The organism is Candidatus Krumholzibacteriota bacterium (assembly GCA_016931295.1).
Lineage (GTDB): Bacteria > Krumholzibacteriota > Krumholzibacteriia > Krumholzibacteriales > Krumholzibacteriaceae > JAFGEZ01.
Genome location: JAFGEZ010000010.1, coordinates 1 through 57,671, shown reverse-complemented (window position 1 = coordinate 57,671; position 57,671 = coordinate 1). Strand labels below are relative to the sequence as shown.

The 57,671-nt window shown below is 66.1% G+C and carries 43 protein-coding genes; 42 read left to right on the top strand and 1 reads right to left on the bottom strand.

Annotated features, from left to right (window positions below; genetic code table 11):
* The first annotated feature begins 46 nt into the window (after nucleotides 1-46).
* From JW876_03170 to JW876_03140, 7 genes are all read left to right on the top strand, one after another.
* Entirely contained in the window at nucleotides 47-1,000 is a 954-nt protein-coding gene (locus JW876_03170) for a hypothetical protein (protein MBN1884512.1), read from the top strand.
* A gap of 49 nt (nucleotides 1,001-1,049) precedes the next feature.
* Nucleotides 1,050-2,426, top strand: coding sequence for a sigma-54-dependent Fis family transcriptional regulator (locus JW876_03165; protein MBN1884511.1), 1,377 nt, complete (start codon nucleotides 1,050-1,052; stop codon nucleotides 2,424-2,426).
* Nucleotides 2,427-2,630: 204 nt separating this feature from the next.
* Nucleotides 2,631-2,981: a hypothetical protein gene (locus JW876_03160; GenBank protein ID MBN1884510.1), complete on the top strand. Its 351-nt coding sequence runs from the start codon at nucleotides 2,631-2,633 to the stop codon at nucleotides 2,979-2,981.
* Between the two features lie 45 nt (nucleotides 2,982-3,026).
* On the top strand, nucleotides 3,027-6,068 hold the full coding sequence (locus tag JW876_03155; GenBank protein ID MBN1884509.1) for a sigma 54-interacting transcriptional regulator: 3,042 nt from the start codon (nucleotides 3,027-3,029) through the stop codon (nucleotides 6,066-6,068).
* Between the two features lie 998 nt (nucleotides 6,069-7,066).
* Complete coding sequence (locus tag JW876_03150; protein MBN1884508.1) at nucleotides 7,067-8,068, top strand: hypothetical protein; 1,002 nt, start codon at nucleotides 7,067-7,069, stop codon at nucleotides 8,066-8,068.
* A gap of 156 nt (nucleotides 8,069-8,224) precedes the next feature.
* A complete protein-coding gene (locus JW876_03145; GenBank protein ID MBN1884507.1) occupies nucleotides 8,225-11,404 on the top strand; it encodes a VCBS repeat-containing protein in 3,180 nt (1,059 codons plus the stop codon).
* A 78-nt stretch (nucleotides 11,405-11,482) separates the two neighbouring features.
* Nucleotides 11,483-12,406 carry a PorV/PorQ family protein gene (locus JW876_03140; GenBank protein MBN1884506.1) on the top strand — a complete coding sequence of 308 codons (924 nt, stop codon included), beginning with the start codon at nucleotides 11,483-11,485 and terminating at the stop codon, nucleotides 12,404-12,406.
* On the opposite strand, the gene JW876_03135 is transcribed toward JW876_03140, so the two are convergent.
* Entirely contained in the window at nucleotides 12,367-13,125 is a 759-nt protein-coding gene (locus JW876_03135) for a UDP-2,3-diacylglucosamine diphosphatase (GenBank protein MBN1884505.1), read from the bottom strand. The two genes, JW876_03140 and JW876_03135, sit on opposite strands and share 40 nt — an antisense overlap.
* 114 nt (nucleotides 13,126-13,239) lie before the next feature.
* Here JW876_03135 and JW876_03130 point away from each other — a divergent pair, with 114 nt between their 5' ends.
* The 35 genes from JW876_03130 to JW876_02960 all read left to right on the top strand — a co-directional run.
* Nucleotides 13,240-13,602 carry a hypothetical protein gene (locus tag JW876_03130; GenBank protein ID MBN1884504.1) on the top strand — a complete coding sequence of 121 codons (363 nt, stop codon included), beginning with the start codon at nucleotides 13,240-13,242 and terminating at the stop codon, nucleotides 13,600-13,602.
* Nucleotides 13,603-14,124: 522 nt separating this feature from the next.
* A complete protein-coding gene (locus JW876_03125) occupies nucleotides 14,125-14,988 on the top strand; it encodes an RNA polymerase sigma factor RpoD/SigA (GenBank protein ID MBN1884503.1) in 864 nt (287 codons plus the stop codon).
* A 183-nt stretch (nucleotides 14,989-15,171) separates the two neighbouring features.
* On the top strand, nucleotides 15,172-16,086 hold the full coding sequence (locus tag JW876_03120; protein MBN1884502.1) for a peptidoglycan DD-metalloendopeptidase family protein: 915 nt from the start codon (nucleotides 15,172-15,174) through the stop codon (nucleotides 16,084-16,086).
* 99 nt (nucleotides 16,087-16,185) lie between these two features.
* Entirely contained in the window at nucleotides 16,186-17,517 is a 1,332-nt protein-coding gene (locus JW876_03115) for an N-acetylmuramoyl-L-alanine amidase (GenBank protein MBN1884501.1), read from the top strand.
* 21 nt (nucleotides 17,518-17,538) lie between these two features.
* Nucleotides 17,539-18,507, top strand: a complete 969-nt coding sequence (locus tag JW876_03110; protein ID MBN1884500.1) for a hypothetical protein — start codon at nucleotides 17,539-17,541, stop codon at nucleotides 18,505-18,507.
* Entirely contained in the window at nucleotides 18,494-19,381 is an 888-nt protein-coding gene (locus JW876_03105; protein ID MBN1884499.1) for a PhnD/SsuA/transferrin family substrate-binding protein, read from the top strand. Before JW876_03110 ends, JW876_03105 begins: the two co-directional genes overlap by 14 nt.
* Before the next feature lie 90 nt (nucleotides 19,382-19,471).
* Nucleotides 19,472-19,909: a VanZ family protein gene (locus tag JW876_03100; GenBank protein ID MBN1884498.1), complete on the top strand. Its 438-nt coding sequence runs from the start codon at nucleotides 19,472-19,474 to the stop codon at nucleotides 19,907-19,909.
* Nucleotides 19,906-21,717, top strand: a complete 1,812-nt coding sequence (gene aspS / locus JW876_03095) for an aspartate--tRNA ligase (protein MBN1884497.1) — start codon at nucleotides 19,906-19,908, stop codon at nucleotides 21,715-21,717. Before JW876_03100 ends, aspS begins: the two co-directional genes overlap by 4 nt.
* Before the next feature lie 127 nt (nucleotides 21,718-21,844).
* A complete protein-coding gene (locus JW876_03090) occupies nucleotides 21,845-22,135 on the top strand; it encodes a hypothetical protein (GenBank protein ID MBN1884496.1) in 291 nt (96 codons plus the stop codon).
* Between the two features lie 28 nt (nucleotides 22,136-22,163).
* Complete coding sequence (locus JW876_03085; protein MBN1884495.1) at nucleotides 22,164-22,856, top strand: LysM peptidoglycan-binding domain-containing protein; 693 nt, start codon at nucleotides 22,164-22,166, stop codon at nucleotides 22,854-22,856.
* Between the two features lie 95 nt (nucleotides 22,857-22,951).
* Nucleotides 22,952-24,013: a PhoH family protein gene (locus JW876_03080; protein ID MBN1884494.1), complete on the top strand. Its 1,062-nt coding sequence runs from the start codon at nucleotides 22,952-22,954 to the stop codon at nucleotides 24,011-24,013.
* Nucleotides 24,006-26,303, top strand: a complete 2,298-nt coding sequence (locus tag JW876_03075; GenBank protein MBN1884493.1) for an HDIG domain-containing protein — start codon at nucleotides 24,006-24,008, stop codon at nucleotides 26,301-26,303. Before JW876_03080 ends, JW876_03075 begins: the two co-directional genes overlap by 8 nt.
* Nucleotides 26,296-26,718: an rRNA maturation RNase YbeY gene (gene ybeY / locus JW876_03070; protein ID MBN1884492.1), complete on the top strand. Its 423-nt coding sequence runs from the start codon at nucleotides 26,296-26,298 to the stop codon at nucleotides 26,716-26,718. Before JW876_03075 ends, ybeY begins: the two co-directional genes overlap by 8 nt.
* Nucleotides 26,715-27,938 (top strand): HlyC/CorC family transporter, encoded by a 1,224-nt coding sequence (locus JW876_03065; GenBank protein ID MBN1884491.1) that lies wholly within the window; start codon nucleotides 26,715-26,717, stop codon nucleotides 27,936-27,938. The genes ybeY and JW876_03065 overlap by 4 nt, the downstream gene beginning before the upstream one ends.
* A 28-nt stretch (nucleotides 27,939-27,966) precedes the next feature.
* Nucleotides 27,967-28,578, top strand: a complete 612-nt coding sequence (locus JW876_03060; protein ID MBN1884490.1) for a DUF502 domain-containing protein — start codon at nucleotides 27,967-27,969, stop codon at nucleotides 28,576-28,578.
* A gap of 63 nt (nucleotides 28,579-28,641) precedes the next feature.
* Nucleotides 28,642-30,000, top strand: a complete 1,359-nt coding sequence (mgtE, locus tag JW876_03055) for a magnesium transporter (GenBank protein ID MBN1884489.1) — start codon at nucleotides 28,642-28,644, stop codon at nucleotides 29,998-30,000.
* A gap of 20 nt (nucleotides 30,001-30,020) precedes the next feature.
* The gene (recO, locus tag JW876_03050) at nucleotides 30,021-30,758 is read left to right on the top strand and encodes a DNA repair protein RecO (protein ID MBN1884488.1); all 738 of its coding nucleotides are present in this window, start codon (nucleotides 30,021-30,023) and stop codon (nucleotides 30,756-30,758) included.
* Between the two features lie 2 nt (nucleotides 30,759-30,760).
* Nucleotides 30,761-31,648 (top strand): glycine--tRNA ligase subunit alpha, encoded by an 888-nt coding sequence (locus JW876_03045; protein ID MBN1884487.1) that lies wholly within the window; start codon nucleotides 30,761-30,763, stop codon nucleotides 31,646-31,648.
* Nucleotides 31,645-33,792 (top strand): glycine--tRNA ligase subunit beta, encoded by a 2,148-nt coding sequence (locus JW876_03040; GenBank protein MBN1884486.1) that lies wholly within the window; start codon nucleotides 31,645-31,647, stop codon nucleotides 33,790-33,792. The genes JW876_03045 and JW876_03040 overlap by 4 nt, the downstream gene beginning before the upstream one ends.
* Nucleotides 33,793-34,157: 365 nt before the next feature.
* Entirely contained in the window at nucleotides 34,158-37,265 is a 3,108-nt protein-coding gene (locus JW876_03035) for a T9SS type A sorting domain-containing protein (protein ID MBN1884485.1), read from the top strand.
* Between the two features lie 274 nt (nucleotides 37,266-37,539).
* Complete coding sequence (locus JW876_03030) at nucleotides 37,540-39,474, top strand: hypothetical protein (protein MBN1884484.1); 1,935 nt, start codon at nucleotides 37,540-37,542, stop codon at nucleotides 39,472-39,474.
* 54 nt (nucleotides 39,475-39,528) lie between these two features.
* Nucleotides 39,529-41,805, top strand: a complete 2,277-nt coding sequence (locus tag JW876_03025; GenBank protein ID MBN1884483.1) for a hypothetical protein — start codon at nucleotides 39,529-39,531, stop codon at nucleotides 41,803-41,805.
* Nucleotides 41,806-41,847: 42 nt separating this feature from the next.
* Nucleotides 41,848-43,137 carry a hypothetical protein gene (locus JW876_03020; protein MBN1884482.1) on the top strand — a complete coding sequence of 430 codons (1,290 nt, stop codon included), beginning with the start codon at nucleotides 41,848-41,850 and terminating at the stop codon, nucleotides 43,135-43,137.
* Nucleotides 43,138-43,338: 201 nt separating this feature from the next.
* On the top strand, nucleotides 43,339-44,265 hold the full coding sequence (locus JW876_03015; protein MBN1884481.1) for a DUF4438 domain-containing protein: 927 nt from the start codon (nucleotides 43,339-43,341) through the stop codon (nucleotides 44,263-44,265).
* 5 nt (nucleotides 44,266-44,270) lie between these two features.
* Nucleotides 44,271-44,819: an HD domain-containing protein gene (locus tag JW876_03010; GenBank protein ID MBN1884480.1), complete on the top strand. Its 549-nt coding sequence runs from the start codon at nucleotides 44,271-44,273 to the stop codon at nucleotides 44,817-44,819.
* On the top strand, nucleotides 44,819-46,558 hold the full coding sequence (locus JW876_03005) for a S8 family serine peptidase (GenBank protein MBN1884479.1): 1,740 nt from the start codon (nucleotides 44,819-44,821) through the stop codon (nucleotides 46,556-46,558). The genes JW876_03010 and JW876_03005 overlap by 1 nt, the downstream gene beginning before the upstream one ends.
* Before the next feature lie 115 nt (nucleotides 46,559-46,673).
* A complete protein-coding gene (locus JW876_03000; protein ID MBN1884478.1) occupies nucleotides 46,674-49,427 on the top strand; it encodes a pyruvate, phosphate dikinase in 2,754 nt (917 codons plus the stop codon).
* Nucleotides 49,424-50,224 carry a CDP-alcohol phosphatidyltransferase family protein gene (locus tag JW876_02995; protein MBN1884477.1) on the top strand — a complete coding sequence of 267 codons (801 nt, stop codon included), beginning with the start codon at nucleotides 49,424-49,426 and terminating at the stop codon, nucleotides 50,222-50,224. Before JW876_03000 ends, JW876_02995 begins: the two co-directional genes overlap by 4 nt.
* Nucleotides 50,225-50,722 carry a DUF4388 domain-containing protein gene (locus JW876_02990; GenBank protein MBN1884476.1) on the top strand — a complete coding sequence of 166 codons (498 nt, stop codon included), beginning with the start codon at nucleotides 50,225-50,227 and terminating at the stop codon, nucleotides 50,720-50,722.
* On the top strand, nucleotides 50,719-51,597 hold the full coding sequence (locus JW876_02985; GenBank protein ID MBN1884475.1) for a hypothetical protein: 879 nt from the start codon (nucleotides 50,719-50,721) through the stop codon (nucleotides 51,595-51,597). Before JW876_02990 ends, JW876_02985 begins: the two co-directional genes overlap by 4 nt.
* Nucleotides 51,594-53,168: a hypothetical protein gene (locus tag JW876_02980; protein MBN1884474.1), complete on the top strand. Its 1,575-nt coding sequence runs from the start codon at nucleotides 51,594-51,596 to the stop codon at nucleotides 53,166-53,168. The genes JW876_02985 and JW876_02980 overlap by 4 nt, the downstream gene beginning before the upstream one ends.
* Nucleotides 53,150-55,084, top strand: coding sequence for a glycogen-binding domain-containing protein (locus JW876_02975; protein ID MBN1884473.1), 1,935 nt, complete (start codon nucleotides 53,150-53,152; stop codon nucleotides 55,082-55,084). The genes JW876_02980 and JW876_02975 overlap by 19 nt, the downstream gene beginning before the upstream one ends.
* A gap of 17 nt (nucleotides 55,085-55,101) precedes the next feature.
* Nucleotides 55,102-55,497 (top strand): isoamylase early set domain-containing protein, encoded by a 396-nt coding sequence (locus JW876_02970; GenBank protein MBN1884472.1) that lies wholly within the window; start codon nucleotides 55,102-55,104, stop codon nucleotides 55,495-55,497.
* Nucleotides 55,494-55,892: an isoamylase early set domain-containing protein gene (locus tag JW876_02965; protein ID MBN1884471.1), complete on the top strand. Its 399-nt coding sequence runs from the start codon at nucleotides 55,494-55,496 to the stop codon at nucleotides 55,890-55,892. Before JW876_02970 ends, JW876_02965 begins: the two co-directional genes overlap by 4 nt.
* A 354-nt stretch (nucleotides 55,893-56,246) precedes the next feature.
* On the top strand, nucleotides 56,247-57,671 hold a 1,425-nt coding region (locus JW876_02960), incomplete at its 3' end, for an Ig-like domain-containing protein (protein ID MBN1884470.1).

Sequence of the window (57,671 nt, the reverse complement as noted above, 5' to 3'; positions counted from 1 at the left end):
CAACGACACCCTTCCCGCAAAAGAAAAAAGGACGGTCCGCGGCTGCGTGGACCTCGGGAGCAGCTACGCCAGGCTGCTCGTCCTCGACACGGTGGACGATCCGCCGGCCGTGATCGCCGACGAGCGGCGTTTCATCGGCTGGGGCGCCGATCTCGTCTGTTCGGGTTGCCTGTCGGACGAGATGGTCGATCGCGCCGGCGAGGCCCTTGCCGGGCTTGTCGAAGCCGCGGCGGCGGCCGGGTGCGGACGACCGGTCATCGTGGCCACGAACGCGCTGCGCGCCGCGGCGAACGGCCCCGAGGCGGCCGCGCGTCTCGCCCTGCTCGTCGAGCCGCTGCCGCTGTTCGTCGTCGATCAGGAACGGGAGGCCGCCCTCGGATTCCGCGGCGCCGCCTCCGTCCTGAACGACGGCTTCTCCGCCGCGCTCGTCGACCCGGGCGGCACGAGCACCGAGTTTTCCTGGGGAACGGGGGGGGAGGCGTCTGGCTGGTTCGGGCTGCCGTGGGGAACCCACCGCGTGCGGGAGCTGCTCGGAAGGGGTGGCCCCTCCCGGGCGAGGCGGCTCCGCGCCGATCTCGCCGGCCGGTTCGGGCAACGGCTCGCCGCCGCGCCGGGCGGCGTCCTTTCCGCCTTGTCGAAACACGGCCGCGGCGGTACCATGCTGGCGACGGGCGGCACGGCGGTCAGCGTCGCCGCCGTCGCGCGCCTCCTTCGCGGTGAGGGCCGCGGCGATCCGACGTGGGTCGGCCGCGAGACGCTCGATCTCGCCGCGCGGCGACTCGCGGCGCGGTACGCCGCGGGGCTCGCCGGGCGGCTGCCACTCGATCCGGGGCGGATCGCGCTGCTGCCGGCGGGGATCGTCCTGTTCAGGGCGCTTCTCGACGCCGCAGGCGCGGCGGGCGCGCTCGTCACCGCCCGCGATCTGCGCTGGGGAGCGATTCTCGGCGGCGTCGACGGTCCGGGGAGGGCGCGAGTCGCCGGACGGGGAGGGCAGGCATGAGACGACCAGCCGCGGGCGGCCGATCGTCGCCGGAACACAAGGGAGTTGCATGAGCAAACGCGTGCTGATCGTCGACGACGAGGCGAGCATCCGAAGCTCGCTCGAGAGGCTTCTCTCCTTCGAGAAGTTCAAAACGTTCACCGCTCCCGACGGGGAGAAGGCCCTCGAGGTCGTCGCGGGGGAGCGGATCGACCTCGTGCTGCTCGATATCAAGATGCCCGGCATGGACGGGCTCGAGGTGCTCCAGAAGATCGGGAGGATGCGGAGCGATCTTCCCGTCGTGATCATATCGGGCCACGGCACGATACAGACGGCGGTCGAGGCGACGAAACTCGGCGCCTTCGATTTCATCGAGAAGCCGATCGATCTCGAGCGGCTTCTCCTGACCGTGCGCAACGGCATCACGCAGGGCGAGCTCGCCCGCCAGAACGTCCAACTGAAAGAGAGGGTGGGCGGCACGGTGATCGTCGGCGAGCACCCTTCCATCGGCGCCATCCTCGAGACGGTCGCTCGCGTGGCGCCGCAGACCGCGCGCGTCCTCATCATGGGGGAGAGCGGTTCGGGCAAGGAACTCGTCGCCCGCCGCATCCACGAACTCAGCCCCCGGGCGGAGGAGCCCTTCATCGAGGTGAACTGCGCCGCCATCCCGGAGGAGCTGATCGAGAGCGAACTCTTCGGCCACGAGAAGGGCTCATTCACCGGCGCCGTCTCGCAGCGCATCGGCAAGTTCGAGTTGGCCGACGGCGGCACGCTCTTCCTCGACGAGGTCGGGGACATGAGCCTCTCCGCCCAGGCGAAGGTCCTGCGCGTACTGCAGGAGTCGGTCTTCGAACGCGTCGGGGGCGCCGAGACGAAGAAGGTCGACGTGCGCGTGATCGCCGCCTCGAACAAGGACCTGCTCGACGAGGCTGGGAGGGGGAACTTCCGCGAGGATCTCTTCTACCGCCTGAACGTCGTGCCGCTCACGATCCCGCCGCTGCGCGAGCGACGCAGCGATATCCCGCTGCTGGTCGATTATTTCCTCGCCGAGGTCGCCGCCGAGCTCGGCGCGCCGGTCAAGCGTCTCTCCCCGGCGGCCCTCGACGCGCTGATGGACTACTCGTGGCCGGGGAACGTCCGGGAACTGCGCAACCTCATCGAGCGGCTCTGCATCCTGACGAGCGGCGACTCGATCGAACTCGCCGACCTGCCGGCCCTCGAGCTGCTCCGCGAAGAGGACAAAATGAAGAACGTCTTCGGCATGCGGACCTACCAGGAATTCAGGGACGTCACCGAGAAGGAGTTCCTCACCAGGAAGCTCGTCGAGAACGGCGGTAACGTGTCGCGCACGGCGCGCGTGCTCGGCATGCAACGGAGCAACCTCTACAAGAAGCTCGAAAAGCACGGGATCGAGTTTCGTGGCGGCCGGGAGCCTTCAGACGATTAATCCAAATTTTTCCGTGATGTCTCATAGGGAGATTTACTTATATGTTATTTTTTCAACTAAACTGCTTAAGCGCTGATTTTTCAACGGTTTTTTTTTCTAACCGTTTGACTCGGGGGGGCGGGCTTATTATTTTTCCATCGATGGGTGTTCGGGGTTTGTCGGGTTGATGGGAGCGATGGAGCTCCTTTCCAAGGAGTAGGAATCATGAAGAGGGTTGTACACCTCATCACGGTCCTCGCGATCCTGACGGTTTTCCTGCCTTCGGTTTCCTCGGCCTCCACGATCATCGACAACCGGATCGAGAGGCTCACCGCCTTCTTCTCTCACCACGTCGTGCGCGTGATCCTGCATTTCAACGGTCACGTGGAGATCGTTCCGATCGACGACGGAGGGAATGACGCCATGGTGGGCGGGGACGCCGACGATTACGCGAACGGCAGGGTCGTTCCGGATCCGGACGGACCGTCGGCCGACACGAAGAAGGACACGAAACTCGGCGCCGGACTCATTCGCCCCGGCGGCCCTGGTTCGCACGCCGGCTCCATGATGCGCTGATCCGCCACGCGCTCGCGGTTGCCGGTTCCATTCGGGGAGTGACCGATGCCACACCGCCCGGACGGTAGCGGGGAATTCGAGTACGAGAAGAACCGGCCACGGCCGAAGTACAAATCGACCGGTTCCGAGGAGGAACTCGGCGACATGCACCTGTCGACCGAGAACTACTCGGTCGCCCTCGAGTACTACGAACAGACCCTCCAGAAGATACATCAGACCACGCCGAACGAGGCGGACCTCGTCCGCCTCTACCGCAAGATCAGCGATTGCTACCGGAAGAAGGGGCTCCTCCGCGAGGCGATGGCCTTCCTCAGGACCGCTTCCTCGCATTGCGAGGAGGAGGACGAGATCGGGCGCGGCACGATCCTCTGCCGTCACGGCATCATCCTCTACGACAGCGGCAGGAACGAGCGGGCCCTGCGCGAGGCCCTCGCCGCCTACCGGATCCTGCGCACGAGCGACGAGCACAAGGAGGTCGCCAACGCCCAGCTGCTGATCGCAAACTGTTACGCGCGGAGCGGCAAGCAGAGCGAGGCCGAGCAGTTCTTCCTCGACGCCCTCTCCTCGTACCGGCGGATCGGCGACACGGTGGGCGAATCCTTCGTGCTCAACAACCTGGGGCTGTTCCACAAGAACGCATGCCGCTGGGGACGGGCGCTGCACTTCCTCAACCGGGCGCTCGAGATCTGCAACGAGGTCGGCCTGACCCACCACCGGGTGCGCGTGACGCTGAATCTCGGCATCGTTCACATGAAGAAGCGCGATTTCGCCGCGGCCGAAAGCGCTTTCAAGCAGGCGCGGCAGATGGCCGAGCGGACAGGGGACGATCTCAAGTACGCCAAGTCGACGCTGATGCTCGGCGTCACCGAGACGAAGAAGAATAATTTCACCGCGGCGGAGAAGCACCTCATGGAGGCCCGCGTCATCGCCGAACGCCGCGGATACGGCCGGGAGCTGCTCCTCGCCGACGAGTTCCTCGGCGATCTCTCGCTCGGGCGGGGCGATCTCGAAAGCGCCCGGGAGAACTACATGGCCGCCTGCACGGGCGCGCGGAAGTCGAACCCCGACGGCGACATCGTCGCGGAGGTGCTGCGGCGTCTCATCCACGTGGATTTGCTCGAGAAGAAGTTCCGGCAGGCGATCGAATCGGGCGCCGAGGCGCTGAAGGTCGCCAGGGCCTGCGGGGAACTGCACGAGATCGGGTTCATCGAGCGGACGATCGGCCTCGCCCACGCCATGCTGAAGGAACGCGACGATGCCGAGGAACACATCAACTCGAGTTTCCGCATCTTCCTCGAGGTGAACAATCCGTACGAGGCGAACCGCTCCGCGGTGATGCTCGCCGAATACATGCTCCGGTACGGCGACCGGCAGTCCGCCGGTCGCGCACGGATGCTCGCGGGCGAATCCCTCTCCTTCTTCGAGCGCAACGAGGAATACGGCGATCTCGCCGAAACGCACCTGCTGCTCGCCCGCATCGAGAACGAGCTGCGGAACCGCGATGACGGCCTGCTGCATCTCTTCGAGGCGCAGCGCCTCGCCGACGATCTCAAGGATCGCAATCTCCTCCGCCGCGTGCGGCGGATGCGGAAGAAGATCGAGCGCGATACGACCGGGCGCGGCTCCGAGGCCTCCCCGGGCCTCCGCGTTTCCCGGGAGATGGCCGGGTTCTTCGCGGGCGATCCGCACCTTCGCTCGTACCTCGACTACTTCCTCGTCGACCTCATGCGGAAGCTGACGGTCGGGCACGGCTTCGTCGCCATCTCGGGCGGCGGAAACGGCAGCGACGCGATGGTGCTGGCGTGCCGCGGCGTCGACGAGCACACGACGCGCGAACTGACCAACTGGTTCCTCTCACGCGAGAGTGGCTCCGGAGACAGCATGCTCGTCACCGACGCGGCGCGCGACCGCCGGCTGAACGGCGCGCGGGCACTGCTTCCCGGCGGCGACGCGCCGGTCTATTTCCACCCGCTCGCGCGGGGCGGAAGAACCTTCGGGCTCCTCTTCTTCCAGGCAGACGGCAGCGGCCCGGAGCCGGTCGGCCTCGGTTCGAGCTTCGATATCGTTTCGACATACGCCGGGTTCATCGGTTTCCTCGTGGGGGGGATGCTCGACGGCGGCGCGCCCGCGTCGAGGCAGTTGCCGACCGACACGGAGGCGCCGTCGTGCATCATCACGCGGAACGCGAAGATGTTCCGCATGCTCAGCCTCGCCGAGCGGGTGGCCGTTTCCGACTCGACGGTCCTTTTGACGGGGGAGACCGGTACGGGGAAGGGGCTCGTCGCCAGGACGATCCACAACCTGAGCCGTCGGAGTGACGGGAAGTTCATCCACGTCAACTGCGCCGCCCTTCCCGAGGGCGTGCTCGAGAGCGAGCTCTTCGGCCACGTGAAGGGCGCTTTCACCGGCGCGATCGCCGACAAGAAGGGGTTGCTCGCCGAGGCGAACGGCGGCACGGTCTTCCTCGACGAGATCGGCAAGACCTCGCTGCCCATCCAGGGCAAGCTGCTCCAGTTCCTCGACACGCGGCAGGTCCGCCCCGTCGGGAGCAACGAGATGCACGAGGTCGACGTCCGGCTCGTCTTCGCATCGAAGACCGATCTCATGACGCTCTGCCGCGAGGGACGGATGCTCGAGGATTTCTTCTATCGCATCAACGATTTCCCGTTGAGGATCCCGCCGCTGCGCGAGCGCGTCGACGACGTCATGCTCCTCGCCGACCATTACCTCCGCCTGCACTGCGAGGAGATGGAAAAGACCGTCCTCGGCTTCTCCGACGAGGCGGTCGCCCTGCTGCGCGGCATGGCCTGGCCCGGGAACGTCCGGGAACTGGAGAAGATCGTCAATCGGGCCGTGATCCTCTGCGACGACAACGCGATCGTCACCCCGGCGGAACTCGTCGACGCCGACGATCGCAGCGTGGCTCCCGGCGCCTGCCTCGCCGACTGCATCCGCGATCTCGAACGGCGGATGATCGCCGAATCGCTCGACCGGCACTCGTGGAACCGGCGCGCGTCGGCGGCGTCCCTGGGCATCAGCTACCCGACGCTCCTCAAGAAGATCCGTCTCTACGGGCTCGAATCCTGAGCGATCCCCCCGACCCGCTTTGCCGCTGGCCGTCGCCGATCCGCAGGTCTGCCGGCTTCCCGAAGAAAACCCGCGGAAAAGAGCGAAGATGCGACGTCCCGATGACAGCCTCCCGGCGGTCCGGCGGGTGGATCCTGCACGCCGACCGCGATGGGAGGCAAGGGTTTTGTTCCTGTAACCGTATTTTCGCGAGAGGGTTGCGCCTGTCCCGTCCGGCGTGTAAACCGAATTGATACCCGCCCCGACGCGGGAGCAACCCGCCGTCGCCTTCAGATTTACGGCAATTTCAACGCGTTGAAATGGAATGAGTTGCGGCGTCGCTCGCCTGCCCGCCCGCACGGCGCGCTGGTACGCTCCTTGCGATGACGAAAGCACGGTATCGGTTGGCGAATGGGAAGCGGTGATCCGGAGTGGATGCCAAAGACGATGTTCCTGTAAGCTCTCCTGGAGCTTGAACAAGGGGAAAGGTGGGGTCTCTTGGGAACAGGATCGGCGGCATCCCTCCGGAAAGCTGCGTTGACGCCGGATCCCCGGAACAGAATCTCTCCATGACAGTGAAATATTTACTTGACGCACGTTTCGCGATTGGGGTACGCTCATAAGGTCAGGGGTATAGGAGACCTATGGAATGGCGAGATCCCTAGGATTGCGAGTATGGACATCCCCTCCGGTGCTCGCGTCCTTGCCCCTGACATATCTTTTTTACCCTCCCCGCATCATGCATCGAACCGCCGCGGGTTGATCCGCTGGCGTCCTCCGTTCCGTTTCGGCGCCCCCCGGCCAGGCGTCCTCTTTCGAGTACATACTGTTGTCTCCGGATGACACGACGGCGTCTCCACGCGCCGGCCGCACCCGTGTCGCCGCCGCGGGACAGCACGATTCCGGGCGGCGTAACGATATTCGATGAAGAGAGATAGCCTGTCGCCCGACTCGGCCGGAGCCGCGTTCGGGCGATTCGCCGTTCGTTGGCACGACGGTTGCGTTTCCCTGTCGGCGTGATGGCCGAGAAGAGACATACGCTGAGCTGGCTGATGACGGCACTGCTGATCGTCTTCCTCCTGACGCTTTCCTGCAGCGAGGACGAGAAGGTCGTCGAGGTTCCCGTAGCGACGGATTGCCCCCCATCGGCTCCGACAGGAGTATACGCCGTCAACTACGACGGACTGGTGACGATCTGCTGGACGGCCAACGAGGTCGCTTTTGTCGAGGACGACATCGATGGCTACGACATCTGGCAGGGAGAGGAGATGTACGGCGAGTACCTGTACATCGGCACGGTGTACGCGCATCCGGATTCATTCTACTACTGCTTCGACTGGGACACCGAGAACGGCGAGCAGTACTGGTATGCCGTCAGCGCGTTCGACGAGGCCGGCCTCGAGAGCCCGCTCAGTTACGACGACGTATCGGCCACACCGAGGCCGGAAGGTTATCTGACGCTCATGGACCATCTCGCCACGCCGCTCGCGAGCGGCTACGATTTCTCGACGCTGAGCAACATGGCCCAGGGCGGAGACTTCGCGACGAGCGATGCCGACATCAGGTTCTCCGTCGAGGGCGGTGTCCGCCTGTTCACGGTGGACATGCCGCATGCGATGATCCAGGACTACGGCTACGGGGACTTCGACGTGATCAACTTCGCGCCCGACGCGGGCTGGAACCTCTCCGGCAGTGTCGAGGTGACTCGCGATCATGTCTACATCCTCAGGATCGGGGAGCCCGACGGCTTCCACTACGTCAAGCTCTTCGTGGCCGAGATCGACGATTCACGGGCCGGATTCTGGTGGGCATACCAGACCGACGCCGACAACAGGGATCTTTCCCCGCGGCCCGGCGACGGGGTCCGCGACGGCGGAGACGCCGTCCCGACGCCGATCGTCCGGGTCAGGATCAAGACGAAGTTTCACGGGTCGACGGTTCCCCCATCGTTGAGAGAGGGTAACGAGACGCAACAGGAGACCTCCAGGAGCAGAGCACCTTTCAACAAGCTGGCACCTTGAGAAAGGGATTGTTACCCCCGAAGGTCGACCACAGGGGAGAATGAAGAGCGCGATTGTCGAACAGGGGCGGCATGAGAGCTTCATTCTCCCCACCTTTTTGTCTTCGGTCGAATATGGCTTGATGGCCGCGCCACGCTTCATTATCATCGCATGACCATGAACGGAACCTTTCGCACCATCGCCGCGGCGTTCATCATTCTCTGCGCCTCCGGACCGGCCGCCGGGGAGACGGCTTTGCCGCGGCATCCCCGGACACCGCCCGGCGGCTTCTACGGCGAGCGCGCCGTCCGGGAACTCGCCGCCGGCCGGTTCGCCGCGCCGGACACGCTGCGGATCATCGTTTTCCGCGCCGCCTTCAGCGACACGACGTTCCTTCCCGAACACGGCGACGTTTGGTACGGGAACGAACTCAGGCATCTCCGCGAGTACTTCGACGGCGCCTCGCGCGGCCGCTTCGCGCTGCGCTGCGATCTCGCGCCGGGGATCACGGTCCTCTCCCGCTCCGAGGCGTACTACGGCGAGGACGGCGCCTGGGACGCGCGGATGGCCGAACTGCTGATGGAGCTCGTCCCGGCGGTCGACGACGCGATCGATTTCGCCCGCTACGACGGCGTTGCGGTGATACACGCCGGCGCGGGGCAGGAGACCGACTTCGTCGGCGACTCGGCCCGGCAGCTCTGGTCGGGATTCATCGATCCGAACGAGATGGCGGCCATCCTCGCCGACACGCTCGGCACGCCGGGCATTCCCACCGACGACCGGCGGGGGGCCGATACCGTCTTCGTGGACAATCTCATGGTCTGGCCGGAGGACGCCTCGCAGGACGGCTATATCTACGGCGCGATAGGCATCTACGCCTACCAGGTAGGGCTGCGGCTCGGGATGGTCCCCCTCTTCGACACGACGCCGTCCTCCTATCCCGACTCCCAGGGGATCGGCTCCTTCGGTCTCATGAGCTACGGTCTCTACAACGCCGCCGGATTCGTCCCCGCCTTTCCCTGCGCCTTCCACCGGTACCTGATGGGCTGGCTCGACGCGGTCGACGTGACAACCGACGCCCGCGTCCGCCTCGGCGACTGCAACAGCCCCGGCGCGGCCGACACGTCGCTGATCCGCATACCGGTGAGCGCGCACGAGTACTTCCTCGTCGTCAACCGTCTGCACGACGCCGATCTCGACGGCATCTTCGATTTCGGCGATATCGGCGGGCTGCCCGGCGTCCCGGACAACGAGGACACGCTTCTCGGCGCCGAGTTCGATTTCTTTCTCACGGCGACCACCAACCCCTCGGAGACGATCGACGGCATCAAGCGGACGTCGACGGGGTCGGGGATCTACGTATGGCACGTCGACGAACGGGTCATCCTCGAGCGTCTCGCGGCCGGCGGCCGGCCCAACGACGAGCCCGGGCGAAAGGGAGTCGATCTCGAGGAGGCGGACGGCATACAGGATCTCGATCGTCCCGGCGGCGCCTACGCGTTCGGCAGTTATTTCGACTCCTTCCGAGCGGGATCGGCGGTCGCCTTCGGACCGGCGACCGCCCCGTCGAGTCTCGCGAACAGCGGCGTACCGACCGGCGTCCTGCTCGATGGCATCCCGGCCGCCGCGCCTGCCGTGACCTTCGACGTCCGGTTCGTCGGGGCCCTGCCGCGGACCGACGCGGCGGTCGAGGGGCTCGCCGGACTGCTTGGCCCGGTGCCGGCCGATCTCGACGGCGACGGCCTGGAGGAACTCGTCCTCCTCGCGGACACGGGGTACGTCCACATCGTGCGCGCCGCGTCGAGCGCCGACTGGGCAGCGTCGGTCGAGACCGTGCATGTGCCCGGGGCCCTGTGGGCGGGATCGCCCGTCGTCGCCGATACCGACGGCGATGGCTCTCCCGAGATCTACGCCGTCGCCCGGGGGTGCCGTCTTCTCGCGTTCGACGCGGACGGATCGTTCCACCCGATCGACGACGACGCGACGCCGGGGAGTTTCACGCTCGCCGACTCGCTGGTGACGGCGCCGGTCGTCTTCGAGGCGGACGGCGACGACAACCCGGAGATCGGCGTCGTCTCCTCGACGCGCGGCGATACGCTCCACGTGTACATCGCCGGGTACGACCTGCCGGCGGCCGGCGATCTCGAGCAGGTCGCACCGCGCGTCGTCCGGTTCTCGACCGGCCGGGAGTTCGCCGCCGTCCTCACCGACCCGGCGCGTATCCGCTTCACGGGTCAGGCCGCCCCGGATACGCTCGAGGGGATCTGCTTCATGGCCTCGTCCCGGTACAACGTGCTCTACGCCGTCGTCCTCGGCTTCGAAGACGAGGGCGTGTGCATTTGGCAGGGCGAGGGGATCGGTCCGGCGACGCCCGTGCCGCCCCTGCCCGCGCCGGCCGTCGCGGACATCGACGGGGACGGCGCCGACGACATGATCTGGCCCCGCGCGCAAAGCGGACTCCTCGTCTACTCGCCGGACGGCATGCAAACGCGGCGGTACCTCGTTTCGGTGGACGGAGACCTCTCGTCGGCCGCGCTCTCCGACGTCGACGGCGACGGATTGCCCGAGACGGCGTTCCGGGACCGGGGGTATTTCCGGCTCGTGTCGCCGTCGGGCTCGACCCTCTTCGGCTGGCCCGGGGCGATCCCCGGGGAGGCCCTCTCCTTCGAGGCGGACACGCTTCCGGCCCCGCCGGTGATCGCCGACGTGGACGGCGACGGCGCGGCGGAGATCGTCTTCTCGGCCGCGGGGGACCTCTACGCGCTCGAGACGGACGGGCGGTCTGTCGCCGGCTGGCCGCTGCCGGGCGGCGGCGCCGGCGGATCGTCCCCCGCCGTGCTTCTCGGAAACGGCGACGCGCGGTACCTCTTCGCCGCCGGCGACGAGCGAACGATCGCCTCGGCCGGACAGACGGGGATCGGACCGGGCGCGTCGCGCACCGTGCTGACGCGCTACGAACTGCCCCTCTCCGAACCCGGCGGGAAAGAGTGGCGGTGCTACCGGCGCGACGCGTCGGGCGGTTCGCGCCTGGAGCCGGCGGCCGCCACCGATCCCGCCGAAGGTCTCGTCGACGAACGGTCCTTCGTCGTCTATCCCAACCCGGCAACGGGGGGGACGGTGACGATCCGCGTCGACGTTCACCGGCCCGCCGACGTCCGTCTGCGGATCCTCACGGTCCAGGGGGAACCGGTGCTCGACGAGGCACGGCGGCACTCGTGGGCGGCGGGAAGCCGTGTCCCCTTCGAGATGACCGTTTCGACCGACGCGATGGCGGGGGGGATCTATATCTGCGTGCTCGAGGTCCTGAGCGAGGAGGGCTCGTGGCGGGGCGCGAGGAAATTCGCCGTCATCCGCTGAGTTCCGGGACCCGTAAGGATTGATTCTGCGCCCACGATGGGTTATTATCGTACGAAGGCGACTGTCACGGGAGGAATCATGATCCGTCGAACGCTGATCGTCATATCGGTACTCGCCGCCCTCTGCCCGGCCGCGCGGGCGGGGGAACCGGGCACGGCGGGTTTCGTCTTCCTGCGACTCGGCAACGGAGCGCGCGCGGCGGGGATGGGCGAGGCCTTCACCGCCGTCGCCGACGACGCCACCGGCCTGACGTGGAACCCGGCGGGACTGGCGGCCGTCGAGGGCATCGAGCTCAATCTCTCCCATTCGGAGTGGATCGCCGACATCCGTTTCGAGCAGGTATCGGTGGCGAGCGAGATGTTCGGCGGCACGGTCGGCTTCAACTTCACCGGCCTCTACTACGGCGACATGGACCGGTACGGGCAATTCCCCACGCTCACGCCGGACGGGACGTTCGCGCCGTACGATCTCGCCGCGTCGGTCGGATACGCCCGGGACGTCCTCCCGAACCTCGCCGTCGGCCTGGCGGCGAAACTGATCTACGAGAAGATCGATTTCGAGTCCGCCACCGGCTGGGCCGTCGATATCGGTGTGGCGCACCGGACGATGATCGAGGGGCTCTCACTCGCCGCCTCGTTGCTCAACTTCGGACCGCAGGCGAAATTCGTCGAGGAGAAGTTCTACCCGCCGATCGAGATGCGCGTCGGCGCTTCCTACCGGCGCGACGACGCCCGGCTGCGCGGGGCGCTCATCGTCGCCACCGACGCCGTCATCGAGAACGACAGCGAGGATCTGAAGCTCCACGTCGGGGCGGAGTACACCTACCGGCGGATCGTCTCGGTGCGTGTCGGCTACAAGGGGAACTACTACGTCCAGGGCGCGACGCTCGGACTCGGTGTCCGCTACGACCGGTTCCGGTTCGATTACGCCTATCTGCCGATCGAGTTCGACCTCGGCGACAGTCACCGGTTCTCCCTGAGCATCTTTCCCGGCCGCCCGTAGAAATGCAGTGAGAACCGTTCGTCCTCGAGGCGCAGCCAGGAGCGGTGCGTCTCCCAGTCTCCCAGCATGACGAAGAGCCCCTCCTCGTGGATGTCCATGCAGGGGAGATGCACGTGTCCCATGACGAAGACGTCGTTGCCGCGATCGAAGAACCGCGCCGGGGCGATCCCGCGGACGCGGCGCGCGTGCCGCTCGGTCTTCGCGTGGGTGAAGTTCTTGCTCGCGCGCGAGAAACGGCCGGCGAGCCAGAAGAGCAGGTCGGGGTGGAGCAGGCGGGCTATCGAGACGGCGGGCCGGCTCCGTATGACGGCGCGGAGGATCTTGTAGCCGATGTCGCCGGGCAAAACCGTGTCGCCGTGCGTGAGGACGATGCGCCGCCCCTGCAGCTCGAGCTCCACGACCGCGGGAAGGATCTCGAATCCGTACGCATCGGACAGGTACGGGCCGAACCAGCCGTCGTGATTTCCCTCCATCACCATGATCCGGGTGCCCGATTCGCGCAGGCGGGCGAGTCCGCCGAGGATATCGGTGTAATGAGCGGGGACGACGTGGCGGTATTCGAACCAGAAGTCGAAGATGTCGCCGGCGAGATAGAGACGATCGGCGCCGCGCACGCCCTCCAGGAAGTCGAGAAAGGCTGCCCGCTTTTCCCTTTCATCCCCGGCGTCGCTGTGGTATGTGAAATGGGTGTCCGAAACGAAATAGACTGTCGCTCCCACGCGATCGGCTCCGTTCGTCTGGGGGCGTGTCGCCCCGGTCGCACGATGCCGGATATATGACAGAGCGACCGGGAGATATCAAGGGAAAACCGGAACGGGACGGGGGAGAAGCCGATGGATACGCTCTGGGAGAAAGTGAAGAAGAACCTGGTCGAGCTGTACGGCGCTGCCTACGACAAGACCGACGAACTGGCCCGCATCGGCAAGAAGAAGGTGGAGATGGCGGGCATCAACCGCACCATCGAGAAGCACCTCGCCGAACTCGGGGGGCGCGTGTACGACCTCGTCACCGTCGAGAAGCGCGGTGGCGTCATCGCCCGCGACGAACGGGTGAAGGTGATCGTCGAGGAGATCACGAAGCTCGAGGAGGACCTGCTGGTCAAGGAGCGCGAGATCGAGTCGATACGGGAAGAGAAGCGCGGCGAGGAGGAGAGCGCGGCGGCGGAAGAAAACGGCGAGGAGAGCCCCGGGTCGTGACGGTGCGGGGGTAATCCGGGCTGTCGCGACGGTCCGCGGGGCTACCGATCCTGCCGGGCGAGGAGCACCTCGGCGCCCGGGCCCGACGATCCCCGGAAAGGTCTTCGGGGCAGGAATCGGCAGGAAAAGAGAGAAATAGGCAGATATTATGATTATGGTGGCGGCTATGCCGGCACTTCCGGGCAGCGGGCCGTGAATCGGTCTTCCTTTTCCCCATATTGATGCTTGACATAGTGGAATTTTTTATGTAAACTTTGGCACTGTAATTGGTGTCAGGACACAGGTACAGTCAATCGATACATTCGCCAGAGGTACCTTTCCAGGACCCCCACCGCTAAAAAAGAACGATTCCGCATTACGGGTGTACAAGTGTATAGAGGCGGGCAGGACAGACGCCTCGAGCCCGTGAAACGGAGAAGGGGTCGTTCGGGAAGGGAACACGACATCTGGCGAATTCGTATAATAAGCAGGCCTTGCCAGAACGGCCTCAGTGAGTTACGTTATCAGTAGGAAGGGGATGCGATGTATCCCGAAAGCCGAGACGGAGATTACCTGGGCGAGCGCTCTCTCGACCTCTACCTGAGAGAGATCAACAACACGGCGCTGCTTACACGCGAGCAGGAGCGGAAACTCGCCCGCAGGATCCGGAAGGGCGAGGAAGAGGCGTTGCACGCGCTCGTCAAGGCCAACCTGCGCTTCGTCGTCTCCATCGCGAAACAGTACGTCAACCAGGGATTGTCCCTCGCCGACCTGATCAACGAGGGCAACATGGGCCTGATCAAGGCGGCTCACCGGTTCGACGAGAAGCGCGGATTCAAGTTCATCTCCTATGCCGTATGGTGGATCCGCCAGGCGATGCTGCAGGCGCTCGCGGAGCAGTCCCGCATCGTGCGCCTGCCGCTGAACCGCGCGGGCACACTCTACAGGATCGGCAAGGTCGCGCGTCAGCTCGACCAGGAACTGGGCAGGGCACCCGAGGTCGAGGAAATCGCCGCGAAGCTGAATCTCAGCAATGAAGAAGTCCGGGACACGATGCAGATCGCGAACAGCCATCTGTCCCTCGACGCCTCCTTCAACAACGACCAGGAAGAGAACAGCCTCGTCGACTACCTCGCGGACGACAACCAGGAGCCGCCCGACGAGATGACCTACACGAACGCCCTGAGCGAGGACATGCAGAAGGCGCTGGGTACGCTCACCGATCGCGAGCAGGCGATCCTGTCCTTCTACTTCGGGCTCGAGGGGGAAGAGCCCCTGACGCTCGAGGAGATCGGCAAGAAGATGAACCTCACCAGGGAACGCATACGCCAGATAAAGGAAAAGGCCATCCTCCGGCTCCGCCACAGCACCCGGAGCAAGTACCTCAAGGGGTACGTGGAGAGCTGAGTCGGCGGACCGGCCGGAACGATGCGAGGCGGAGGACCCGATGTCCTCCGCCTTTTTCCTGCCGACTGGAACACCCCTTGCAGTGTTGTGCGCGGATGCCGCGTTTTCGCTTGACATGAGACATCTCCGACCGTAGTTTCACCCCCGAGAAAACGGGGCGCGGACCAGGAGCGGCCGACAGCGATGGACAGGTATTTCACATTCCTCTACGTCAGGCGGGGCAACGCGGGCGTGCGGAGCTTCCGCATCCACCGGCGCGTGGCCGCCGGTCTGGCCGTCGCGGTCGTCATCCTCCTCGGCACGGCGATCGTCACGATCGGCCGTCTCGCCGGCGAGGCGGGCGACGCGAGGCGGGTCGCCGCCCTCGAGGAGGAGAACGCCCGCCTCCGTTCGCGGCTCGCCGGCCTGCGCGCCGAGGTGTCCGACCTCGAGAACCGGATGGCGGCGAATTTCACCCTCCAGAACCGCGCGCGTCTTCTCGCCAACCTCGATCCGATCTCCGACGACGTCTGGCAGGTGGGCGTGGGAGGACCGGAACCGGCCGGACCGGTCGATCTCTCCGGCTCCGACCTGTTCGGCGCGGACATCGCCGAGGATCTCGACAAGATGATCAGGCAGAGCGAACTCGAGCTCGCCTCCTACGAGGAGATCGTCGATCTGCTCCAGAAGGAGGCGGAGATGCGGGACGCGACGCCGTCGATCCGCCCGCTCCGCGGCGGGTACCTCTCCAGCCGGTTCGGCCGCCGCATGGATCCCTTCAGCGGCAGGATCACCCGTCACCTCGGCGTCGATTACCACGCGCGCACCGGGGAACCGGTCATCTCGACGGCCGACGGCATCGTCACGATGGCGAAAAAGAACGGGAGCTTCGGCCTCGAGGTCGAGATAAACCACGGAAACGGTTTCAAGACGAGGTACGGCCACCTCTCGAAGATGCTCGTGAAACGGGGGCAGCGCGTGAAGCGGGGGGAGACGATCGGGCTCGTCGGGAACACGGGTCGTTCCACCGGCCCGCATCTGCACTACGAGGTGCTCTTCCGGAAAGTCCACCGCGATCCCCTCCAGTACGTCATCCCGGAAGGCGTCTACTTCGACTGACGCTCCGCGGACCCGTGAACGCCCTTGCCCCGAACGGATCGAACGCGTAGACTCGAACGGCACGTCGATGCGCGCGATCCGGGAGAAAGGCTGCGGAACGTGAACGGGAGGATTCCGGCGATCATCCTTGCTTTCGCCGCGCTGGCGGCGGGACCGGCCGTATCCGCGTGGGCGGAGACGCCGCCGTCCTCGCGCCAGGTCGGCCGGATCAGGCACTGGACCGCTCCCGATCACACGCGGATCGTCCTCGACATGAGCGGCGAGTCCTCCTACGACGTCCGCGTCCTCGACCATCCCCACCGCATCGTGATCGAGATCCCCGACGGCCGGTTCTCCGAATCGGTGAAGCCGCTCGAGATCGGCGACGGCGTGGTCGAGCGGGTCCGCGTCAACCAGCTCCGCTCGCGGGCCCAGATCGTCCTCGACCTGCCGAGCGACGCACCCTATACGCATTTCGCGCTCCAACCCAACCGGAACCTGCCGTACCGGATCGTCGTCGACGTGAAGAAGGTGCTGACGGTGGAGCAGCGGCGGCATCGCGCCGAACAGGCGGCGCGGATCGCCGGCAGCGGCGACCGCATCGTCATCATCGACCCGGGCCACGGCGGAAGCAAGCCGGGCAGTTGCACGCGCTACGCCCCGCCGGAAAAGCAGCTCGCTCTCCAGCTCGCGCGCATGGTCGCCGCCGGGATCGACGCGCACGAGGGGTGCCGCGCCGTCATGACGCGCACGGGGGATTACGACGTCGACCTGCTCCGGCGCGTCGAGATCGCGAGAAGCCACGGCGGGCACTGCTTCGTCAGCATCCACTTCAATGGAAGCGAGAGCAGCCGTCCCCGCGGCTCGGAGGTCTACTTCCTCTCGATGGAGGGGGCCACCGACCGCAACGCCGCCTCGGTCGCCGAGCGCGAGAACCGGTTCATCGAGGCGCGCGAGAGCGGCGAGTCGGCGGCCGGCATGGGCGAGGACGTCACCTCGATCATCTCGGATTTCCGAAGGAACGAGACGATGCATCGCTCGTCCGTGCTGGCCGAACGCGTCGGCGAACGCTTGCGGCAGAGCGCGCATATCCCCTTCCGCGGCGTCAAGCAGGCCAATTTCAGCGTGCTGTGGGGGATCACGATGCCGGCGATCCTCGTCGAGGGGGCCTATCTCACCAACCGGCGCGACGCGAAGCTCCTCGGCAGGCGGGACGTGCTCGAGGAGATGGCGAAGGCGATCGCCGATGGCGTGGTCGCGTTTCTCGGCGAGGCCCCCCCGGCGGGCGGGACGATCGCGGCGGCGGGCGTCACGCATACGGTCGCGGCGGGTGAAACGCTCTGGGGGATCTCGCGACGCTACGGGATCAGCGTGACGGAACTGCGACGGCTGAACGGCCTCGGCGACGGATCGCGCATCCGGCCCGGGCAGAAGCTGAACATCGGCCGCTGAGCGGCCGAAAGGAGAGGACGGATGGAACGGATCGCCAGGGCGATCTCGGCGAACCTCGGGGCGAAGATCGTCGCGGTCGTCTTCGCCGTCGTCCTCTGGTTTCACGTGACGGCCCAACAGCAGGAAAACCAGTCCTTCCGAGTGCCCCTCGTCCTCGCCGGCATCCCCGAGAGCCTCACGGTTATCCACGGCGTGCCGGAATCGGTCGATCTCACGATCCGCGGGGCGCGGAGCAATCTCATCAAGATCCGCCTGCTCGGACGCCTGAAGGCGCGGATCGACCTGTCGACGATCGCGGGGGAGGGGCGGGTCAACATTCCGATGCGGGCGGGGATCCTCAACCTCTCGGAGGAGATCGATCCGCGAAACGTCACGATCGACAGTCCGAAGAATCTCAGCCTGAACGTCGAGCCGGTCGTCTCCCGCCAGGTTCCCGTCCGCGTGGCCTTCCGGGGCGAGATCCCGGAGGATCTCATCGTGACCGAGCAGCCGACCATCATCCCCGAGCGAGTCACCGTGCGGGGAGCGGCAAGCCTCGTCGGGGGAGTCACGGTGCTGTCGACGACGGAGATCGATATCCGCAACCGGCGGGGAAAGGTCCGCTTCGAGGCGGATATCGCGGTCAACGATCGTCGGCTCGAGGTGACGCCCGCCCGGGTGATGATCGAGATGGCGACGAGCCGCCGCGGTGTCCGGACGCTCGCCAACATCCCGCCCACGCTCCTGCAGACCGACGGCGGGCCGGCCGTCGAGTATCGTCCCCGCGCCGTCTCCCTGACGATCGAGGGGCCGGAGGAGGCGATCGCACGGATCACGGCGGAGGACGTCTCCGTCATCATCGACATCACCTCTCTCTCGCCGGGCACGTACCGGATCGAGCCGGAGATCATCGTGCCGAAGGGGATCGAGAGATACTGGCTCGACGTCGACGCGTTCGAGATCACGATCCCGCCGCCGGGCGGGGACGGAGCGGTCGATGAAAAACGGTAGATTTCTCGGGATCGACATCCACCTCCTCTCCTCGTATCTCGGCCGCTGGACGACCGTCTTCGTCTTCGGCGCCATCCTCCTCATCACCGCCGGCGCCCTGTTCTTCGAGGGAATCGACATCGCCCACACGCAGATCACGATCGGCGTGGCCGCGGCGGACTCCGCCGTCGCCGCCGTGCCCCTCCGGGCCCTCGCCGGACTCGTCCGCGAGCGGGGATGCGGCGACATCCGATGGCGATGGCTCGGGCCGTCAGATGCGCCCGCCGGCTGCGATTTCTACCTGCTCACGTCGGTCCAGGCGGCCCGGCCGGTGGCCGCCGGCGAACTCGAGCTCGCGCTCCTCGCGCTCTCCAGGGGGGGACGGCGATGCGCGACGGGGACGATCGTCCGCCTCCCGGGCCGGGCCGGTTCCCCGATCGAACGCGTCATCTTCACCTCGCCCTGGTCCGCGGCCGGCTACCTGTCGCCCCTGGCCCTCCTCGACGAACCGCCGCGAACGATCGATTTCGCGGCCGACCTGGGGGGAGAGGAGCGGGTCCTGCTCGGGGTCCTGTTCGGCGCGTACGACGCGGGCGGAATCGGCCTCGAGCGGCTGCGCGCCTTCGAGCGGGCGGGTACGATCAGGCCGGGAGAGCTCGAGATCGCCGGGATCGGCGAGTGTGTTCCCGAGATCGTCGTCGCCGTCGATCCCGACGCGGATCCGCGGATCGCGGCCGAACTCGTCGAACGCCTGCCCGCGGTCGCGGCGCGGATGTCCGCCCCGCTCGAAAGCCTCCTCGGGCGGATCGGGATCGCCGGTTTCGCCGCCGCCCGGGACGAGGACCGGGCCGCGCTCGCCCGAATCGCCTCGCGGCCGCCGGCGCGGGGGGATTGACCCCTGAACACGGCCCTTGTGCCCGGCCGTCGTCCGCCGCTATATTGTCGGGAGCGCCAGGGCGGACGGATCGACGAAAGGACGCCGAACGTGGGACGAGCGCTGCGGCCGTGGTGGCCCCTCTTCATCTGGGTCGCCCTGATCTTCGGACTCTCGTCGATTCCCGACCTTCCGGGGGAGGGCATCGATCTGCCCCGGCACACCGACAAGGTGGTGCACGGTTTCGAATACCTCGTTCTCGCCGTCCTCTTCTGCCGGGGGCTCGGCGCCGACACGCACCACCGCCGGCTGGTGATCGGCCTGGTGACCGTGTTTACCTGCATCGCCATCGCGGCGCTCGACGAGATGTACCAGAGCTACGTGCCGGGACGTGACGCGAGCCCGTACGACCTGGCCGCCGATGCGGTCGGCGTCATCGCCGGCAGTGTCGTGGCGATTCTCCGGCGCGACCGCGCGGCGCGGCGAGCCGGCGACGCATCAGCCGCCGACGGGCGCGGCGGGATCCGACAGGAGGGACGGCGCACGTGACAGATCAAATCATCTACCATATCGCCCCGCGGTGGAAGCGGACTCGCTACTGCGGAGAGCTCCGGCCGAGCGACGGCGGCGAACGGGTCGTCCTCGCCGGCTGGGTGAAGAAGGTCCGGGAATTCGGGGATCTCACCTTTCTCGACCTGTGGGACCGCAGCGGCCTCGTCCAGGCCGTGGTCGACGCGAAACGGCCCGGTCTCATGGAACTCTTCCGTTCCCTCCGGGCCGAGGACGTCGTCGCCGTCGCCGGGACGGTCGTGCGGCGCCCCGCAGAGATGGTCAACCCGCAGATGGCGACCGGGGAGGTGGAGATCGCGGTCGAGGAGGCCGAGGTCTTCAACCGCAGCAAGACCCCGCCGTTCAACGTTTCCGACAAGGCGAAAGCGGGCGACGATCTTCGCCTGCGTTACCGCTATCTCGATCTCCGGCGCGACTCGATGCAGCGCAACATCCGGCTGCGGCACGACCTGGCCATGAACGTCCGGCGATTTCTCGCCGGCGACGGGTTCCTCGAGATCGAGACGCCGATGCTCGTCAGGCGGACCCCCGAGGGCGCCCGGGACTACCTCGTGCCGAGCCGCCTGCAGCCGGGCCGATTCTACGCCCTGCCGCAGAGCCCGCAGCTCTACAAGCAGATACTCATGGTCTCCGGCTTCGACCGGTATTTCCAGCTGGCGCGCTGCCTGCGCGACGAGGACCTGCGGGCCGACCGCCAGCCGGAGCACACCCAGATCGACATCGAGATGAGCTTCGTCGACGAGGAGGACGTCTTCGCCGTCGTCGAGCGGATGATGGCCGGCATCTTCGGGGAACTCGCCGGCGTCCGCCTCGACGCCCCCTTCCGGCGCATCGACTACGACGAGGCGATGGCCCGCTACGGCACGGACAAACCGGATCTCCGCTTCGGCCTCGAGATCGTCGACGTCTCGGATCTCTTCGCCTCGAGCGGGTTCAACGTTTTCCGGGAGGCGGTCAGGACGGGCGGCGTCGTGCGCGGGATCGTTCTCGAGGAGGGGCTCTCCTTCTCGAAGAGCCGCATCCGGAAGTTCGAGGAACTCGTCCGCCGGCAGGGCGCGGGAGGCCTGGCCACCGTCTCGGCGGGCCCCGACGGTATCGATTCCTCGATCGCGAAGTTCCTGTCCCCGGAGGAGACCGGGACGCTCGCGGAACGTTTCGGCGTCGGTCCCGCCCGGCCGGGACTCGTCATGCTCGTCGGGGGCCCGGCCGATACGACGGCGGCCGCCCTCGGCGCGCTCCGCTCGGCTCTCGGCGCCGAATACCGGCTCCAGGACGCCGCGGACGCGTTCAGCTTCGTCTGGATCAACCGGTTTCCCCTCCTCCTGCCCGCCGAGGGAGGGGGATGGGAGCCGGCGCATCATATCTTTTCCATACCCCTCGAGGAGGATCTGCCGCTGCTCGACGGGGATCCGGGCCGGGTCCGGGGGCATCTCTACGATCTCGTCTGCAACGGCGTCGAGCTCGGTTCGGGGAGCATCCGCGTGCATCACCGTGCGCTCCAGGAAAAGCTCTTCGCGCTCATCGGCCTCGACCGGGAGACGGCGGAGCACCGGTTCGGCTTTCTCCTCGAGGCGTTCGAGCACGGGGCGCCGCCGCACGGCGGGATCGCGCTCGGCGTCGACCGGATAGCGATGATCCTCGGCGGTGAGAGCTCGATACGCGATTTCATCGCCTTTCCGAAGACGCAGAAGGCCACCTCGCTCATGGAGGGAGCGCCGTCGACCGTCGAGCGATCGCTTCTCGACGATCTCCATATCCGGGTAATCGAAAGAAGCGACGGGGAATAGAGAGGAACGACCGGGCATGTCTCTTGCATGTGGATGTCGACGAGGCTTTTTGCTTGACATCATGCGAAAGCGATATTAACGTAACTGTAACTTGATAAATAGTATACCATAAGGAGGGATGGACCGTATGAAGCCGGTACTGCATATGATCATGGCCGCCGTCCTGCTCGGGATCCTGTCGATGTTTTCCGGCGGGTGCGGGCCTGTGCCGTATTGCGATACGAGCCTCGTGACGCTCGACGAGACGAGACTCGACGTGGAGAACTACGAACAGGAGGCCGCGGAGACGGCGCAGCGTGTCGCCGAGCTGGAGAAACAGCTTGCCGAGACCCGGAAGAACATCAGCGATGTCGAAAGCCGGCCCGCCGAGCTCGAAGAGAAGGTAAACGAACTCAAGAAGGGCAGCGGCAGGGAATAGCCGGGCTCACCGGGAGGGAGATACGGGCATGCTGAAGAGAACGAAGGTCATGACGGCGCTTATCGTCCCGATGGCCCTGGTCTTCGCGGTCGGCTGCACGAAGTACCAGCCGCGGCCGATCAACATCGCGGAGGGCGAATACTACGAGGACGAGGAGTACCAGAAGCTTTCGAAGGACGACCGGGAGGCGTACTGCCGCGAGCTGGCCGACGAGCTGATCCAGCTTCAGGGCCGGTCGGAGACCGCGCAGAACGAACTCACGTCGAACAAGGACCGCATCCGAACGCTCACCACGGACATCCGCGACTCGGAGCGTGAATACGCGAACCTCTCGGCGCAGATCGACGAGCTCACGCGCCAGCTCCAGGTGCTCGCGCAGCTGCCGAAGACGTGGACCCTCCAGTACGGCGAATGCCTGTGGAACCTCGCCGGCTACGAGGAGATCTACGGCGATCCCCTCAAGTGGACGAGGATCTGGCGCGCGAACTCCGGCATGATCGAGGATCCCGACTGGGTGCTCGCCGGATGGGAGCTCGCGATCCCGCGCGACTGGCCGAAGCAACACACCGTGGTCCGGGACGAGTGGCTCGCCAAGATCGCCGGTTACTGGGAAGTCTACGACAACTGGCGCGACTGGCCGAAACTCTTCGAGGCCAACAAGGGACAGATCAACGATCCGGATCTGATCTTCCCCGAACAGGTGCTGGTGATCCCCAGGTAGGGGGGTCGCGTGAACACCGGCGCTGCCAATACGAACGATTCTTCGGACTCTTGGCCCGATCCGGGCCAGGAGTCTCTCTTTTGACGGGGGGAACGGTGAGGAAACGGGACGGGAAGAAGCGTGTCATCTCCATCGCCGGCCTCGATCCGGTGAAACTGCTCGGCGTGGGAGACCGCAATCTCAGGATCCTCGAGGAGCGGTTCCACGACGCGATCGTCGTCCGCGGGGAGGAGATCATCCTGCAGGGGACGGCATCCGTTCTCGACGAGGCCACGTCGGTCGTCGAGACGCTCGTCAGGATCGCGGGATCGGGCCGGGCGGTCAGCGAATCCGACGTCCGGGCCGTCGTCCGCGGCGGCGAGGGGACGGGCACGGAGGGGCCCCCGGGAAAAGAGGTCGTCTTCTACTCGACGAAGCGGCGGCGCGGCATCTCTCCGCGATCCCCCCGGCAGGGGGAATACGTCGACGCGGTCCGTGACCACGATATCGTCTTCGCGATCGGGCCCGCCGGGACGGGGAAGACCTATCTCGCGATGGCCATGGCGCTCGCCTCTCTCAAGCGCGGGGAGATCGACCGGATCTTCATCTCGCGGCCGGTCGTCGAGGCCGGAGAGAGCCTCGGGTTCCTTCCCGGCGACCTCCAGGAGAAGATCGATCCCTACCTGCGGCCGATCTTCGACGCGATGAACGAGATGATCGGCAAGGAACGGGTCCAGCGGCTGATCGAATCGGGCGTGCTGGAGATCGCCCCGCTCGCCTACATGAGGGGGCGTACCCTCAACAACGCCTTCGCCATCCTCGACGAGGCGCAGAACACGACGGTCGGCCAGATGAAGATGTTCCTCACGCGCCTCGGGGCCAACGCGAAGGCGGTCATCACCGGCGACATCACCCAGATCGATCTCGTCGATCCGGCCCGCAGCGGGCTCGTCGCGGTCAAGGAAATCCTTGACGGCGTCGAGGGCATCGCGTTTATCTCCTTCGGTGAGGAGGACGTGGTTCGTCACCGCCTCGTCAAGGCTATCATAAAGGCTTTCAGCGAAATGAACGCCCGTGAGCGCGCCGCCGCGACGGCAACACCGCCGGGCGCCGGCGCGACGGACCCGACCGGATCGGAGCGCGAAGCCGACGCGGGAACCGAGGAGACCGATGGCTGAACCGACCGCCAACGGAACCGGTCGCGGGGAGAACGGCGGCGCCGGACGCGGATTCGATCCGCGGAAGGCCGCCGCGCGGCTGTTCGGCAGGCGGCGCCTGCCGTACGTCTATGCCCTGCTCTTCCTCGTCGTCTCGCTCCTGCTCTTTCCGCCGCTCAAGAAGATACGGGACGTGCGGTTCCGCGAGGGGGACATCGCCGACGTCGATGTCATCGCGCCCTTCGATTTCATCGTTCCCCACTCCGAGCAGGAGATCGAGAGCAACCGCGCCAAGGCCGTGCTCAGCGTTCCCCCGGTCTACCGGGAGAACCGCGAGATCGTCCGGCATCTCCCCGAGGACCTCGAGGCCTTCATGACCTCGATCAGGGACATCGCGATGGCGGAAAGCCTCGATGCGGCGAAACGGGTCGACACGATCCGCGAAATGGCTCCCGCCCTGAGCCGCGACCGCGTCGAGCTCCTTCTCGACCGGGAGATGCGCCGGCGGATACTCCAGATCGGACTCGACCTGCAACGCTCCCTCTTCGAGCGGGGGATCGTGAACGACGCGTCGCCGCTGCGCCGGCGGGACTTCGCCTCGATCACCGTCGTCGACGGGACCGACGAGCGGACGATGTCGACCGCGTCGCTGATCTCCCAGGGAGAGCTCGAATCGGTCATTCTCGACCGGGCCGGCCGCAACTTCGACGCCGACGGAAAGGCGATCGATCTCTTCTACGACATCGTCCGATCGCACCTGATGCCGAACCTCGTCTACGATCCCGACGAGACGCGCGCCCGGCGCGAGGCGAAGATGCGCACGGTGCCGAAGTACTTCACCGTCTCCCGCAACGAGCGCATCGTCGCCAAGCACGACCGGGTGACGCGGACCCAGGTGAGCGTCCTCGAGGCTCTCGAGGAACGCAAGGCCGAGCTCGAGCTCGAGACCTCCGGCATGAAGCGCGTTCTCCTCTATATCGGGAAGGCGCTCAGGATCGCCTCGCTGCTCGCCGTCTTCCTGCTCGCCCTCCGGCGGTTCAGTCCCGGGCTGATCGCCGATCCGGGGAAGACCACGCTCGTCTTCATCATCGTGTTCGTCTACCTGCTGCTCACCGCGCTCGTGACGCGGTACGCGATCCTCGACCCCTATCTCGTGCCGGTCGCCTTCGTCTCCCTCGTGACGGCGGCGTTCTTCGGCGTGATGCCGTCGGTCGCCTTCACCCTCTTCTCGGCGTTCCTCCTTCTCACCCACACCGACCTTCCCGGCTCGCACGCCTTCATCGCCATCCTCGCCGGCACGGCGGCGATCATCTCCATCGCGCAGCTTCGCGAGAGGCGGCATTTCTACACGATCTTCCTCTACATAGCGATCGCCTATATCATCGGGATCGCGGGATTCGGCCTCACCGAGCGCATCTCGGTGAGCCAGTTCCTCTTCAGTTCCCTCTGGGGGATCACCAACTCGTTCATCTGCACGATCCTCGTGATGTTCCTTTTGCCGATCTTCGAGTCGATCTTCGACGTGACCACGAATTTCACGCTCATGGAGCTCAGCGACCTCAACCGCCCGCTGTTGCGGCGGCTCATCATGGAGGCCCCGGGCACCTATCACCATTCCCTCATGGTCGGCAACCTCGTCGAGGCGGTCGCCGGAGAGGTCGGCGCGAACTCGCTGCTCGCGCGGGTCGCCGCCTACTATCACGACATCGGCAAGCTGGCGAAGCCCGAGTATTTCTTCGAGAACAAGGGCGACAACGTCAACAAGCACGAGAAGCTCGCCCCGACGATGAGCGCCCTGATTCTCGGCTCGCACGTCAAGGAGGGGGTCGAGCTCGCCAGGAAGGAGAAACTGCCGCGCGTGATCTCCGACGCGATCCGCGAGCACCACGGCACGACGGTGATGGCGTACTTCTACCAGAAGGCCCTCGAGTACGATTCGCATGACAGCGTCAACGTGGACGATTTCCGTTATCCGGGGCCGCGCCCGAGCTCGAAGGAGAACGCGCTGATCATGCTGGCCGATTCCTGCGAGGCGGCGGTGAGATCCCTCAAGGAGCCCACCGCCCCGAGGATCCGGGCGATCGTCTCGCGGCTCGTCCAGACGCGCATGAACGACGGCGAGCTCGACGACAGCGGCCTGACGCTGAACGACATAGCGGTCATCAGGGAGAAGTACATCCAGTTGCTGACGGGGATCTTCCATCCCCGGATATCCTATCCGGGGCAGGAGCGGGAAGAGAGGGGAGGGGCGGGACCGCGTGATTATCCTTCCGGGAAGCAGGCCCAGGGTGAGCGGAAGAGACATGTTTGAGCTCGCCCAGCCCGCGATCCGCCGCCTCGCCGGCCCGGTGCCGCCCCGCGGCGCCGCCGTCGAGCTGACACTCGTCGGCGAGAGGCGGATGGCCGACCTCAACCGGACGTACCGGAACCGCCGGGGGGCGGCCGAGATACTGACCTTCCCCTACGGTCCAGACGGCGGCGGCGAGGATCCGGTCGGCGAGATCTTCCTCTGCTGGAAACGGATCGAAGCGGGGGCGAGAGACCGGGGGGTCGAGCCGCGGCACTGGCTGCTCCGGCTCGTCGCCCATGGCCTGATGCACCTCCGCGGCCACCTCCACGCCGATCCGGCCGCCGCCCGGCGGATGGAACGGGCGGAAAGACGGGTCCTCGAGGGGTTCATCTCTCCGCGCGTCCTCGACAGACTGTTCGGGGGGGAAACGGAATGACCGGCGCCATGGAATCGGTGCCCATCGCGATACCGCTGCTGCTCGTGGCGCAGTTCCTGCTCTCGTGCGGGGCCGCCGCCTTCAGCGCCGTCTCGCGGATGCACGAGGACAAGGTGTTCCCGCTCTCCCGCGTCTCGCGCGCGGCCAGGCTCCTGCACCGCAGTCGCCTCCATCTCCTCATCGGCCTCGCCCTGCTCCAGGGCGTCGTCGTCTTCGCCGCCGCGGCCGCCGCGGGAGCGTTGCCGGGCGCCGGCGCGGCAGGCCGCATGCCGGCATACGCGATCGTCTTCGCGCTCCTGGTCGCGGCGACGATCCTCGGCGGCGGTCTCGCCGATCGCCGGCCGGCGCGTTTCGCGACGCTGCTCTCCTGGCCGCTTTTGCCGGTCTACACGCTCCTGCGTCCGCTGACGGGGCTCTTCCTGCGGACGGCGACGGCGCTCTTTCCCGACCTCGTCAGGGAGCTGGCCTCTCCCTTCTTCGTCTTCGCCGACAGGCGGGAGCCGGGCGAGGGCTTCATCGAGGAGGAGGGGAGCCGGCTCATGCACCGCATCGCCGCCTTCAGCGACAAGCGCGTACGGGAGGTGATGGTGCCGCGGATCGACGTATTCGCCGTCGACCTGCGCGCGCCGCTCGACGAGGTGCGCCGCGAAGTGGCCGAGGCGGGGCACTCGCGCGTCCCCGTCTACGACGACCAGGTCGATCGCATCGTCGGCATCCTTCACGTCAAGGATTTCGCCCGCCCCGGATCGGGGGAGACGGGGGGGCTGTCCGCGCTTCTCCGCGAGCCCTTCTTCGTGCCGGAGGGCAAGAAGATCGACGAGCTTCTCAGGGAGTTCCAGCTCGAGCGGAAACACATGGCCGTCGTCGTCGACGAGTACGGCGGCACGGCCGGCATCGTCACCATCGAGGACATCATCGAGGAGATCGTCGGCGAGATCGAGGACGAATACGACGAGGAGACGCCTCTGGTCTTCGAGTCCTCCCCCGGCGAATACGTCGCGCAGGGGCGTATGAACATCGGCGAGTTCAACGAGGCCGTGCACCTGTCGATCAGGACGGAGGAAGCCGACACCCTCGCCGGATTCCTATACACCCTCATGGGTCGTGTCCCGGTCGAGGGCGAGGAGATCGTCCACGACGGCGTCGTCTTCCGGATCAGCCGGCTCGAGGGGCAGCGGATCGCCGAGGTGACGGTGCGTCTCCCCGGCGCGGGGGAGTGACCGGGCCACCGGCAGGGAAGGAAATCACATGGGTTGGTTCAGGCGCAAGCTGCTCACCGGCATTCTCATCCTGCTTCCCACCGTGGTCACCGGGTGGGTGCTCTATCACGTCTTCATCTACTTCGACGACCTGCTCGAACCGGTCGTCGCGCGGTACCCGATCATCGACATACCCGGCCTGGGATTCCTCGCCGTCGTCCTCCTCGTGCTCGTGGCGGGCGTCTTCGCGGGAAACCTGATCGGCCGCACCATCATCGGCTGGCTCGAGACGCTCGTCGTGAGAATCCCGCTCATCCGGAGCATGTACACGGCGGTGAAACAGATCGGCGAGGTCTTTCTCCGGGGACAGCACACGGCATATCGCAAGGCGGTTCTGATCCAGTACCCGCGCGAGGGGATCTACGTCGTCGGGTTCACGACGAAGACCTGGCTGCGACGCGGCGCCGATGGACGGGAGCGGATGTTCGTCAACATCTTCCTCCCGACGACCCCCAATCCGACCTCCGGTCTCTTCCTGATGGTCCCCGAGGACGAGACCGAACCGCTCGACTGCTCGATCGAGGACGCCCTCAAGATGGTCATCTCGGGAGGCGCGATCGTCCCCGCCCCGGCCGACCCGTCCCGCGCCGATTTGCCTTGACGAAAACGGCTTCCTTCTCCATGCTCTTCCCTTCAGCGACACACCGGAAGGAAGCCAACGACGATGGACGAGGAGCTGCTGCAGATCTTCGGGCGGATCGACGAGGTCTTCGAATCGGGGCAGGTCTCCGCGCTCGGCGGGATGATCGCGGGGATGCGGGCACCCGACGTCGCGGACATCATCGAGGCGCTCGACGAGGAGCGTCGCGCCGTCCTCTTCGGATTGCTCGACGACGCGGTCGCCGCCGAGGTGCTGACCCTCCTCGACGAGGGATCGGCTGCCGGTCTCCTGCGCGACATGGCCTCGGATCGCACCGTCCAACTCGTCGCCTTGATGGCGAGCGACGACGCCGCGGATATCGTCTCCCTGCTTCCCGACGACAAGAGCCTCGAGGTGCTCAGGTCGATCAGCCGCGAGGACTACGAGGATCTCAGCGAGCTCCTCAAGTTCCACGAGGAGTCGGCGGGCGGGATCATGGCCCGCGAGATCCTCACGGCGCGCGGGGGGACGACGGTCGGCGAGGTCATCCGGCTCATCAGGGCGGAGGCGCGGGAAGTCGAGCACCTGCAGAACATCTACATCGTCGACTCCGAGGGGATCCTCATAGGCGAGGTCCCGCTCCTGAACCTGCTTCTCGTCGAGCCCGACGTCCGGATCGACGACATCATGACGCGCGAGACCGTGACGGTCGGCGTCGAGACGGACCAGGAGGAGGTCGCCTCGATCTTCTCGAAGTTCGATATCTACACGCTCCCCGTCCTCGACGCGCGCGGCCGGCTCGTCGGGCGGATCACCGTCGACGACGTCCTGGACGTTCTCGAGGAGGAGGCGACCGAGGACATCACGATCATGGCCGGAACGGGGGAGGAGGAGTTCTTCGAACGCTCCTCGCTCCGTGTCTCCCGTGCGCGCCTTCCCTGGCTCTTCACCGGCCTGATCGGCGGCATCGCGTCGGCGATCGTGATGAAACATTTCAGCGGCTCCTTCGAGACGATCCTCACGCTGGCCTTCTTCGTGCCCGTCATCACGGCGATGGGCGGGAACGTCGGCATACAGTCGTCGGCGATCGTCGTGCGTGAACTCGCCCTCGGCACCTCGGGCGTCTTCCGGACGTCGGAGAAGATCATCCGCGAGATCAAGGTGTCGCTGATCAACGGCTTCGTGCTCGGAGGCGTGCTGCTTCTCGTCGTCGTTCTCTGGCAGCGCGATCTGCGTCTCGGCCTGCTCCTCTGTCTCTCCCTGACGACGATCATCGTCTGGGGGACGCTGATGGGCGCCATCGTCCCGCTTCTGCTCAAGCGGATCAATATCGATCCGGCACTGGCCACCGGGCCGTTCATCACCACCTCGAACGACATCCTGGGGCTCCTATTCTATCTCGGCATCGCCAGCGCGTTCCTCGACTGGCTCGGCGGGGGATAGGCGCGAGGGGTGCGTTTCCCGTGAGCGAGATCGTCAAGGACCGTGCAATCGTCCTGCGGACGTACGAATACCACGAGACCAGCCTGATCGTCGTCGTCCTCACCCGGGAGTACGGCAAGCTGCGGCTGCTCGCGCGCGGCGCGAGACGCGCGGCGGCGACGGGGATGCGAACGGGGAACGCGGGGGACATCGTTTTCTACTTCCGCCCCGACAGGGGGCTGCAGGCCCTGAAGGAGGCGGACATGCGCGGCACGGTCGCCTCGCTCGGCGACCTGGACCGTCTCTGCCTCCTGCAGGCCGGGCTCGAGCTGGTCGACCGGTCCACCGTCGGCCGCGAGGCGGACGAGGGATTCTTCCGTCTTCTCGACGCTTTTTTGGAGGGACTGGTTGCGCCGGGCGACCCGTGGCTGATATTCTTCACCCTGGAGACGCTGCTGCTCAAGGCGCTCGGGGTCTTTCCCGGCACCGGACGCTGCTCGGCGTGCGGCCGGCCGGTCGGCGACGACTGGCGACTCGATCCGCGGGAGGGATCGATCTCCTGCGGCAGGTGCGGTGGCGACGGCCACCGATCGCTCTCGGCCGGTTCGCGACGGCTTCTGCGGCGGATCGAGGAGGAGGCCTTCGATGCGGCCCCGTCGACGACCTTGACGGGGAGGGAACGCGGCGAGATCGGGCGTCTCCTGCACGAGCTGTTCAAACATCATGTCGAGGGATACCGCCTGCCCGGCGCCCTGCGCATCTTGAAAGGACGAGGATGAAGCTGACCTTCCAGGAACTCGTATCCGCCCTCGCCGAATACTGGGGGCGCGCGGGCTGCCTGCTGCTCACCCCGTACAATTCGGAGGTCGGGGCCGGCACGATGAACCCGGCCACCTTTCTCCGCGTGCTCGGCCCGGAGCCGTGGAAAGCGGCGTACATCGAGCCCTCGAAGCGTCCGAAGGACGGGCGGTACGGCGAGAATCCAAACCGGGTCCAGCAGTTCAACCAGTACCAGGTCATACTGAAGCCCGCGCCGGAGGACGTGCTCCCCCTCTACGTCAAAAGTCTCGAGGCGATCGGGATCGATCCGGACCGGCATGACGTGCGGTTGCTCGAGGACGACTGGGAGTCGCCGACGCTCGGCGCGTCGGGGCTCGGTTGGGAGGTCTGGCTCGACGGGATGGAGATCACGCAGTTCACCTATTTCCAGCAGGCGGGCGGCATGGAGCTCGACCCGATCGCGGCCGAGATCACCTACGGCCTCGAACGGATCTGCATGTACATCCAGGGCGTCGACGACATCATGGATATCGACTGGGGAGAGGGGATCACCTGGGGGGAGCTCTTCCGCCACGCCGAGCGGGATTTCAGCGCCTTCCACTTCGAGCAGGCCGACACGGAGATGTACTTCTCCTTCTTCGAGCGGTTCGGGGCGGAGGCGCGGCGGCTGCTCGACGGCCGGCTCGTGCTCCCCGCGTACGATTACGTGCTCAAGTGCTCGCACATCTTCAACATACTCGACGCTCGCGGCGCGATCAGCGTCTCGGAGCGGACCTCCTACATCGCCCGCATCAGGGACCTTGCGAGGCGGACCGCGGAGGCATACATCGAGGAGCGTCGCGAGGCCGGTTTTCCCCTCCTCGCTCCCCGTGGGAAGGAGCGACGGTGAAGGAGACCCTCCTGCTCGAGATCGGATGCGAGAACCTGCCGAGCGGGTATCTCGACCCGGCCCTCCGCCAGTTCGAGCGAATCGTCCGGGACGGACTCGATGCCGAGCGCATCCCCTGCGACAGCATCTCCGTCACGGGCACGCCCAACCGGATCGTCCTCGTCGTCGACGGCGTATCGACCAGGCAGGCCGACGTCCAGCAGCGGTTCACCGGTCCGCCCGTCTCCGCGGCGATCGGCCCCGACGGCCTCTTCACGAAGGCCGCCACCGGTTTCGCGAAGTCGCAGGGCGTCTCCCCCGATGCGCTCGATCGGATCGAGACGGAACGCGGGACCTACCTCGCCGTCGTACGCACGATCCGCGGCCGAGGCGCACGGGCGGTTTTCGCCGAGCGTCTTCCCGAGTGGATCGCGGCGATCCGTTTTCCGAAGACGATGCGCTGGGACGCGAGCGGCTTCGTCTTCGCCCGTCCCGTCCGCTGGGTGCTCTGCCTGCTCGGAGGACGGATCGTCCGCTTCGGCCTGGGCGGCATCGTCTCCGGACGGGGAACGCGCCTCAGCCCGTTCTCGACCGACGAGGCGCCGGTGGCCGATGCGGCCGCCTACCGTGATCTCCTGAAAAGCGAACGGATCATCCTCGATCCGACTCGGCGGTCCTCGGCCGTCCGGTCGGCCGCCCGCCGGGAATCGGCGAAGCTCGGCGGCCGCCTCGTCGAGGACGACGCCCTCGTCGCCTCGGTGGCCAATCTCGTCGAATCCCCGGTCGTCATGGCGGGCCGGTTCGACGAGCGATTCCTCTCGCTCCCGCGCGAGGTGATCGTCACGGCCCTGAAGAGCCACCAGCGATACTTCTCCGTGGAAAACGAAAGCGGCGCCCTCCTGCCGCGCTTCATCGCTTTCGCCGACGGCGCGCGCCGGAACCGCCGGGAGATACTCCACGGCTACGAGCGCGTGCTCCACGCGCGGCTCGCCGATGCCGCCTTCTACTTCAGGGAGGATACGGCCCGTTCCCTCGAGGAGATGGCCGGGGAGCTCGACCGGGTCGTCTGGCTCGAGGGGCTCGGATCTCTCGCCATGAAATCCGGACGGATCGCCGGTCTCGCCGAATCGATCCAGGCGGCGTGGAGAGACGATCCGGAGCTCGCGCGCGTCGTCGCCCGCGCGGCCTTCCTCGCCAAGGCCGATATCGCGTCAGAGATGGTCAGGGACGGCAAGGAATTCACCCTGCTGCAGGGATACATGGGACGGGAGTACGCCCGCGCTTCCGGGGAGACGGAAGAGGTGGCGGAGGCGATATACGAGCATCACCTGCCGCGGTTCTCGGGCGACCGGGTGCCGGCCTCCGGCGCCGGGGCGCTTCTCGCCGCCGCCGATCGGCTCGACACGATCGCGGGCTGCTTCTCGCTCGGCCTCGAGCCGACCGGTTCGCAGGATCCCTACGCCCTGCGCAGACAGGCGCTCGGACTGATCCGCATTCTCATCGAACGGGAAATTCCCGCCTCCCTGCCGGAACTCGTCCGCGAGGCGCTCGACGGGATCCGGCGGCAGGAACTCGCCGATCCCGTGGACGGCCTCGATCGCCGGATCCTCGAATTCCTCTCGAACAGATTCAGCGTCATGCTGCGCGACGAGGGATTCGACTACGACCTCGTGGGCTCGGTCCTCGCGACGCCGTGGGAGGATCCCTCGACGGTCCGCCGGATGGTCTCGGCGCTCCAGGAGATGCGAGGGGCGGGATCGCTCGACGTCTTCGTTCTGGCCATGCGCCGCATCGCGAACATCATTCCGAAGGATCGGCGGGGCCGGGCCGCGGCCGTCGGCGAAGCGCGCTCCCTCGACGCCCTCGCGCTCTCCGGCGGGGAAGAGACCTTCGCGACCGGCCTGTTCCGGGAAGAGACGGAGACCCGTCTCCTCGACGCCTTCCGCAGCGCCGGGAAAAGGCTAACCGACCTCGAGCGCTCGGGACGCCTCGAAAAGAGCTACGCCGTGCTCGAACAGACCGCTCGCGACGTCGACGCCTACTTCGACGATGTCCTGGTGAATTGCCCCGACGCCGCGGTGAGGGAAAACAGAATCTCTTTCCTGCAAAGCATTTACAGGATCCTTGGCCTGTATCTGGACGTCACGGCGATCGTCGTCGAGTAGCGATCGGCTCCCCGGATAGCACCTGCCGGGCAAATCCTCTTACTTATTGTCATTATTGGCGCTTGACACGCCCCGATTTTCTGTGATAGAATTTATCCGGTTTCGGGAACAGTGCAGGTGCGCCGAAAGCGCACCGACCCATCGCGGGTCGGGATCTCAAACCTACGCCGACCGCCGTTGGAGGCCCAATACTTACTCGACACTCAATTGGAACTCTAGCGGATGAGAGACCGATACGCGACGCTCTTCGGGAACGAAGGAGGTGAAGGCTCTGACTCGTCGACGAGGGTTCGCGCCTGTTCACCGGAATTAAATCAGTTGTGCGTCGAGTTGCTTATTCTCTTAACGATGGGGGGAATAACAGCATGAGGAAGCCCTTAGTACTCATACTGGGCATCTGCCTCCTGGGATTGTTCATCGGCTCCGCGTCGGCGCGCGAGGCGAGAATCGACAAGCAGATCATGCGTTCGCTTTCGGATGAGGAATACAACGATCCTCAGCTGATCGATGCGGGCGTCCGTGACATGCTCACGGCTGCGAACGTCGATACGTTCTGCCTCGTTTGGTATGATTTCGAGATGATGGACTACCAGGGCTGGACGATCAAAGACCAGACCGCTCAGGTCGATATCTTCACCCACGTCGACGATTTCGTCGGTCTCGGCGGCGGCTCCTGGGGCGGCCTTGTCGCTCTCGAGGGGACCAAGTCGATGTGGTGCGGTACCCGTCCCGGCACGGACGAGTACCTCTGCTCGTGGACCGGTGCACCCGGCTACGGTAACGACTGGAATCAGATCCTGATCTCGGACGTCATCGAGTTCCAGGGAATCCTGACCTTCTCGTACCACGGGTACTTCGACTCGGAGCCTGATTTCGATCAGACCTATGTCGAGTACGACGCCGGTAGCGGCAACTGGGTCGAGATCGCCATGTACGATGGCGCCGTCGACACGATTGCCACGCACGAGCTGCTTCTCAGCCAGGCCAAGACCAAGCTCCGCTTCCACTTCACCGCGGACGGCGCCTGGAGTGATTCCGATGGCCTGTGGGATACCGATGGCGGCTTCATTGTCGACTCCATTGTGGTAGCCGACATTGGCGGCCTCATCGACTACGAGGACTTCGAAAGCGCGGCCGTTGGCGCCCACGTTTCCGGTATCTGGACTGGTACCGAGGAAGCGCCCTACGGGACCTACGGCGGGCTCTACTCGAACCTGGCCGACAAGGATCCCTGCGGCGACAACTTCGCCACGCAGGTCGTTTTCTTCATCGGTTCGTCCTACCCGTCCTCGGATTATCCCGGACTGTTCGACACGCCGTTCTGCCTGGGCGCCGGCAACCTCGAGGCTCCCTGCCAGACCGAGCTCCTCGTCTCGCCGATCATCGACATGACGAAGTACTCGTCGGCGCCGAACGCAGTCCAGGATCAGGACATCCCGGCCGCGACGCTGCCGTCCCTCGGCGGCGCCCTGTTGCGCTTCACGACCTATCGCGATCTTCCGACCGCGAACCTCGTGTTCTACACGTGGCAGGTCCGCAACTGGGAGCTCCTGACGGCCACGCCCGATCCGGATGACAGGTGCCCCAGCGCCTGGCTGGATCGGAATTACGTGTACTACGGTCCTGACAAGGACTACATCTTCACGACGCAGGACGTCAGCGACCTGCTGACGGGCGACCCGATGCAGGTTGGCATCGGCGTCTCCGACATGTGCGACGTCTGGTACCTCGTCTATGGTAACTGCGCCGCTCATACGCCTTCGCCGTGGTTCGACAACGTGAGAGTGTACCGTTACCAGACGGTCGGTCCGCAGTGGTCGTGGCGCGATCTCGACATCTTCCAGGACAACTTCCCGGAAGTCGAGTTCAACCTCGAGAGCTACGTCCGCATCGACGCTGCGAACGACCTCCGCGGCAACGACGACCCGATCATCGATCCGGGCGACTCCGCCGTCGTGTCCTGCACGGCGCCTCTCGGCGGTGGCATCGATACCACCGCTGACGGCTGGCCGATGGTCTACTGCAATGTCCGCATCCGCTACATCGGCGATCCGCTGAATCCGAAGCCCGCCATCTTTGGGCCGACGGTCGCGGACAACACGACCTTCTACGGTCGTTACGACTCCGATGACGGCGTGTCGTGGACGAAGCTGCAGTGCGATTACGCTTCAGCCGGCGCCGGTATCGCCGAGGACAAGTACATGGTCGACATGAACGACTCGCTGCTCACGCGCGGGTACATCGTCGAGTACTACTTCGAGGCGAAGGACCGCAACGGCGAATGGTCGACGCTTCCGCGCACGGCCGACGAGGGCACCTTCTTCGAGATGACGGCCCTCCCGACCCTGGCGAGCGACGTTCTCTTCGTGAACGACATGCACTCGCGCGGCGGCATCATGGGAATCGAGTTCTGGTACTGGGATCCCGTGTTCAAGAACGTTCTTCCGGCCGAGAACTACCCTGACCGCTTCGACGTCAACAGCCCGTCGTCGCTGGTCAGCAACAGTCTCGGGTCTCGTGCGAAGAACTACCACCTGACCACCGCGTATCGCAAGATCTTCTGGGAAGGCGGCGACCTCGACGAGGGCGTCATCACCGACGGTACCACCGATACCGACAAATCGAACGACACCCAGGCGCTCATCGACTGGATGGAGTTCGCGCCCAACGACGTCGGTCTCTGGGTCGCCGGTGACCAGGCCGCTACCGACCTCAACAACTCCACGGCCGGAAGCGCCCTGTCCCTGCTGAACACCTACTGCGGTGTCGAATGGGTCGATGGGAGCTACTACGATCTCACCGGCGGCCGTCTGGCCGGCGGGACGATCACTCCGTTCGTGTACGCTCCGAACACGCCGAACAACCCCCTGTACCATACGACCTGGGGTGATTCCTTCTACGTGTTCGGCGGCTGCCCGATCATCAACTCCTTCGACGTGCTGGAGAAGACCTCCGGCGGCGAGTATGCACTCCAGTACCCGGATTACGGGGGCGAGTCGTACTACGCCGGTATCTTCAACACCGGCATCAACGACGGCGGATTCGACATCCGCACGATGTGGTTCGGCTTCTCGTTCGCCGCAATCCGCGACGTGACGTCCGCTTCGCCGACGATGGCCAACATCGTTGCCAAGGACATCATTTCCTGGATGCAGAACGACACCGAATCCGACATCACGGAAAGCGAGATCCCCAGGGCGTACAGCCTGTCGCAGAACTTCCCGAACCCCTTCAACCCGACGACCGAGATCCGTTTCGCTCTTCGGGCCAAGGGTAACGTTTCGCTGAAGGTCTACGACGTGGCCGGCCGCCTGGTCAAGACGCTCGCCAACGAGGTGCGGGACGCCGGTTCGTACAACGTGACCTGGGATGGCACCAACAACAGCGGTGTCAAGGTCGCGAGCGGTGTCTATTTCTACAAGATGGACACCAGGGAGTTCAACCAGACCAAGAAGATGGTCCTCCTCCGCTAGGACGAGGATCTCTTCGGGTCAGGCCCGATGCTCCGGGGCCGGGGGACACGACGTCCCCCGGCCCCTTCTCCGTTTCCCCCGGCACCGATCTCCGTCTTGTGCAACACCCGCCCGTGTAGTATATTCCCCATGCGGTCGATCGCGCCGGGAGGGCTGCCGCTCTCGGCCCCCGGCGGGAGTTTTCGATTGACAGAGAAAATCACAAATACTTATATTATCGCTAGATAATGAGGGATTGCCGCTTGAGTCGGGCACAATTCAGAGAAGGGTGGACATGAGACGCTCGAAGGCATCGATTGCGGTTGAGCTTATCCTGCTGTCAACGCTGGTACTACTCCTCATTCTTCCCGCGTGCCGCAAGGAGGCCGAACCGCTCGACAGGAACAGGGCCCCCGAGACGTTCCTGACCGTCGCTCCTCCCGAGACCACGGAGGCCGATTACCGGGTGCATCTCTTCTGGCACGGCGAGGACAAGGACGGCGTCGTCACGAGGTACATCTGGTTTCGCTCGGACACCGTCATGACCCTCGATCCGGACGGGGAACCCGACATCGAGATCCTCGACTGGAATCCGAGATCCCGGAAGGAAGACTACCTGCGCGGCACCTTCACCGCGAGAAACGACACGGAGTTCGTCTTCACCGGGTACGACAGCAGGTCGGGAGCGCTCCTCAACCGGCAGGCCTTCCATATCGCGTCCGTCGACGATGGCGGTCTCATCGATCCCACGCCGGCCCGCATACAGTTCTTCGCGCGCGTCAAGGGGATTCCCCAGGTGAAGTTCTGGATCGATCTGCCCACCGAGGATCTGAAGCCGTACAATCCGGCCCAGCTCGACACGGTGGCGATGTACAAGCCATTCTCGATCAGGTTCACCGCGTCGACGATAAACAATATCGTGACCGGGTACCGATGGATCTATGCCGGCACGATCTACCCCGATGTCGACATGAACGGCGTGCCCGAATGGCACATACCGCCGCCGGATACGCTCGATATCCCGCTGGCCAACGTTGGAGAGGATGCCCTCTCGAGCGGCGATTTCTATTTGCGCGTCATCGCCCGGGACGAGGCCGGCGCGATGTCGAAGGCGGATATCGTGACGGGGGAGGGCGCGTGCCACGTCATCGTCAACCACGATCCCGACACGCGCGTCCTCCGCGGCGAATGCCAGGCCCGCATGAGGGACGGGCGCGACACGACGATCGTCATCACCTACGATCAGTTCCTCGACGGGATCCCCGATACCCTGCCCTACAATTCGCTGCTCAGGATGACATACGAGGGGTGGGACGACCAGCGGGATTCCCTCGAATTTCCGCCTCCCAACGAGGTGCCCATCCGCTTCCAGTTCCTCTTCGACCGCACGGGCAAGGCCGAGGATGGCAGCATCAGCGCCTACCGGACGCCATGGCTGCCGACCGCCCGGGCGGAGGACACCAACAAGTACGACGACGTCGATTCGACGACGATGCGCATCGGCACGTACGGGTACGACTTTTTCGTGCGCTCCTTCGACGAGCAGTACCGCGCGGACGGAACGCCGGCCCAGGTGCGCTTCTGGGGCAACTTCCCGCCGAAGATCGACAACGTCCAGCTCAAGATCGACCAGATTCCCGCCGTCCCGGGCCTCATCCTGCGGGATGTGCCGGGAGACACGCTCTATGTGGGCACGGTCGTGACCATACCGAACGACGACACGCTCAGCGCATACCGGCAGGACGTCGACGAGGCGAATGCCGCCATCAGGCTCTATTACCGCTTCTACATCACCGCGGGCGGCGAGGACGACTGGCGCGACCCGCCCGGATCGGGCATCAAGGGCTGGAAGTACAGGCTCGACGGCCCCGAGGATTACTATTTCCGGAACGAGAACGAGTGGATCTACGACAACGACGTCGACACGCTCTACCAGGAACTCGAGATGCGAATCATCTACCCCGCCATCGATCTCGGAGGAGGCAACTGGGTCATCGACGAGGCCAACATCGAGGCACCCGGATTCTTCGGGCCGCAGACCTTCGTCCTGAAGGCCAAGGACATCAGGGTTACCGACCGGTTTGCCGAAGGCATCCGCGGCGTGAGTCCGGTGTACGAGGGCGATGTGCTCGTGGCGCCCGGGGCATGGGTGGAAGTCATCCGATCACCCGAGAACTATGCCAAGATCGCTGAATATTCGGCCCCACTGTACATCAAGCTGGTGAAATAGCCACATCGGGGTTCCTCGCCGGGAGCGGGGGGCGCGCAGGAGGTTTCGAGAGCCATGAAACGCAGGACGCTGAAAACGGCCGCAGGCCTGTTTCTTCTCATCGTCGCCCTTCTCGCGGGATGTTCGGAGGAGTTCACCGGCGATCCCGATGAAAACATTCCGCCCGAGATATGGCTTTCGAGCGGACCGGTGGAAGGGGATACGACCGGCTACCAGGTGCATTTCTACTGGAGCGGCTGGGATCCCGACGGCGAGATCGAGTTCTTCGAGTTCGTCGTCGCCGAGGTGCTCCCGGGGGGATTCAATCCGGAGGATACGACGGGTCTGGACAAATGGATCAGGACCACCGTGCACGACAGCGTCATCCGCGTTCCGGCCAACGAGAATCCCAGCCCCTACAACCCGACCGACCCGGGTGATTCGATCTTCGTCCGCTACGATCTGACGCATACCTTCTTCATCAGAGCCGTCGACCAGCAGGGCAACCGCTCGAAGCCCGCGCACCGGTCCTTCACCGCCTGGACGATCGCGCCCTTCGCGACGATAACGGCGCCCGTATCGAACAATCCGGAGAGTCCGCAGAACTACAGCACGGTCATCACGTTCCGATGGGAGGGGCGCGATCCGATCGACTCGAAGTCGAACTCCCAGGATCCCGATTCGATCAGGTACATCCTGTCGAAGAAGATCAAGCCCGACGGGACCTACGACGGCACGGCAGCCAATATCGTGGGCCTGTTCAATCGATATCCGGCGGCATACGAGAAATTCTATTCGCCCTGGATCAGTTACCGCGCTCCGGAGGATTCCGGCCGCTCCACGATCATCGGGGACGACGAGATCCTGGAGACGAAGATCTACTATTTCTTCGCCGTCCAGGCGAAGGACGAGGCGGGGGCCGTCACGCCCATCTTCGAACGGGGCGTGAACTACCGCGAGTTCCGGGTGTCGGTGCCGGAGGGCGGCGGACCGCTTCTGACCGTGACGGAACAGTTCCTCGGCTCCTTCCTCTTCAAGGGGGATCTGGCGAACCCGGTCAAGAAGGAACTGCCGCCCGGCGTCCAGTTCAAGTTCAAATGGGAGGCGAGCGCCGCGGAATACGGCGGAGAGATCGTCGGCTACCGGTACGGGTGGGATGTGGAGGATCTCAGCAATCCCGACGACTGGGAATCGGCGATCAGTATCTACAATCGGGAAGCGCCGGTCCGCACGTACTATTCGGGAACGCATACGTTCTACATAGAAGCGTGGGACAACGGCAACCGCCGGACACTGGCGCAGATCGTCGTCGAGATCATCCCGTTCACGATGGAACGCAACCTCTTCTTCGTCGACGACTTCAATTCGGACGACAACCCGAAGCTCCTCCGCGAGATGCCGACGGAGACCGAGCACGACCAGTTCTGGTTCAACTACACCAGCCAGGTAGCGGATTTCGTCCCGGACCGCGACATCTACGACTGCCAGGCGAACAACATCAAGGCGCCGCGCATTCGTGACATCGCCAAGTACAAGAATATCATCTGGGTCTACTCCTCCTCCTCGGACGCGTTCTCGACGATCGTCGTCTTCACGCCGGAGGGGAACGTGGTCCAGGGGGGGACGACCGCGCTCAACTACCTCTCGCTCTTCCTCGCGAAGGGCGGGCACCTCTGGACGCTCGGCCGTTCCGAGCGGGCAGGCGGTCTCGCATCGGCATTCGCCGCGACGCCGCTCTTCCCGGCGTCCTTCAAGTTCGACCACGATTACCGGAACAACGAGGATACGAGCGGCGTGAACTGCATGCCCTACCGTGACTACTGCATCCGGGCCGTCGACAAGGTGATGGGATCCTTCCAGAACGACCCCGACGAGATGCCGCCGGACTTCCTCCGCTCGCTCTCCCGCGACGCGATGCGCCTCGCCGTCAAGGATCCGGGCGATCCGCTCACGGCGATGTACCCCGGCCTTCCCGACTCGCTGACCCTCTGGTCGTACGTGACCGAGCCGGGCATGTTCTTCGATCCGAGCAAGCGCGGGTTCTACTATGCCGAAGTCTACGATCCCCAGTATTATTTCGATTTCAAGCTCATCAACGGATCGCTTCCCTGCTATCATGCGATGTATCGCATGCGCGCGGTGAACACGCAGTCGCTGATCAACGACGCGGCGGTCGCGGTATGGATCAGCAAGTACAACGATGTCATCCCGGAGGTCCAGTCCGGGCTCGCCGTCGCGGCGAACAGTTTCCACTTCGGCATCCCGCTGTGGTTCTTCAACAGGAACCAGGTGGGGCGTATCGTCGACGTCGTCTTCGACGAATGGCAATTGCCGCGGGCGGAACCGGATTGATGATCGCATTCCGAGTGAGACGAACAAGGAGGACAGACAATCGTGCGTCGACCGGTTGAGGTGTTGGTGGCTATTCTTTTGCTCGCGGGCGCCATGTGCGGTCCTGCGGCGAGCCAGACCGCGGTGATCGATACGCTCGAACTCGTTCCTCTCCCGCCTGATTCGATGTATCTGCGGCGCGACGGGGCGGAGATCGTCATCGGCTGGTATCCTCCGCCGGATTCGACGGGAGCGGTCATCGGATCGTACGATTTCCGCAACTGGTTCGGGGTCCACTCGGTCAACGAGGGCTCGCGAGTCACGCTTTCGGGGGCCTATATCGGAAACGTCGACCTGACCCTCAAGTTCGAGAAGGTCTTTCCCTCGACGGCGCCGGTCGTCATCGGCGGCTCGTCGCCCGCCGACACGTCGATCAGGATCTTCGCCTCCTTGATCGATCCGCGGAACCGCACGTACACGCAGACATTCAACATCGGGACGAACCATTACACGCCGGGGACGCCGGTCGACGTCATCCTCAGGACCGAGGACGAACCGAGGCTCACGATCGATACGGGCATCTCGGTCGCGTTCGGCGAAGGCGTCGTCGACACGAGTCTCGTCGGCGGGCTCGCCTCCTTTACGCTCGATCTGCAGGATTTCGAGGGATTCCACGTCTTCCGCGGCCTGTCTCCCTTTCCGAGCGAGATGACCTCCCGGGTAGAGCTCTCCAAGGAAGACGGGTATATCGGGTACGAGGCGGATTTGGTCTATTTCAGCGAGTGGCCGAAGATCGACGATTTCGGCCGTCCCTACTACGAATGGGTCGACAAGAACGTCTACGTGGGATTCACCTATCACTATGCCGTCACGACCTACGATCGAGGCTACTTCAAGGGATTCTTCCGCCACAACAAGTGGGACAGCTACGTCTGCGAGGATCCCGATTTCGGATACTACTACGATCCCCCCGAAGAGACGCTCGACTGCGAGGCAAGCGTGCAGTCGATCACGATGACGGTCGATACGGGCACCGACGTGAAGAAGATCTACGCCGTGCCGAATCCCTACCGGACGGGAACCTCCGCCGAGTCATGGCCCTATTACCACAACTTCCCGGACAACAGCATCAAGTTCTACAACGTGCCGGCCCAGTGCGAGCTCAGGATCTTCACGGTCTCCGGCGATCTCGTCTGGGAGACGGTGTTCTCGAGCGCCGGCGGGGAAGACGGCGTGATCACCTGGGACGTCAAGAACAAGGAAGGCCGCGATGTCGGCTCCGGCGTCTACGTCTACAAGGTGGAGGCCTCGAACGGGGACCACATGTACGGACGGATCGTCGTCATCAGGTGACCGTGGACGGATACTGCACGGGCCGCCGTCCTGCGGGACGGCGGCCCTTTTTTTCGGCCCTCGTCGCGAAGCGGCGGCTGAGGTCTTGACAGGAACCCGATTTCCTGAAAGCATGGCCTCGCCGGCCGGCGCGCGGCACCGAAGCACGCCGGTGACGGGTGGAGGCCGCCGGCGATGCGCGGAAGGAATGGAGAGTCGCACGTGATCAGGACGAATCGGGACAGGATCGTCGTGAAGGCCGTCCTCGGACGCGTCACGCATCCACGCATCCCGCTGAGGAATCCATGGCTCGTCGATCCCGCGGGTTGCGCGCATGTCAAGCCGGGGACGGGGGGGATCACCTACAACGTGATGGTCGGCGATTCAGCGTTCGATTTCGAGGGCGACCACGTGGAGCCGTGCGTCAGCATCGCCCACGAGGACACGGGGAAGGATCCGTCGACGACCGGCGGGCTGAGCATCCTGTCGTGCATCGGGAACGAGGCGCGCATCACGAGCGGAGCCGCTGCCGGCGGGAAGGGTATCGTGACGGGAAAGCACGGCGGCGTCGAACACGTCCTCGTCGATTTCCCTCCCGCGACGCTCGAGAAGCTCTCGATCGGCGATCGTATTCTCGTTCGTGCGGCCGGGCAGGGACTGTCTATTCCCGATCTGCCGGACGTCCACGTGATGAACATCGACCCCGCGCTTCTCGACGCATGCGGGATCTCGATCGAGAGCGGCCGGCTCGTCGTGCCCGTCGCGCACGTGATCCCGGCGACGATCATGGGATCGGGGGTCGGGTCCCGACACGCCTACAGCGGAGACTACGATATCCAGATCCCCGACGACGACGTCGTGCGGGAGCATGGATTGCAGTCGCTCCGGATCGGGGACGTGATCGCGATCCGCGACGCCGATTGCCGTTTCGGCCGGACCGTCAGGAAGGGCGCGATGTCGATCGGGGTGGTCGTGCACGGATCGTGCGTCACGAGCGGGCACGGCCCCGGCGTCACGGTCGTCATGACGACGGCCGGCGAAACGATGGTTCCCGAGATCGAGGGTTCAGCGAACATCGCGTCGTACCTCGGCATCGGCAGGGGACGGCGCAAGCCGAAGCGGCGGCAACGCCGCTCGACCGGGGGGTAGCAACGATGGCCGACTGGAAGAAGATCTTTCCCGAGCTCGAATGGATCGAGGACGATCGCCTGGCCGCCAGGGTCGCGGCGGTCTGGGAGGATGCCCTGACGCGCGGAGGCTGGAAGGCGAACGACCTCGACGGGATCCCCTTCACGCTGCTCGTCGACGCCGGAGGCGTGAACCTCGTCGATCATACCCGCATCGTGACGGCGCTCTGCAGAAACGCCGCCGCGGTGATGACCTCGCAGGGCGGGATCGAGCTCGACAACGATCTGCTCATCGCCGGCGCCCTGCTCCACGACGTCGGCAAGCTTCTCGAGTACCGGAAACGCGACGGCGCGATCGAGGTCTCGCGCAGCGGCAGACTCCTCAGGCATCCCCTGTCGGGCCAGGGCCTCGCCGCCCGGCACGATCTCCCCGAGGAGGTCTGCCACATCATCGCGGTGCATTCCCGGGAGGGCGAGAAGTCCTACCGCAGCCCGGAGGCGGTGATTCTCCACCACGCGGATTTCATCGCTTTCGAGACGGTAAAGGCGGTCCAGGCCGCCCCGCCGAAGGACTGATGACTCGAACGTTCCTCATTGCGGCGGGCATTTCGCTCGCGCTGCTTCTAGCGGCCGGGACGGCCGCGGTCCAGACGGTGCCGGGCGGAGACGACCGGCCGGCACCGGTCGGGCCGCGGCTCTCGGCGCTTCTCGAAACGGCCCGCCCCTCGGATGTCCTCTCCGTCTGGATATTCCTCTGCGAAGACCGTCCGCCGGATGCGGAAGCCCGCGTGTCCGGGCGGGCGACCCGACGGATCGCCAAACGGGGTGCCGTCGACGCGAAACGTTTGCGCATACGCCCGATCGACCGTGACGCCATCGTCCTGCTTCGTCCGCATCTCTGCCGGGTACGACACTGTTCCCGCTACTTCCGCGCGATCAGCGCCGATGCCCGCGCCGACGCGGTCGAATCGATCCGGCGCCTGCCGGTCGTGCGTGCGGTCGAGACGGTCGTCGCCCTCAAATCCCCTCTTCTTCCCGCCGCGCGACCGGTCGACGAGCCGGTGCAGACGGGGGAGGATCCCGTGACCGAGGATTACGGGGGGAGCGCCGAGCAGCTCGATCAGCTCGATCTTCTGCCGTTGATGGCGTCGGGGTGGGACGGGTCGGGGCGTTCCACCGGCCGGGAACCCGTGCTCGTCTGCGTCATGGATTCCGGTTTCGATCTCGACCACGATGCCCTCCGGCATATCGACGTCCGGGCCCGGCGCGATTTCGTGCAGGGAGACACGACGGTCGTGGACGGGCCGGGGGATCCCGACGGCCAGGACTGGCACGGAACGACCGTTCTCGGGACCATCGCGGGAGACCTGGCGGGGCGTATCGCCGGCCCGGCGCGGGGCGCGGCATATCTCCTCGCGAAGACGGAGGTCATCGGCTCCGAGACGACGATCGAGGAGGACAACTGGATCGCCGGGCTCGAATGGGCCGACAGCGCGGGCGCGGACGTGGTGACGAGCTCACTCGGCTACTACGTGTGGTACGATCCCGACGATCTCGACGGCGACACGGCGCTCTGCACGAGGGCGGCCGACATCGCCGCGGGCCGCGGGATCGCCGTCGTCCAGGCGGCGGGGAACTTCGGCGCCTACGGCGGACTGCTCGCGCCCGCCGACGGGGACAGCGTCATCACGGTGGGATCGGTCGATCGCGACGGCGACATCGCCTGGTCGAGCTCCCGCGGTCCGACGGCGGACGGACGGATCAAGCCCGACGTCGTCGCGCGCGGCGTCGAGGTCTTCACCATCGACGGCGAGACGTCGTCGGGGTACGCCCGGGCGAGCGGCACCTCCTACGCGACGCCCCTCGTCGCCGGCATCTGCGCGATCTTGCTCGAGATCCATCCGGACTGGGGGCCGATCGAGCTCCGGGACCGGTTGCGGTCCTCGGGGAGCAGGAGCGACGCCCCGGACAACGATTACGGCTGGGGCCTTCCCGACGCGGTTGCCGCCGCGGGCATCACCCCGACGGGGGTGCCCGAAGAGACGATCATCGCGCGCGGAAAGCCGAATCCCTTCCGGGAACGCATCGAATTCGAGTTCTTCCTGCCTCGGAACGAGCCGCTGACCGCCCGCGTCTATGACGCGGGGGGGAGGCTCGTGCGGTCGCTCAGCGAAGGGCGCCGCGTGGCCTGGAGCGGGCGCGTGACCTGGGACGGCAGGAACGATCGCGGCGAACCGGTCGCCTGCGGCGTCTACTTTCTCGACCTCCGGACGCCGACGCTCCGCAGGACGATGAAGACGGTGCGCGTCCAGTGAGCTGCAAGCGAGATTTCACTTGCGGACGCATCGGCCATTGGTGAGATTCACCTGAGGGCCGAACTGACCGAATACATGGTAATGCGTTGTGATACAATAGAATCGGAGGTGCCTGGTGGGGAAGAAGAATGTGTATTTCTTCGGCGGAGGATCGGCCGAGGGCCGAGCCGACATGAAGGATCTGCTCGGCGGGAAGGGAGCGAACCTGGCGGAGATGTCGAATATCGGCATCCCCGTCCCGGCGGGTTTCACCATCTCGACGGAGGTCTGCACGCATTTCTACGAGCATGACGGCGAGTATCCCGAGGGGATGCGCGGCGAGGTGGAGAAGGCCCTGAAACGGGTCGAGAAGGAGATGGGGGCGACCTTCGGCAACGCCGCCGATCCCCTGCTTCTCTCCGTCCGCTCCGGCGCCCGCGTCAGCATGCCCGGCATGATGGATACGGTCCTCAATCTCGGACTGAACGCGGAGACGGTCGAGGGTCTCGCGAAACGCTCCGGGGACGAGCGATTCGCGTGGGATTGCTTCCGGCGGTTCGTCCAGATGTACGGCGACGTCGTCCTCGGAATGAAACCCGAGGGCAAGGACGACATCGATCCCTTCGAGGAGATCCTCGGTGCGAAGAAGACGGAGGTCGGGGCCGAAAGCGACATCGATCTGGGCGTGGGCGATCTGCGCGACCTCATCGAGCGGTACAAGGCGATGATCCTCGATCGCGTCGGCGTGGCGTTTCCCGAGGATCCACTCGAGCAGCTCTGGAACGCCGTCGGGGCCGTCTTCAACTCCTGGAAGAACGACCGCGCCATCACCTACCGGCAACTGAACGGCATCCCCGACGAATGGGGAACCGCGGTGAACGTGCAGTCGATGGTCTACGGAAACCTCGGCGACGATTCGGGCACGGGCGTCGCCTTCACGCGCGACCCGGCGACGGGGGCCGACGTCTTCTACGGCGAATACCTGATGAAGGCGCAGGGAGAGGACGTCGTGGCCGGCATCCGCACGCCCCGGCCGATCAACCGGGCGCAGAAGGGCGACAGCGAGCTGCCGTCGCTCGAGGAGGAGATGGGCGGGATCTACGCGGAGCTCGACGGGATCCGCTCGAAGCTCGAGCGGCACTACCGCGACATGCAGGACCTGGAATTCACGATACAGAACGGCAGGCTCTGGATTCTCCAGACGCGGAGCGGCAAGCGGACCGGGTTCGCGGCCATCAGGATCGCGATCGACATGGTCCGGGAGAAGCTCATCGATCGCGAGGAAGCCCTCCTGCGGATCGAGCCCGAGCAGCTCAACCAGTTCCTCCAGCCCGTCTTCGATATCGACAAGAAGCGCAGGGCCGTCGACGATGGCCGCCTCGTCGCCCGCGGGATCAACGCCGGTCCCGGCGCGGCGACGGGAAAGGTCGTCTTCAACGCGGCGGATGCGGAGGAACGGGCGGCGGCCGGCGACAAGGTGATCCTCGTCAGGATCGAGACGAGTCCCGAGGACATACGCGGCATGAGCGCCGCGGCCGGGATCCTCACGTCGGCCGGCGGGGCGACCTCGCACGCCGCGCTCGTCGCGCGGCAGATGGGCAAGGTGTGCGTCGTCGGGGCGAAGGATCTCGTCGTCGATTACCGGAAGCGTACGATCACGGCGAACGGAAAGACGATCAGGGAGGGCGAGGCGATCTCGATCGACGGCACCGCCGGCGAGGTGTACGCCGGGGAGATCGATACGCGCCCGTCGGAGGTCGTGCAGGTCGTCCTCGACGAAACGCTCGACAGGGATGCTTCCGCCGTCTACCGGGATTTCGAGGAGTTGATGGCCTGGGCGGGGGAGATCAAGAAACTCGGCGTCCGCGCGAACGCGGATCGGCCCGGGCAGGCGGCGACGGCGGTCGCATTCGGGGCGGAGGGGATCGGTCTCTGCCGGACCGAGCACATGTTCTTCGAGGGAGACCGGATCGACACGGTGCGCGAGATGATCCTGGCCGATGATCTTGCCGGGAGAAAGAATGCGCTCGACAGGCTGCTCCCGATGCAGCGGGAGGATTTCCGGGGGATATTCGAGGCGATGGGCGGACGGCCCGTCACGGTGCGGACCCTCGATCCGCCGCTTCACGAGTTCCTTCCCCACGACGAGAAGGAGATCGCCGCGCTGGCGCGGAAGATGGGCGTCGACGCGGAAAGACTCGCCGAGAAGATCCATTCCCTCAGGGAGGCCAACCCGATGCTCGGTCACCGGGGCTGCCGCCTCGGTATCGTCTATCCCGAGATCACCGAGATGCAGGCACGGGCGATCTTCGAGGCCGCCTGCGACGTCGTCGAGTCCGGAGGCGCGCCGAGGCCCGAGATCATGATTCCCCTCGTCGGGCACGTCCGCGAGCTCGAGCTGCAGGCAGCGGTCGTCAGGCGCGTCGCGGCCGAGGTGATGAAGAGCCGCGGCGTCGAGATGGACTATCTCGTCGGAACGATGATCGAGATCCCCCGCGCGGCGCTGACCGCCGACGAGATCGCCGGCGAGGCCGAGTTCTTCTCGTTCGGCACGAACGACCTCACGCAGACGACCTTCGGCGTGAGCCGCGACGACGCGGGCAAGTTCCTCGGTGAATACCGCGAACAGAAGATCTGGGACAGCGATCCCTTCCAGAAGCTCGACCAGGCCGGCGTCGGCGCGCTCGTCCGCATCGGCGTGGAGAAGGGGCGCGGCGCGAAGCCGGAACTCAAGATCGGGATCTGCGGGGAGCACGGCGGGGAACCGTCCTCGATCGAGTTCTGCCATGGGACGGGATTCGATTACGTGAGCTGCTCGCCCTTCCGCGTGCCGATCGCCATCGTCGCGGCGGCGCGGGCCGCAGTGGCGGGCGGGATGGAAGGCCGATGATCGACGCCGCGGACGGGATCGAGACGGAGGCTCGCGGGCGGAGTGTCCTTGTCGAACGCTCCGCCCGCCGCGTGTTCGTCCTGTACGCGGCGGCGGTGGCGTCGTCGTCGGTGTTCGTCGCCCTCGCGGGCAGGGCGGGTCTCGGTGTTCGCATCGCCGCCTGGACCCTTCCGGCGATCGGTCTTCTCGGCGTCTTCACGATCCGGCGGCGCGACCTGGTCTGCGGCGCAAACGGCGCGCCGGCCGACTTTTTCGGAGTGCCGAACGCCCTCACCGTACTCCGTATCCTCCTCGTTCCCCCCTTCCTCGTCCTCTTCTTCGACGGGGCGGTGGTCGCCGGGACGATACTGTACGCGGTCGCCGCCCTCACCGACGTGGCGGACGGGATGATCGCGCGCCGGACGGGGTCGACGACGCGGTACGGGCTTCTCCTCGATCCGGTCGGCGACATCCTCTCGACCTTCGCCGTCTTCACCGTCCTCTTCGTCCGCGGCGTCGTTCCGTTCTGGCTTTTCATCCTTCTCGCCGTCCGGTATACTCAATTCTTCGCCGGGTTGTACGTCCTGCGGCGGCTCCGGGCCCTTCCGCGGCTCCGCGCCACCGCGGCGGGAAAGGCGGCGGGAGTCGTCCAGGCGGTAGGGATCGTGATCCTTCTGGCCGGGATGGTGCAGGACGTGGTGCCGGTCGATCGCCTGCGTCCGTTCCTGTTCGCCGTGATGGGAGCGGCATTCGGCGCCGTCATCGTCTCGCAGACGGTCATCGGCCTGATCGCCCTCCGGGGGCGAGGAGGTAACTGAATGGATTTCAGCGGCGACCTGGGGGTTCTCGAACCCGCCATCCTCTTCCAGATCGTCAACATGGCGGGACTGACGGGGAAACTGAAGCTCGTGGCGACGGACAATCTCGCCAGTTTCTATTTCCGCGGCGGCGATCTCGCCTACGCGACGATAGACACGCGGAGACGGAAGATCGGCGACGTTCTCGTCGAGCAAGGCCTGATCACGAGGAAGGTCCTCGACGAAACGCTCGCCTCGAACCGCGGCAGGACGGGCAACCGGATCGGCAACGTGCTCATCGAGGCCGGTTATCTCGAGTACGAGGCCCTCGCGACGGCGATCCAGGAGCAGATCAAGGAAGTCGTCTACACGGTGCTGCCCTGGACTGTCGGACAGTTCGCCTACTTCAACCTCGTCGAGCCCGAGGACGAGGACATCCTGCTCGACATCAAGATGGATCATCTCATCCTCGAGGGGCTCAAGCGGCTCGACGAATCCAGGAATCGCCGGGAGCGATGAGACGCCTGTCCGTCCTGACGTTGCTGCTTCTGTCCACCGCGGCGCAGGCCGCGGCGGCCGAGCCGTTCGGTGTCGCCTCGGCCGGCGCCCGGAGCCAGGCAATGGGCGGCGCATTCGTCTCGCTCGCCGACGACGCGAGCGCGCTCTTCAGCAATCCGGCCGGTCTCGTCCTCTCCGGGGCCTCCTGCGTCTGGGGTGACTACGCGGAGCCCCGCGGCGTCGGATCGCGGGGGGAGGGGAGACTCGGCGCCGTTCTCCCGCGCGGAGCCACCGTCTTCGGCGTCTCGGGCTACCGCCACGCCCTGGACGGGCGGACGAGGAACATCCTCGTCGCCGGCGTCGCACGCAACCTCGTCGAAGGCACGCAGGGATCCTTTCTCGCCGTCGGCGTCACTTTCAAGATCGGCCGCCTGCTCGCGGACCGGGAATGCTCGGTCTGTCCCGGCCGCGAAGCGGACACGCATCCGTCGGGCGACATCGGGCTCGTCATCCGGCCGTTGCCGTTCGTCTCGTTCGGATACGCCGTCGAGACGGTCGTCGAGAGCGATTTCGATGCGGGAGAAGCGCGGGAATCCTGGGAACGCGCGGGCCGTCTCGGCATGGCGTGGCTGTGGGAGGAGAAGGTCACGATCGCCGTCGAGCGCGAATCGCGGGGCGGGGAGACGACGATCCGGTACGGAGTCGCCGTTCGCGCGTCGTGGGGGATCGAGCTGATGGGAGGCGTCATCGGTAAATCCCGCATCGCCGGCGGCGTCCGCTGGAGCGCAAACCGGCTGCGCCTGGGAGCGGCCTTCGAGCAGGCAAACGAGGACGTCTCCGGCCGGGTCACCCTCGAGCTGTTTCCGACGGGGCGGAAGGAGGGGTTCGGCGGGTGAGACCGACGGCCGCAGCGAAAGTGCTGTTTTTCTGCGCGGTCGCGGTCGCGGTCGCGGCCCCGGCCCCGGCGTCGGCCGCGTTCCCGGCGGTCGTCGATTCGACCGCGTCGTTTCGCTGGCAGGCGCATCTCGCCGAGCGGTTGCGGCTTCGCGAGGGATCCGCGCCCGTGCCGTGGACGGAGGATCCTGGCACGGCCTGCGATTCCGACCGGCTCGCCCTCATGGCGCATGGCCGGCGCGGCGAACTCGACCTCTTCCTGAAGGGAGCGGCGGGGTGCAACCCGGATGCCGGTGGGGAAGGGGCGTTCATTCTCGACCAGGGCCACGTCGGCTGGATGGGCGCGGGCGGGGCGATCCGTGCGCGGTGCGCACTGCGGGAGCGGGTGTTACGCGATTCCCACCGTCTCTTCCAGGTCCTCTCGGACGACGCGCCGTACGTCTACGGACGCGCGGAGGGTTTCGCGCTCGATGTCGCCACCGGTGAGGCCTTCCGGCTGTCCGCGAGGCGCCTCGTCTTCCGGGACGAAGCGGCCGTCGTCCTGGACGGCGGTCTTCCCTCCTTCGGCGGAAACGGCGATGACGTGGCGACGCTCCGGGTCGAGGGCCGGTCGAGACGGGTCCGTCTCGGTTTCCTGGCGATGGAATCCCGGCGGGCGACGAGCGGGATGACGGTGCTGTACGACGGCATCCGGCGGCGTTACGGCGCGACGGGCGACCGCGTGCTGATCGGGCTGGACGGATCGATCGACATCGCCGGGCTGACCGTCACTGCGGAACTTTTCCGGTCGGCCGCGGGCCGCTGGGACGACATCGGCGGGAATTTTCTGGGGATTGACGCCGAAGGTGGCTCCTTCGACAGCCCGGGAGGATTCGTGGGCGAGGAGGGAGCCGCCGCCGTCGAGATCGACGGCATCGCCGTGTCCGCGGGCGGCATGGGGGAGATCGGCGCCGTGCCGGCCTGGCGGGTCGTCGGAGAGGGGTTCCGGAACGATCTGGGGGAGATGCCGCGCGGCATCGTCGAGTCGAGCGTCACGTCGTGGTGGCGGCATCCGACGCGCGAGGCGATCGCCGTGGTCGAAGCGGGGGAACTCCGGCCCCGGGCAGGCGGAGAGGGGCTTCTGCGGGCGTCGGCGCGCCTGCGCGCCCGCCTGCGGGGCGGGCTCGACGTGACCGGCGGGATCGCCGCGGCGGAAGGAAAACGACCGTGGTACGTTCTTTCCATCCTCGACGACGGCGGCAGGGCGCGGACGCTCGCGACGGCCCGCGTCGACGACGAGAACGGACGGGCGCGCTTCTCCTTTCTCGGCGCGGGATGGATGAATGTCGGCCGCGCCCTCACCGCGCGGGGCACGATCTATCTCGCGCGCGCGCGGCACGGGTACTATTCAATCGGCGCCGAGTACCGGCCAGACGAACGGTTTCTCTTCTCGATCGATTACGGCACCTTCGACGTCTTCTCGGCGACCGGCATGCGGATCGAACGGTCGATGCTGGTCGATTCATCGACGCCGCTCCCGGTATCCGGGGAGCGGATAACGATCGGCGCGAGGATATGGTTCGGAACGCTCTGATACGGCATGTCTCGATTGCGGTCGCCGCGGCCGCCTTCTGGGTCGCCGCCCCCGGCGCGGCAGGGGCGGGCCTCGTCGTGGACGAGGAGGAAACCGTCTTCTCGATCGCGGCACCGGGCGCGGAACGCGTCTTTCTCGTCGGCGACTTCAACGCCTGGAATCCCACCCTTGACCGGATGGTGGCGCGCGACGGTATCTTCCAGATCCGTCTCTTCCTCCTTCCCGGCAGGTACCGGTACCGGTTCGTCGTCGACGGGCAGAGCCTCGCCGACGACGACAATCCGCACCGCGACGTCGACGGGAACTCCTTCTTCATCCTCGCCGAGACCGCGGCGGGGTACGAGATCCTCTTCGCCGAGCCGGGGAGGCCGGCGACCACGGGGATCGAGACGGCCTTCGACGGGTCCGTCGCCGTACACGGAGTAAGCGACCGGGCGTCACTGCTCGCGGATGCGCGCGTGCGGGCAAGAACCGGAATGGGAGGGGAGGGGATCTTCCGGGCCGGGGTGGATTATCGCGTGGACGATGGAGCGGGCAGGGGATACCTGATCGAGGGATGCGCCTCCTGGCCGCTCGGCGACGGGTGGATTCGCGGTTTCACGCGCCGGTCTGATTTGGGCTTCGGCGATCCGGCCGCCCTGTTCGGGACGGTCGGTCCCTGGGAATATCCCGTCGGGCTCTTCTGCCGGGGTGCGGGCGCGCGGATCGTCCCCTTCCCCGGACTCGCCGGCGAGGTCGTCTACGCGAGCCGCATCGACGGACGCAGGGAGGTCCTCGTGCCGGGCGCGGCGGCGACGACCTCGGTCGAGATGCCGGCGGGGCCGTTTTCCGGCAGGACGCGCCGCGGGTCCGACATGATCGGCGTGTCGCTCGAAGGCGGCGATGACCCGGTGACCATCCGGTGGCTCGCCCGCTACGACCGCCGCATCGCCGGCGAAGGCGGGGAGTTCTCCATCTCCGTGCCGGCATGGGGGCGGTTCCACGAGACCTTCGCCGCCACCGGCGGGTGGCTCAGCCTTCGCGGCCTAGGCGGGATCGTCGTCGAGGCGGAATATCTCTCGGGGAGATCGACGATCGAGGCCGAAAACTTCCTTTCCGGCGAAACGGGCGACGAGCGGCTGGATCGCGACGAGGGACGGCGATTCGTCATCTCGCTGCGTGTCGAGTGCGGCGGATTCGACGGCAGCGTCACGATGGAGCGGACGACGATCGACGGGCCGACTGATCTCCGGGAGCAACGGCCGGAGGGCGCCGCCGACGTCGTCGGGGCCGATCTGCGGTTCGGGCCGCCGGGGCGTCGAGCGCGTCTCGCGGCCCGGCTCGAGCATTTCTCCGCGGAAAACACCGGAGAGGTCTTCTGGCTCGAGGGGCGGAATCCCTGGCTCGACGGCGATCGGTTGACGATCGGGCGGCTGCCGTTCCTCGGGTCGCGGCGCGTTTGCGAGTTGCTCGCCGGCTTCGGCGGCGAGCCGCCGACGGCCGGTCTTCCCGACGGCCACGGGGCCCGGGTGGACGTCGCCCGGCGGGGGGATCTTTGCTCGGAATCGGTCACCGAGGCGCTCGCCGCCGTCTGGGTTTGTCTGCCCCGTGGAATCGGCCTGATTTTGGATGGGCGATGGGTCGGCTACGAGCTCGACGGATTCGACGATTCCTTTCTCGACATGTACGCGGGGCTGATCCTGCCCCTCGGTTCGCGCGGCTGGTGCACGCTGGGCGCGGGGCGCGATCCGGTCGTTTTCGATCGCTGGACATGGTCCTTCGAACGGCGCGGTCGAAACGAGTTCCTCGCCGGACGGGGGCTGTACGAGATGGCGGGGGCCGGGGACCGCGACGCCCTTCTCGAAACACTGGCGGCCGCGGAAAAGGAACTCGCCTCGGGCGCGGTCTTTACCTTTGAAGCGGGGTTCCGATTCTGATAGCATCGACGCGAAGAATGAACCTGCACAGACGCAGCCGCCTCGCCGTCGCGGCCACGATCGCCCTCCTGACGCTCGCTTCGTGCGGGCGGTACCTCGAGGCGCGTCTCGATTCGCCCGGCATCCGCGGGGAGACGGTGACCTTCCGGTTCCGGAGCCCGTCGGCCCGCACGGTCCAGGTGGCGGGGGATTTCAACAACTGGGGCGCCGGGGATGCCGCAACGGGAGAGGTGCTGGTCGGACTGATGCGCCGGGGCGAGGAGGGCGTCTGGGAGCTCTCCCTGCGGCTGCCGTCGGGCCGATACCGGTACCTTTTCCTCGTGAACGAGGTCGCTTATGTCCTCGATCCGGCGAATCCGCGGATCGTCCCCGATGGGAGAGGAGGGAAGGCCGGTCTTGTGATCGTGCCGTGACCATGAATGCACATGCGCCTGCGGCGTGCGCCGCACTCGTTTTCCTGGCCCTGATCCTCGTCGCCGGATGCGGATCGGGTTTTCCCGACTGGGAACGCGGCGTCGATCCCCGCTCCGGCCCGGAGATCACCCCGGAGGGGGTCCGGTTCATCCTCTACGCGCCGGACATCGACGCGGTCGCCGTCGCCGGGGACTTCAACAACTGGTCGACCGTCGCCGACCCCCTGTACGATCGGGAGACCGACGGTCTCTGGACGATCACCATCCCGCTCGAGCCCGGTCGCTACGAGTACAAGTTCTATGTCGACGGCGAGAAATGGACGCCCGATCCCGGCAATCCGGAGCGTGTCGACGACGGCTTCGGGGGATTCAATTCCGTCCTCGTCGTCGAATGAGGTCCTGCGCAGGCATATTTATATTGAAATCATATTGTTAGAGGTGTCCGTGGCGTTGCATTCTGCACCGGCGAATGAAAATCTGCCACCGGTCCGCGAATGGGCGGCGCAAGGCGCCCTCCAACTCGGTCCGACGGCGGAATACGACCGGTCGGGACAGGACGCATCGATTGACGGTGGTAAAAACATCCGCGCTTTTGTATCATAACGCGTTACGGCGGGTCCGCCGCGCGGGGCGGCATGGGAGGCCCGCCCGGAAGGCCCCCCCGGCGGGGAGGCCGGGAGGCCCCCCGGGGTCCGGGACGGTTCGCGCTTCCTTCTGGCATATGACTTGCGCCCACAAGGAACGATATGATGACACGCGCGCGATCGACATACGCTGACCTTCCCCGCGGCGCGGCGGCCGTTTTTCTCGTCGCGACGGTCCTGGCCGTCCTGTGGCCGGCGGTCGCGTGCGCCGTTCCCGGAAGCGGCACGGCCGCGATCGATCCATCGGGAGCGGTATCGGCCGGATCGCTCGGCACGTGGACCATCACGTACACGGCAACCGAGGCCTTCTCGCACGGAACGGTCGAACTGACGATCCCCCCCGGCTGGTCCCTGCCGCAGACAACCGACGGTTTCCTCGAAGGATACGTCACCGTGTCGAGCAGCGGCACGCTCGGCCTGCCGCCGGCGAGCGTGACGGGCAGGCAGATCTCCGTCGCCGTCGACACCCTCGACATCGGGGGGACGGTCACGATCGTATACGGGAGCATCGCCGTTTCCGTCGACGGAAGGGCCGAGGCCCAGACCTCGGTCGAGGATGACGTCGTCTTCGCGACCGCTTCCGATCCGGCCGGGACGTCGGGCGCGCCCATCGCGTCATCGCCGATCGTCGACGTCGTCGCGGCGAGCGTCGACCGGCTCGTTTTCCTCACTCCGCCGCGGTCGATCGAAGCCGGCGGGGAAAGCGACGTCGTCCGGATCGGCACCCAGGACGCCTATGGAAACCCGAGCCCCGTCCTCTCCGATCAGACGATCGATCTCTCGTCGACATCGCCCACGGGCGCCTTCTCCGCATTGCCCGGAGCCGGCTGGAGCGGAATCTCGTCGGTGACGATGCTCGCCGGCGAGGACACCGTCTCCTTCTTTTGCCGCGACACGGCCGTCGGCACGCACGATATCTCTGTCGCGGCGTCGGGCCAGTCGTGGACGGGAGCCGTCCAGGAGCTGGTCGTCGACGCGGCCGCTCCCTTCCGGCTCGTCGTTTCGCCGACGGATACGATGGTGACGGCCGGCGAATTCGCGCGGTTCAGTATCTCGGTGGAGGACGTCTACGGCAACCCGAGTTCCGTGACGAGCGATCAGACGATCTCGCTCCTCGCGGCGGCGGGCTCCTTCTATGACCCGGGAAATCACGCGACCCCAATCGCCCAGGCGATCGTCCCGACGGGAACCGCCTCGGCGTCGGTCGACTACCGCCACACGGCGATGAACGCGACGCTCGGATACTTCCTGGCGTTCATCGACAACGACGGCTCGGCCCCCAGCCTCGAATCGGCGACGACGACCGTCTACGTCGACAACGCGGAGGCGGACACGCTTGTCTCCGGCGTCGAAGTCGCAGGTGGACCGGTGACGGCGGACGGCATCGACGAGGCGGCGGTCTCCGTCACCGTGCGCGACGCGTTCGACAATCCCGTCGACGGCGTGGCGGTGACGATCGAGGCGACGGACACCGGCGGTGGCAACGCGTACACGCAGCCGGCCGGCGTGACGGGCGCGGACGGGGTGGCC

Bases quoted from the DNA above. Each gene is read 5' to 3' on its own strand.
- JW876_03165 (MBN1884511.1), top strand. From the start codon at position 1,050: ATGAGCAAACGCGTGCTGATCGTCGACGACGAGGCGAGCATCCGAAGC.
- JW876_03160 (MBN1884510.1), top strand. From the start codon at position 2,631: ATGAAGAGGGTTGTACACCTCATCACGGTCCTCGCGATCCTGACGGTT.
- JW876_03155 (MBN1884509.1), top strand. From the start codon at position 3,027: ATGCCACACCGCCCGGACGGTAGCGGGGAATTCGAGTACGAGAAGAAC.
- JW876_03150 (MBN1884508.1), top strand. From the start codon at position 7,067: ATGGCCGAGAAGAGACATACGCTGAGCTGGCTGATGACGGCACTGCTG.
- JW876_03145 (MBN1884507.1), top strand. From the start codon at position 8,225: ATGAACGGAACCTTTCGCACCATCGCCGCGGCGTTCATCATTCTCTGC.
- JW876_03140 (MBN1884506.1), top strand. From the start codon at position 11,483: ATGATCCGTCGAACGCTGATCGTCATATCGGTACTCGCCGCCCTCTGC.
- JW876_03130 (MBN1884504.1), top strand. From the start codon at position 13,240: ATGGATACGCTCTGGGAGAAAGTGAAGAAGAACCTGGTCGAGCTGTAC.
- JW876_03125 (MBN1884503.1), top strand. From the start codon at position 14,125: ATGTATCCCGAAAGCCGAGACGGAGATTACCTGGGCGAGCGCTCTCTC.
- JW876_03120 (MBN1884502.1), top strand. From the start codon at position 15,172: ATGGACAGGTATTTCACATTCCTCTACGTCAGGCGGGGCAACGCGGGC.
- JW876_03110 (MBN1884500.1), top strand. From the start codon at position 17,539: ATGGAACGGATCGCCAGGGCGATCTCGGCGAACCTCGGGGCGAAGATC.
- JW876_03105 (MBN1884499.1), top strand. From the start codon at position 18,494: ATGAAAAACGGTAGATTTCTCGGGATCGACATCCACCTCCTCTCCTCG.
- JW876_03090 (MBN1884496.1), top strand. From the start codon at position 21,845: ATGAAGCCGGTACTGCATATGATCATGGCCGCCGTCCTGCTCGGGATC.
- JW876_03085 (MBN1884495.1), top strand. From the start codon at position 22,164: ATGCTGAAGAGAACGAAGGTCATGACGGCGCTTATCGTCCCGATGGCC.
- JW876_03075 (MBN1884493.1), top strand. From the start codon at position 24,006: ATGGCTGAACCGACCGCCAACGGAACCGGTCGCGGGGAGAACGGCGGC.
- ybeY (MBN1884492.1), top strand. From the start codon at position 26,296: ATGTTTGAGCTCGCCCAGCCCGCGATCCGCCGCCTCGCCGGCCCGGTG.
- JW876_03065 (MBN1884491.1), top strand. From the start codon at position 26,715: ATGACCGGCGCCATGGAATCGGTGCCCATCGCGATACCGCTGCTGCTC.
- JW876_03060 (MBN1884490.1), top strand. From the start codon at position 27,967: ATGGGTTGGTTCAGGCGCAAGCTGCTCACCGGCATTCTCATCCTGCTT.
- mgtE (MBN1884489.1), top strand. From the start codon at position 28,642: ATGGACGAGGAGCTGCTGCAGATCTTCGGGCGGATCGACGAGGTCTTC.
- JW876_03035 (MBN1884485.1), top strand. From the start codon at position 34,158: ATGAGGAAGCCCTTAGTACTCATACTGGGCATCTGCCTCCTGGGATTG.
- JW876_03030 (MBN1884484.1), top strand. From the start codon at position 37,540: ATGAGACGCTCGAAGGCATCGATTGCGGTTGAGCTTATCCTGCTGTCA.
- JW876_03025 (MBN1884483.1), top strand. From the start codon at position 39,529: ATGAAACGCAGGACGCTGAAAACGGCCGCAGGCCTGTTTCTTCTCATC.
- JW876_03010 (MBN1884480.1), top strand. From the start codon at position 44,271: ATGGCCGACTGGAAGAAGATCTTTCCCGAGCTCGAATGGATCGAGGAC.
- JW876_03005 (MBN1884479.1), top strand. From the start codon at position 44,819: ATGACTCGAACGTTCCTCATTGCGGCGGGCATTTCGCTCGCGCTGCTT.
- JW876_02995 (MBN1884477.1), top strand. From the start codon at position 49,424: ATGATCGACGCCGCGGACGGGATCGAGACGGAGGCTCGCGGGCGGAGT.
- JW876_02990 (MBN1884476.1), top strand. From the start codon at position 50,225: ATGGATTTCAGCGGCGACCTGGGGGTTCTCGAACCCGCCATCCTCTTC.
- JW876_02985 (MBN1884475.1), top strand. From the start codon at position 50,719: ATGAGACGCCTGTCCGTCCTGACGTTGCTGCTTCTGTCCACCGCGGCG.
- JW876_02975 (MBN1884473.1), top strand. From the start codon at position 53,150: ATGGTTCGGAACGCTCTGATACGGCATGTCTCGATTGCGGTCGCCGCG.
- JW876_02970 (MBN1884472.1), top strand. From the start codon at position 55,102: ATGAACCTGCACAGACGCAGCCGCCTCGCCGTCGCGGCCACGATCGCC.